The organism is Mesorhizobium sp. B2-4-12, assembly GCF_006441575.1.
In the GTDB taxonomy this organism is placed as follows: domain Bacteria; phylum Pseudomonadota; class Alphaproteobacteria; order Rhizobiales; family Rhizobiaceae; genus Mesorhizobium.
The window spans coordinates 1-48,152 of record NZ_VFVC01000045.1; the positions used below are offsets into that span (position 1 = coordinate 1).

General features: G+C 64.1%; 40 protein-coding genes. 18 read left to right on the forward strand and 22 right to left on the reverse strand.

All coding sequences use genetic code 11. The features are described from left to right. Positions 1–204: 204 nt before the first annotated feature. From FJ934_RS22465 to FJ934_RS22500, 6 genes are all read right to left on the reverse strand, one after another. A complete protein-coding gene (locus FJ934_RS22465; protein WP_140612548.1) occupies positions 205–1,206 on the reverse strand; it encodes an ABC transporter ATP-binding protein in 1,002 nt (333 codons plus the stop codon). Positions 1,207–1,276: 70 nt separating this feature from the next. Next, the gene (locus FJ934_RS22470; RefSeq protein WP_140612550.1) at positions 1,277–2,338 is read right to left on the reverse strand and encodes a Gfo/Idh/MocA family oxidoreductase; all 1,062 of its coding nucleotides are present in this window, start codon (positions 2,336–2,338) and stop codon (positions 1,277–1,279) included. Between the two features lie 247 nt (positions 2,339–2,585). Further along, positions 2,586–3,425: a carbohydrate ABC transporter permease gene (locus tag FJ934_RS22475; protein WP_140612552.1), complete on the reverse strand. Its 840-nt coding sequence runs from the start codon at positions 3,423–3,425 to the stop codon at positions 2,586–2,588. A 227-nt stretch (positions 3,426–3,652) separates the two neighbouring features. Next, complete coding sequence (locus FJ934_RS22485; RefSeq protein ID WP_140612555.1) at positions 3,653–4,582, reverse strand: sugar ABC transporter permease; 930 nt, start codon at positions 4,580–4,582, stop codon at positions 3,653–3,655. A 351-nt stretch (positions 4,583–4,933) separates the two neighbouring features. Then, on the reverse strand, positions 4,934–6,193 hold the full coding sequence (locus tag FJ934_RS22495) for an ABC transporter substrate-binding protein (protein ID WP_140612559.1): 1,260 nt from the start codon (positions 6,191–6,193) through the stop codon (positions 4,934–4,936). Between the two features lie 47 nt (positions 6,194–6,240). Continuing rightward, positions 6,241–7,155 (reverse strand): N-acetylmuramic acid 6-phosphate etherase, encoded by a 915-nt coding sequence (locus tag FJ934_RS22500; protein ID WP_140612561.1) that lies wholly within the window; start codon positions 7,153–7,155, stop codon positions 6,241–6,243. 199 nt (positions 7,156–7,354) lie between these two features. Here FJ934_RS22500 and FJ934_RS22505 point away from each other — a divergent pair, with 199 nt between their 5' ends. From FJ934_RS22505 to FJ934_RS22530, 6 genes are all read left to right on the forward strand, one after another. Continuing rightward, positions 7,355–8,236: an N-acetylglucosamine kinase gene (locus tag FJ934_RS22505; RefSeq protein WP_140612563.1), complete on the forward strand. Its 882-nt coding sequence runs from the start codon at positions 7,355–7,357 to the stop codon at positions 8,234–8,236. Further along, a complete protein-coding gene (locus FJ934_RS22510) occupies positions 8,233–9,015 on the forward strand; it encodes a GntR family transcriptional regulator (RefSeq protein ID WP_140612565.1) in 783 nt (260 codons plus the stop codon). Before FJ934_RS22505 ends, FJ934_RS22510 begins: the two co-directional genes overlap by 4 nt. Further along, a complete protein-coding gene (locus tag FJ934_RS22515) occupies positions 9,012–10,046 on the forward strand; it encodes an SIS domain-containing protein (RefSeq protein WP_140612567.1) in 1,035 nt (344 codons plus the stop codon). The genes FJ934_RS22510 and FJ934_RS22515 overlap by 4 nt, the downstream gene beginning before the upstream one ends. After that, a complete protein-coding gene (gene nagA / locus FJ934_RS22520) occupies positions 10,043–11,215 on the forward strand; it encodes an N-acetylglucosamine-6-phosphate deacetylase (protein WP_140612569.1) in 1,173 nt (390 codons plus the stop codon). The genes FJ934_RS22515 and nagA overlap by 4 nt, the downstream gene beginning before the upstream one ends. A gap of 10 nt (positions 11,216–11,225) precedes the next feature. Continuing rightward, positions 11,226–12,338, forward strand: a complete 1,113-nt coding sequence (locus tag FJ934_RS22525) for an NAD(P)/FAD-dependent oxidoreductase (protein WP_140612571.1) — start codon at positions 11,226–11,228, stop codon at positions 12,336–12,338. Positions 12,339–12,411: 73 nt separating this feature from the next. After that, positions 12,412–14,487 carry an ABC transporter ATP-binding protein/permease gene (locus tag FJ934_RS22530; protein ID WP_140612628.1) on the forward strand — a complete coding sequence of 692 codons (2,076 nt, stop codon included), beginning with the start codon at positions 12,412–12,414 and terminating at the stop codon, positions 14,485–14,487. A gap of 70 nt (positions 14,488–14,557) precedes the next feature. Here the strand turns inward: FJ934_RS22530 and FJ934_RS22535 are convergent, their stop codons facing one another. The 5 genes from FJ934_RS22535 to FJ934_RS22555 all read right to left on the reverse strand — a co-directional run bounded on the left by FJ934_RS22535 (position 14,558) and on the right by FJ934_RS22555 (position 24,225). Further along, positions 14,558–16,072, reverse strand: coding sequence for a malonyl-CoA synthase (locus FJ934_RS22535; RefSeq protein ID WP_140612573.1), 1,515 nt, complete (start codon positions 16,070–16,072; stop codon positions 14,558–14,560). A gap of 178 nt (positions 16,073–16,250) precedes the next feature. Further along, a complete protein-coding gene (locus FJ934_RS22540; protein WP_140612575.1) occupies positions 16,251–16,994 on the reverse strand; it encodes a GntR family transcriptional regulator in 744 nt (247 codons plus the stop codon). 491 nt (positions 16,995–17,485) lie between these two features. Then, the gene (gene rpe, locus FJ934_RS22545) at positions 17,486–18,163 is read right to left on the reverse strand and encodes a ribulose-phosphate 3-epimerase (RefSeq protein ID WP_140612577.1); all 678 of its coding nucleotides are present in this window, start codon (positions 18,161–18,163) and stop codon (positions 17,486–17,488) included. 202 nt (positions 18,164–18,365) lie between these two features. Beyond that, positions 18,366–22,232, reverse strand: coding sequence for a hypothetical protein (locus FJ934_RS22550; protein WP_140612579.1), 3,867 nt, complete (start codon positions 22,230–22,232; stop codon positions 18,366–18,368). 10 nt (positions 22,233–22,242) lie between these two features. After that, positions 22,243–24,225, reverse strand: a complete 1,983-nt coding sequence (locus tag FJ934_RS22555) for a hypothetical protein (protein WP_140612581.1) — start codon at positions 24,223–24,225, stop codon at positions 22,243–22,245. 486 nt (positions 24,226–24,711) lie between these two features. On the opposite strand from FJ934_RS22555, the gene dnaK reads away from it, so the two are divergent. From dnaK to FJ934_RS22585, 6 genes are all read left to right on the forward strand, one after another. Then, on the forward strand, positions 24,712–26,628 hold the full coding sequence (dnaK, locus tag FJ934_RS22560; protein ID WP_140612583.1) for a molecular chaperone DnaK: 1,917 nt from the start codon (positions 24,712–24,714) through the stop codon (positions 26,626–26,628). A 303-nt stretch (positions 26,629–26,931) separates the two neighbouring features. Then, a complete protein-coding gene (gene dnaJ, locus FJ934_RS22565; RefSeq protein WP_140612585.1) occupies positions 26,932–28,062 on the forward strand; it encodes a molecular chaperone DnaJ in 1,131 nt (376 codons plus the stop codon). Positions 28,063–28,229: 167 nt separating this feature from the next. Then, a complete protein-coding gene (pmtA, locus tag FJ934_RS22570; RefSeq protein ID WP_140612587.1) occupies positions 28,230–28,835 on the forward strand; it encodes a phospholipid N-methyltransferase PmtA in 606 nt (201 codons plus the stop codon). A 339-nt stretch (positions 28,836–29,174) separates the two neighbouring features. Further along, entirely contained in the window at positions 29,175–29,771 is a 597-nt protein-coding gene (locus FJ934_RS22575) for an NADPH-dependent FMN reductase (RefSeq protein WP_140612589.1), read from the forward strand. 11 nt (positions 29,772–29,782) lie between these two features. Further along, the gene (gene pyrF, locus FJ934_RS22580; RefSeq protein WP_181165730.1) at positions 29,783–30,466 is read left to right on the forward strand and encodes an orotidine-5'-phosphate decarboxylase; all 684 of its coding nucleotides are present in this window, start codon (positions 29,783–29,785) and stop codon (positions 30,464–30,466) included. 29 nt (positions 30,467–30,495) lie between these two features. Beyond that, positions 30,496–30,783, forward strand: coding sequence for a DUF1330 domain-containing protein (locus FJ934_RS22585; protein WP_140612593.1), 288 nt, complete (start codon positions 30,496–30,498; stop codon positions 30,781–30,783). Between the two features lie 173 nt (positions 30,784–30,956). Here FJ934_RS22585 and FJ934_RS22590 read toward each other — a convergent pair whose 3' ends face one another. The 7 genes from FJ934_RS22590 to FJ934_RS22620 form a co-directional block, all read right to left on the reverse strand. Continuing rightward, positions 30,957–32,039, reverse strand: a complete 1,083-nt coding sequence (locus tag FJ934_RS22590; RefSeq protein ID WP_140612594.1) for a D-alanine:D-lactate ligase-like protein — start codon at positions 32,037–32,039, stop codon at positions 30,957–30,959. A 139-nt stretch (positions 32,040–32,178) separates the two neighbouring features. Beyond that, a complete protein-coding gene (locus FJ934_RS22595) occupies positions 32,179–33,054 on the reverse strand; it encodes an SMP-30/gluconolactonase/LRE family protein (protein ID WP_140612596.1) in 876 nt (291 codons plus the stop codon). Beyond that, positions 33,051–33,692: a 2-dehydro-3-deoxy-6-phosphogalactonate aldolase gene (locus FJ934_RS22600; protein ID WP_140612598.1), complete on the reverse strand. Its 642-nt coding sequence runs from the start codon at positions 33,690–33,692 to the stop codon at positions 33,051–33,053. The genes FJ934_RS22595 and FJ934_RS22600 overlap by 4 nt, the downstream gene beginning before the upstream one ends. After that, on the reverse strand, positions 33,689–34,624 hold the full coding sequence (locus FJ934_RS22605) for a 2-dehydro-3-deoxygalactonokinase (protein WP_140612600.1): 936 nt from the start codon (positions 34,622–34,624) through the stop codon (positions 33,689–33,691). Before FJ934_RS22605 ends, FJ934_RS22600 begins: the two co-directional genes overlap by 4 nt. After that, positions 34,621–35,388 carry an SDR family oxidoreductase gene (locus FJ934_RS22610; RefSeq protein ID WP_140612602.1) on the reverse strand — a complete coding sequence of 256 codons (768 nt, stop codon included), beginning with the start codon at positions 35,386–35,388 and terminating at the stop codon, positions 34,621–34,623. Before FJ934_RS22610 ends, FJ934_RS22605 begins: the two co-directional genes overlap by 4 nt. Before the next feature lie 263 nt (positions 35,389–35,651). Further along, a complete protein-coding gene (locus FJ934_RS22615; protein ID WP_140612604.1) occupies positions 35,652–37,001 on the reverse strand; it encodes an EAL domain-containing protein in 1,350 nt (449 codons plus the stop codon). Between the two features lie 209 nt (positions 37,002–37,210). Further along, on the reverse strand, positions 37,211–39,004 hold the full coding sequence (locus FJ934_RS22620) for a GtrA family protein (protein WP_140612606.1): 1,794 nt from the start codon (positions 39,002–39,004) through the stop codon (positions 37,211–37,213). A 160-nt stretch (positions 39,005–39,164) separates the two neighbouring features. On the opposite strand from FJ934_RS22620, the gene FJ934_RS22625 reads away from it, so the two are divergent. Both FJ934_RS22625 and FJ934_RS22630 read left to right on the forward strand, forming a co-directional pair. Beyond that, a complete protein-coding gene (locus tag FJ934_RS22625; protein ID WP_140612608.1) occupies positions 39,165–40,166 on the forward strand; it encodes a glycosyltransferase in 1,002 nt (333 codons plus the stop codon). Positions 40,167–40,169: 3 nt separating this feature from the next. Then, positions 40,170–40,544, forward strand: a complete 375-nt coding sequence (locus FJ934_RS22630; RefSeq protein ID WP_140612610.1) for a GtrA family protein — start codon at positions 40,170–40,172, stop codon at positions 40,542–40,544. 219 nt (positions 40,545–40,763) lie between these two features. Here FJ934_RS22630 and FJ934_RS22635 read toward each other — a convergent pair whose 3' ends face one another. The 4 genes from FJ934_RS22635 to FJ934_RS22650 all read right to left on the reverse strand — a co-directional run bounded on the left by FJ934_RS22635 (position 40,764) and on the right by FJ934_RS22650 (position 44,126). After that, entirely contained in the window at positions 40,764–41,447 is a 684-nt protein-coding gene (locus tag FJ934_RS22635) for an alpha/beta hydrolase (RefSeq protein WP_140612612.1), read from the reverse strand. Positions 41,448–41,566: 119 nt separating this feature from the next. After that, positions 41,567–42,334, reverse strand: coding sequence for an alpha/beta hydrolase (locus FJ934_RS22640; RefSeq protein ID WP_140612614.1), 768 nt, complete (start codon positions 42,332–42,334; stop codon positions 41,567–41,569). Positions 42,335–42,653: 319 nt separating this feature from the next. Then, positions 42,654–43,214 (reverse strand): TetR/AcrR family transcriptional regulator, encoded by a 561-nt coding sequence (locus tag FJ934_RS22645; RefSeq protein WP_246671599.1) that lies wholly within the window; start codon positions 43,212–43,214, stop codon positions 42,654–42,656. A gap of 117 nt (positions 43,215–43,331) precedes the next feature. Further along, positions 43,332–44,126: an SDR family oxidoreductase gene (locus FJ934_RS22650; protein WP_140612618.1), complete on the reverse strand. Its 795-nt coding sequence runs from the start codon at positions 44,124–44,126 to the stop codon at positions 43,332–43,334. Between the two features lie 221 nt (positions 44,127–44,347). Between FJ934_RS22650 and FJ934_RS22655 the strand changes: the two genes are divergently transcribed. The 4 genes from FJ934_RS22655 to FJ934_RS22670 all read left to right on the forward strand — a co-directional run. Further along, positions 44,348–45,304 (forward strand): AraC family transcriptional regulator, encoded by a 957-nt coding sequence (locus FJ934_RS22655; protein WP_140612620.1) that lies wholly within the window; start codon positions 44,348–44,350, stop codon positions 45,302–45,304. Between the two features lie 23 nt (positions 45,305–45,327). Beyond that, positions 45,328–46,407 (forward strand): AraC family transcriptional regulator, encoded by a 1,080-nt coding sequence (locus FJ934_RS22660; RefSeq protein ID WP_140612622.1) that lies wholly within the window; start codon positions 45,328–45,330, stop codon positions 46,405–46,407. Positions 46,408–46,582: 175 nt separating this feature from the next. Next, complete coding sequence (gene gshB, locus FJ934_RS22665; RefSeq protein ID WP_140612624.1) at positions 46,583–47,527, forward strand: glutathione synthase; 945 nt, start codon at positions 46,583–46,585, stop codon at positions 47,525–47,527. Between the two features lie 184 nt (positions 47,528–47,711). Then, positions 47,712–48,152: magnesium chelatase domain-containing protein (locus FJ934_RS22670; RefSeq protein WP_140612626.1), on the forward strand; the 441-nt coding region annotated here is incomplete at its 3' end.

A 48,152-nucleotide genomic window follows, 5' to 3' on the forward strand; every position in this document is an offset into this window, starting at 1 on the left:
CGGTCCTCCCGGCGGACAAGAAAACCGTTACCCATGCAATCGGTCCATCCTGTTACCTATCTATCCGGTTCGGACACACCCTTACCCTCTCCCCGTGAAGAACGGGGAGAGGGGGACGCCAGCGTTGCGGCCATTCCTTCTCCCCGTCACTATACGGGGAGAAGGTGCCGGCAGGCGGATGAGGGGCAGCGCCGGCCTCTCCAGTTATTGCTTGATTGTCTTCCCATCCGCTCCAAACCGATAGGTCTTGGCCGGATCCGGCGTCGCATAGAGGGTGGCGCCCGGTTCGGCGTCGTAGACACCGAATATCCGCACGGTGATCAGGCCGGCCTTTTCGCAATCGAGATAAAGATTGGTGTCGGCGCCGAGATGCTCGGCGTGCACAACCGTTCCCTTCCAGGCGCCTGATTTCGGATCGACCGTCAGATGTTCCGGCCGCACGCCGATGGTCTTGGCCGTCTCGCCAAGGCGGGCGCCGTCGATGAAGTTCATCTTCGGTGAGCCGATGAAGCCGGCGACGAACTCGTTTGCCGGCGAATTGTAGAGCTCCATCGGGCCACCGATCTGCTCGATCCGGCCCGCATTGAGCACCACGATCTTGTCGGCCAGCGTCATTGCTTCGACCTGATCGTGGGTGACGTAGATCATCGTCGCCTTCAGCCGGCGGTGCAGCTGCGCAATTTCCAGCCGGGTGTTGACGCGCAGGGCCGCGTCGAGGTTCGACAAGGGCTCATCGAACAGGAACAGCTTGGGCTCGCGCACCACGGCGCGGCCGATGGCGACACGCTGGCGCTGGCCGCCGGACAGTTCGGCCGGCCGCCTTTCGAGATACGGTTCCAGCGACAACATGGAGGAGGCGATGCCGATGCGGCGGTCGATCTCGGCGGCCGGCGTGCTCGCCTGCTTGAGCCCAAGGCCCATATTGTTCTTCACCGTCAGATGCGGATAGAGCGCATAGGTCTGGAACACCATGGCGATGCCGCGTTTCGCTGGCGGCGTGACGGAGACGTCCTCGCCATCGATCAGCACGCGGCCCGAGGTCGAATCCTCCAGGCCTGCAATGACCCGTAGCAAGGTCGACTTGCCGCAGCCGGAGGGACCGACGAAGACGACGAATTCGCCGTCCGTCACTTCCAGATCGATGCCTTTCAGCACCTCGACCGGCCCGAAGGCCTTCTTCACATTCTCGATCTTCAGCGAGCCCACGGCGATCCTCCAAATTCGTAAGCAGGCGCCAAGGCGCCGTAGAGGGCGACCCCTGCCGATAACTCCCTTGTCACAGACGCACCGCCTTCCCGCTGCGCACGCTCTCGTCGGCGGCAAGGCAGACGGCGAGCGACTTGACCGCGTCGTCCATATGGCGGGTCAGGTCCAAATCTTCGCGGATCGCCTTCAACACGAAGGCCTGTTCGAGATCGCAGAGATCCTGATGACCGGGCTCGCCCGCCATCGACAACATCTCGTCCGGCCTGGCGAATTTACCGTCCGCGCCGATCGCCGCGCTGTGCAGGCGTATGGTGGAGGTCTTGGTGTGAGTGTCTATGTCGTCGGACTTCACGCCCTCCTTCATGACGATCGAGACGCAGCCGTTCGGCGAGATGACATCCTTCACGAAGAAGGCCGTTTCCGAAATCATCGGACCCCAGCCGGCTTCGTACCAGCCGACGGACCCGTCGTCGAACAGCACCTGCAGATGGCCGTAATTGTACATCGACGGCGCGACCTCTTGCGTCAGCCGCACGCCCATGCCGCGCACCTCGACCGGTTTCGCGTCGGTGATCTGCAGCATCACGTCGAGATAGTGGACGCCGCAGTCGACGATCGGCGAGGTCGTCTGCATCAATTGCTTGTGCGTCTCCCAGGTGGCGCCTGAGGATTGCTGGTTGAGGTTCATGCGGAAGACGTAAGGGCCGCCGAGCTTGCGCGCTTCGGCGATCAGCCTGATCCAGGAGGGGTGATGGCGCAGGATGTAGCCGATCACCAGTTTTTTGCCGTTGGCCTTGGCCGCCGCGACGACGCGCTCGGCGTCGGCCACCGTCGTTGCCAGCGGCTTTTCGACGAAGACATGGCAGCCGGCCTCGAACGCCTTCACCGCATAGTCGGCATGGCTGTCCGAATAGGTGGCGATGCAGGCGACGTCAGGCTTCTCGTCACGCAACACGTCATCGAAGGACCGCCTAATGCCATAGCCCGACAGCCCGTCCGGCAGCGGCACGTCGGAGCGGTTGATCAGCGCCGCGATCTCAAAGCCGGGATTGGTGTGGTAGGCGAATGCGTGGCTGCGGCCCATATTGCCGAGGCCGGCGACGACAACGCGAAGGGGTGGTTTATCGCTCACCTGACTGCTCCAGACATTCCATGTTTTCTTGATAGGGTGTCACCCCACCCGGCGCTGCGCGCCGACCTCCCCATCAAGGAGAGGTAGGGCGTCGGCGTGAAAATCCCTGCCGAAGAAGCAACTCGGAAATGAGAGCCCAGGCGGCCGAGAATGAAGCGACGACCTTCTACCTCTCCTTGATGGGGAGGTCGGCGCGCAGCGCCGGGTGGGGTGAAGCGCAGCCGTACGGACAACTGGCGGTCCCCGCTCACTTGACCGCCCCCGACGTAATGCCGCGGATCAGCTGCCGCGAGAAGATGACGTAGAGGACCAGCACCGGCAGGATCGCCAGCGACAGCGCGGCCAGGATGGCGTTCCAGTTGGTGACGAACTGGCCGAGGAAAAGCTGGGCGCCGAGCGTGACCGTCTTGGTCTCTTCCGATGGCGCCAGGATCAGGGGAAACCACAGATCGTTCCAGATCGGGATCATGGTGAAGACGGCGACGGTCGCCATCGATGGCCGCACCAGCGGCACCACCAGGCGAAAGAAGATGGTGTATTCCGACAGCCCGTCGATGCGGCCGGCATTCTTCAGATCGTCCGACACCTGCTTCATGAATTCCGACAGGATGAAGACCGCCAGCGGCAACCCTTGCGCGGTATAGACCAGGATCAGCGCCGTCAGCGTGTTGACCAGTCCGCTCGCCACCATCAATTGCAGAATGGCGACGGTGGCAAGGCGGATCGGGATCATGATGCCCAGCGCCAGGTAGAGTCCCATCAGCGTGTTGCCGCGAAAGCGGTATTCCGACAGCGCAAACGCGGCCATGGCGCCGAACAGCAGCACGAAGAACAGCGAGCCGACGGTGACGACGAAGCTGTTCTGGAAATAGTGGATGAAATCGCCCTGGCCGATCACCGTGGTGTAGCCGATCAGGTCGAAGGTTTTCGGCGTCGGCGGCGTCAGCGGCGCGCCGAAGATGCCGGCGCGCGACTTGAACGAATTCATGATGACCAGGATCACCGGAAACAACGCGATCGCCGTGTAGGTCAACAGGATCGCATGGGCGCCGATGGTGCGGGGCAGCGAACGGGTGGCGATGCTCATTGGACGGCCTCCTGACGAGCCGCAATTGCAAGGAACGGCGCCAAGGCACCCCCCTCTGTCCTGCCGGACATCTCCCCCTCAGGGGGGGAGATCAGCAGCGTCGATGTCGCTGCCTTTTTTGCAACGCTGAAAATTTGCGAAACCGGCGATGACGTCCAATCTCTCCCCTTGAGGGGGAGATGGCCGGCAGGCCAGAGGGGGGTGCCTTGGCTCGACATATCCATCCCTCAGAACTGGTAGCGACGCAGGCGCGTCTGGATGAGGAACAGATAGACGCAGACACCGCCGAGGATGATCAGGAACATGATGGTGGCGATTGTCGCGCCCATGTTGGGATCGCCGACCTGCAGCTGGAAGCCGAAAAAGGCGCGGTAGAGGAAGGTGCCGAGAATATCGGTCGAATAGTTCGGTCCGGCTAACGCCCCTTGCGCGGTGTAGATCAGGTCGAAGGCGTTGAAATTGCCGACGAAGGTCAGAATAGAGATGATGCCGATGGACGGCAGGATCAGCGGCAGCTTGATCTTCCAGAACTGCGACATACCGGTGATCCCATCGCATTCGGCGGCCTCGAGCACCTCGTCGGGGATCGACAGCAGGGCGGCGTAGATCAGCATCATGGGGATGCCGATGAACTGCCACACCGAAACCAGGCTGAGCGCGGTCAGCGCGTATTGCTCCTTGCCGAGCCAGGGTGTGAACAGGCTTTTCAGCCCGACGAAATCCATGAGATGCGGCGCCACACCCCAGAGCGGCGACAGAATGAGCTTCCAGGCAAAGCCGACAATGACGAAGGACAGGATTGTCGGCACGAAGATCGCCGTGCGGTAGAAGGCCGAGAACCTGAGCCTTGGGCTGGACAGGAGCGCGGCCAGCAGCACGCCGATCGGGTTCTGCACCAGCATGTGGATGATGAAGAACCAGACATTGTTCCTCAGCGCGTTCCAGAAATTGACCGACCAGTTGGGGTCGCCGAACAGCGTGCGGAAATTGTCCAGTCCGACGAAGACCTGGTGCTGCTCGATATTACGGAACAGCGACAGCTGCAGCGTGCCGGCGAGCGGCAGGATCATGATCGCCGTATAGACGAGCACGGCCGGCGCCAGGAAGACGGCGATGTGCCAGCGAAACGGTCTTTTGGGTCGTATTTCCGCGGCCATGAGTTCGGTCCCCGCCGATCAAGGTCTAGAGCGGTTCGGCGTTCGATAGAATCGTCGACCCGCTCTAACTCTTTTGTTCTTACGCAATCCCGGACGGAAAACTGCTACGCACTTTTCCTGGAATTGCTCTAGGCAATACGTTCGACGGCAGCGCTGCCCCTCACCCTTACCCTCTCCCCGTAAAGGACGGGAGAGGGGGTCGCCAGCGCTGCGGCTCGTCCCTTCTCCCCGTCACTATACGGGGAGAAGGTGCCGGCAGGCGGATGAGGGGCGGCGCCGTCGTTCGTGGTCGATGCTATCGGAAGAGGCAGGGCCGCCCAGTTGGAACGACCCTGCTCCGTGCCTGAGCTCTTACTTCGCTGGATGATACCAGCTGTCGAGGCCGGTCTGCAGCTTCTTGGCCGCGGCTTCGGGCGTATCGGTGCCGTTGATGACGTTGGCCGATTCAACCCAGGTCTCGTTCTCGAGGTTCGGCGTGCCGCGCGACAGGATCTGGTAGGTCGAGCGGATGGTCGACTTGCACTTGCCGCGCCAGGAGACGAATTCCTGCGCCAGCGGATCCTGCATCTTCACCGGCGAGGAGTTCAGGCTGAAGAAGCCCGGCAGCGAGTTGGCGTAGATGGTGGCGAAATCCGGCGAGGCCACCCAGGACAGGAAGGTCTTGGCCGCGTCCGCGTGCTTGGATGCCGCATTCAGGCCCATGCCGATATCGGTGTGGTCCGAGATGTAGCAGGTGTCGCCAGCCTTCTCGACCGGCGGCGGGAAGGCGCCCATCTTGAACTGGGCCTGGGTGTTGAACAGGCCGATCTCCCACGAGCCGGCCGGGTAGATGGCGGCGCGGCCGAGCGTGAACAGGTTCTGGCTGTCCGGATAGGTCTGCGCCTCGAAGCCGTCGCCCAGATACGGCTTCCACTTGGCCAGTTCCTCATAGGGCGCGACCCAGTCCTTGTCGGTCAGCTTCTGCGTGCCCTTGATGAGCGCCGCGCGGCCCTCCTCGCCCTTCCAGTAGTTGGGGCCGATATTCTGATAGCCCATGGTCGCGGCTTCCCAGAGGTCCTTGGTGCCCATCGCCATCGGGATGTAGGTGCCGTCGGCCTTGATCTTGTCGAGCGCGGCGAAGAACTCGTCACGGGTCGTCGGCACCTTGATGCCGAGCTTGTCGAAGGCGTCCTTGTTGTAGATGAAGCCGTGGATCACGGATGCCATCGGTACGCAGAAGCTCGACTTGCCGTCATCCGTCTGCCAGGCGGACTTGGCGACGGGGGAGAAATTGTCCATGCCGGGCAACGAGGACAGGTCGGCGAGATTGCCCTTCTTGAACAGTTCGAGCGACTTGTCGAACGGGCGGCAGGTGATCAGGTCGCCCGCCGAGCCGGCGGCGAGCTTGGCGCCGAGGGCGGCGTCATATTCTGTCGGCGCCGATGGCGCGAACACCACCTTGATGCCGGGGTTCTTGGCTTCGAAGGCCGGGATCAGCTTGTCCTTCCAGATGGACAGATCGTCGCCGCGCCAGCTTTCGATGTTGAGCGTTACGTCCTCGGCGTGAGCCAACCCGGCCGAGCCGATAATGCTGGTGCCCAGAAGCAGTGCCGTCAATAGTTTCGTTGTCATGCTCAGTCTCCCTGTTGACCTTTTTCAGGTTCGGTTTTGATGAGAACCTAGGCTTTGGAGCCCTTGTTCCCCTCGATCGCGGAAAGGGCTGGCCGCAGCTTCTGGCCGGTCCCCTCCAGTATCTTCTGCGCTGCGTCGGCGCTGTCGGCACCGGCGGCGAGCAGAATGGCTGTCTTGACGGCGCCGCCGCTCCTTTCGAGCAGCCGGGCCGCTTCGTCCCTGTCGCGCCCGCTGACCGCGGCGACGATGCGCGTGGCGCGGTCGCGCAGCTTGATGTTGTCGGCCGTGAGATTGACCATGTAACCGTCATGGACGTGGCCGAGATGGACGGCGGTCAAGGTCGACAGCATGTTGAGCGCGATCTTCTGCGCGGTGCCAGCACCCATGCGCGTCGAGCCGGCGATCACCTCAGGCGGCGTTTCGAGCAGGATGGCGGTTTCGGCCTGGCGAAGCAGGGCTGAATCCCTGTTGTTGGCGATGCCGATGGTCGCCGCACCCCGGCGGGCGGCTTCCTCGATGGCCCGCACCGCGTAGGGCGTCGCGCCGCTGGCGGAAAGGGCGATCAGGCAGTCACCCGTGCCGATGCCGGCATTGGCGACGGCCGTCGCGGCCTCCTCGGTATCATCCTCGGGCCCGCCGGCCAGCGTCCTGAAAGCCTCTTCGCCGCCGGCCACCAGGATGGCGATGCGGTCGCGCTGAATGCCGAAGGTGCCGGGCAGTTCCAGTGCGTCGGCCAGCGCCATCAGGCCCGAACTGCCGGCCGCGGCATAAGCGAGCTTGCCGCCGCCGCTCAACCGGCCAGCGATGATCTCGGCCGCCTTGGCGATGGCGGGAATGGCGTTGCGGACGGCCTTCGCGGCTTCGACCTGCGCATCCGCCAGCGAAACAAGGATGGCTTCGGGGGCCTGGATATCCAGTCCCTCGGCATTCCTGTGCAGCGCCTCGGTGCGCGTTTCGGCCATCCCTGCTCCTCCAATGGGAGAAACAATACCAAAAAAATACCACTTGTCCACATGCATTAGTGGCTTCGCGGCCAGGAATTCGATGAGCCGGCGAAATACGTGGGTTTTTCAACGAGATACGCCTTAATCTTTTTGAAACGGAAATTAATCCTTGGCTATTGGTATTTTATTGGTATTATCCGCCCGGAGGAGAAATCGCGTGAATTTCGTGCTCGGTATCGATGGCGGCGGCACCAGCTGCAGGGCCGCCCTTGCAACGGCGGACGGCACCGTCGTCGGCCGCGCCAAAAGCGGCGCCGCCAACATCCGCACCGACCTCACCGGCGCCCGTTCGAACATCGTCGAGGCCGCGCGGCAGGCATTCATCGCCGCCGGCCAGAATCCGGACCTGATCCCTCAGACGCCAGCCATTCTCGGTCTTGCCGGCGCCAATGTCGGCACCTACCGGCAACAGCTCGAAGCGATCCTGCCGTTCAGCACCAACCGCGTCGAGACCGACGCGGAGATCGCGCTGGAAGGCGCTGTCGGTTCTGGCGACGGCGCGATGGCGATCCTCGGCACCGGCACCGCCTACATGGCGCGCAGGAACGGCAGATCGCGCGCCGTCGGCGGCTGGGGCTTCCAGGTCGGCGACCAGGGCAGCGGCGCCCGCATCGGCCGCGACCTCCTGGAACAGACGCTGCTGGCCCATGACGGGGTGCGCGCGCGTTCGCCGCTGACCGACGCCATGATGGCCATCTTCCGCGACAATCCCGAAGACGTCGTCGAATTCACAACCAATGCCAAGCCGGGCGATTTCGGCGGCTTCGCGCCCAAGGTGTTCGAGCACGCCGAGAAAGGCGACGCCGTCGCCAACTGGATCGTCGACAAGGCGGTCGGCGATGTCGAGGCTTCGCTCGGCGCGCTCGGCCTTTCGGACGACGCGCCGCTCTGCCTGCTTGGCGGGCTGGCGCCGCTCTACGCGCCGCGCCTGTCGGCGCGCTACAAGGCGCTGCTGAGAGAGCCGCTCGATGACGCGCTGGGCGGTGCGGTGCAGATGGCGGCCCGGCTTTTCGCGGGACACGCGGAGGCGGCTCGATGAACGACGCCGCGGACCAGATCTTCGCCGCGCTGAAACAATCGTCGCAAAGCGGCGCGCCGCTCTACCTGCAGCTCAGGAAAAGCATCGAGGACGCCGTCAACCGCGGCCTGATCGGGCCGGGCGACGCGCTGCCTTCGGAGCGCGATATCGCCACCAAGGCAGACATTTCCCGCGTCACCGTGCGCAAAGCGGTGCAGGACCTGGTCAAGGGCGGCATCCTGGTCCAGCGCCACGGTTCCGGCACTTTCGTGGCGCCGCGCATGGAGCGCGTCGAGCAGTCGCTGTCGCGGCTGACCTCCTTTACCGAAGACATGGCGCGGCGCGGCATGGCCGTGCGTTCGGCATGGCTCGACCGTGGCCTTTACGCGCCCTCGCCCGACGAGATGATGGTGCTCGGCCTGTCGTCGAGCGAATTGGTGGCGCGCGTGGCGCGCCTGCGCATCGCCAACGACACGCCGCTGGCGATCGAACGCGCCTCGCTGTCGGCCAGCGTGCTGCCCGACCCGGCGGGGATAGGCTCCTCGCTCTATGCGGCACTGGAATTGACCGGCAACCGGCCGGTGCGGGCGGTGCAGCGCATCTCGGCCGCCAACCTTGGCGACGGCGACGCGCGGCTGCTGGAAGTGCCGCCCGGTATTGCCGGCCTGCATATTGAGCGTATTTCCTATCTGGCGAGCGGCAAGGTCATCGAATTCACCCGCTCCATCTACCGGGGCGACGCCTATGATTTCGTCGCCGAACTGCGGCTGACAGGGCCGAGCGAAGAGGGCCGACCATGATTTCCAAACCCACACATATGCAGCGCGAAATCGAGGAGATCCCGCAAGCCGTCGCCCGCCTGCTCGATGGCTCCGGCGCGGTGCTCGCCGAAGCTGGGCGCGGGATCAGGGAACGCGACCCGCAGTTCGTCGTCACCGTGGCGCGCGGTTCGTCCGACCATGCCGCCACTTTCATGAAATATGCCGTCGAACTGACCGCGGGCCTTGCCGTCGCCTCGGTCGGCCCCTCGATCGCTTCGATCTATGGCCGCAAGCTGCGTCTCGGCGGCTCCGCATGCCTGGCGATCTCGCAGTCGGGCAAGAGCCCCGATATCGTCGCCATGGCCGAAACCGCGCGGGCCGGCGGCGCGCTGACCATTGCCGTCACCAACACCGCCGAGTCGCCGCTGGCGCGCGCCTCGGACTATGCGATCGACATACTGGCGGGGCCCGAGCGCAGCGTCGCGGCAACCAAGACCTTCGTCAATTCCGCCGTCGCCGGTCTTGGTCTGATGGCGTATTCCACCGGCGACGAAGCGCTTCTCAAGGCGCTTGCCCGCTTGCCAGACCATTTCCGCGAAGCGATCGCCTGCGACTGGATGACGGTGCTTGCGGAAACGATCGAGAAGCAGAAATCGCTGTTCATCCTCGGCCGCGGCCCGTCCGCGGCAATGGCCAACGAGGCGGCGCTGAAATTCAAGGAGACCTGCGGCATGCACGCCGAGGCCTATAGCGCGGCCGAAGTCATGCATGGCCCGCTGGCGCTGATCGGTCCCGACTTTCCGGTGCTGGCGCTTGCCGCGCGCGATGCGTCCGAGCCGTCCATCGCCGAAGCCGCCGATGGCCTGGCGGCCAAGGGCGCGCCGGTGTTCGTCACCTCCGCGCTTGCCAAGCGCGCCACGGGCCTGCCGCATGTCGCAACCGGTCACCCGCTGACCGATCCGCTGACGCTGATCGTCTCCTTCTACGTGTTCGTCGAGGCTTTCGCCCGTCATCGCGGCCTCGATCCGGACACGCCGCGCAACCTTCGCAAGGTGACGGAGACCGTATGAGCGACCGTTTTGCCCTGACCGGCGCCCGCATTTTCGATGGCGACGACTGGCACGAAGACGCGGCGCTTGTCGTGCGCGACGGTCTTGTCGAATCCATCCTGCGCCAAGGCGCCCTGTCCGCCGATATCCGCACCATCGACGCTGGCGGCGGCATGCTGGTGCCGGGCTTTGTCGACATCCAGGTCAATGGCGGCGGTGGCGTCATGCTCAACGACCACCCCGATGTGGCCTCGATCGAAACCATCTGCCGGGCGCACGCGCCGTTCGGCACGACAGCGCTGCTGCCGACCCTGATCACCGACACGCCAGCAATCACCGCCGCCGCGATTGCCGCCGGCGAAGCAGCCGCGCGACAAAAAGTGCCGGGCTTCCTCGGGTTGCATCTCGAAGGGCCGCATCTGTCGATCGCCCGCAAGGGCGCGCATGATCCGGCGCTGATCCGGCCGATGACCGACGCCGATCAGGCAATACTGATCGCGGCGCGGCAGAAGCTGCCGGTGCTGCTCACCACGGTCGCGCCGGAATCCGTCGACCCGGCCCGCGTCACGGCATTGGCCGGGGCAGGCGTCATCGTCAGCCTCGGCCATTCCGACACCGGTTATGCCACCGCGAAAGCCTTTGCCGAAGCCGGCGCCAGCGTGGTCACCCATCTGTTCAACGCGATGAGCCAGATCGGCAACCGCGAGCCCGGCCTGGCGGGCGCGGCCATCGACATCGACACATTGTCCGCCGGGCTGATCGCCGACGGCATCCATGTCCATCCCGCGACCATCAGGATCGCGCTCGATGCCAAGCAGGGGCCGGGCAGAATCGTGCTGGTCACCGACGCGATGGCGACGATCGGCACTGATATGACCTCGTTCACGCTCAATGGCCGGACCATCTACCGCAAGGACGGCAGCCTGCGGCTCGCCGACGGGACGCTGGCGGGCGCGGATCTCGACATGATCTCGGCCGTGCGGTTCATGCACGGCGTCGTCGGCGTCGAGCTCGCGCAAGCCTTGCGCATGGCGTCGCTCTACCCGGCGCAGGCGATCGGCCAGTCGCATCGGCTTGGCCGCCTTGCCAACGGCACGGCGGCGGATATCGTTGCTCTGTCGGACGATCTTAACATAGGAAGCGTCTGGATCGGCGGCGACAAGGTGTTCGAGGCCGGCGCTTCCCGCTGAAGGCGAGGCCATGCAGACAATCGATTGTGTCGTCGCCGGAGCAGGCGTGGTCGGGCTTGCCATCGCCAGGGCGCTCGCCTTGTCGGGCCGCGAGGTGGTGGTGGTCGAGCAGGCCGATGCGATCGGCACCGTGACCAGTTCGCGCAATTCCGAAGTCATTCATGCCGGGCTTTATTATGCGCCGGGAAGCCTGAAGGCCCGACTCTGCGTCGAAGGACGCCGGCGGCTCTACGCCTACTGCGCCGAGCACAACATCGCCCATGCCCGCCCCGGCAAGCTGATCGTCGCCAACGAGCCTAGCCAGACGGAAGGGTTGCGGGCGATCCAGGACAATGCGCGGCGCTGCGGGGTGGACGATCTCGAGTTTTTGACGCGCGACGAGGCCGAAAGCCTGGAGCCGGCGCTGACATGCGCCGGCGCGCTGCTGTCGCCATCGACAGGCATTGTCGACAGCCACGCGCTGATGCTGTCGCTGCGCGGCGACGCCGAAGCGGCCGGCGCATCCTTCGCCTTCCTGACCGCTGTCGCCGGAGCCACGATCGAAACCGATGGGATCCGGATCGACACGCGCGATGCCAATGGCGAGACCTTCGCCTTGAAGGCCGATGCCTTCATCAATGCCGCGGGCCTCGATGCGCAGGCCGTGGCCGGCCGGATCGACGGTTTTCCGAGGGATCTCATCCCCCGGCAGTGGCTGGCGCGCGGGAATTATTTCGCCCTTCCGGGCCGGTCGCCCTTTTCGCGGCTGATCTATCCGGTTCCGGTCGAAGGTGGCCTTGGCGTCCATCTGACCCTCGATCTCGGCGGCAGTGCGCGCTTCGGACCCGACGTCGAGTGGATCGACCATGTGGATTACACGGTCGATCCAGGCCGAAGCGCCGTCTTCTACGAGGCCATCCGGCGCTATTGGCCCGCCCTTGGCGATGGTGCGCTGCAGCCGGCCTATGCCGGCATCAGGCCGAAGCTGTCGGGCCCCGGTCAACCCGCCGCCGACTTCGTGATGCAGGGACCGTCCGATCATCGCGCGGGCCGGCTCGTCAATCTGTTCGGCATAGAGAGCCCCGGCCTGACGGCAAGCCTGGCGATCGCCGACCATGTCGCCGGGCTGCTGTACCGGGAATGACAGGCGGTGTCGGGATTTGTCATCTCGAACAAACGGCATGAAACCTTTTGATTTCGAGGTCGTTGTCGGGCGTATGTCCGAGGCGAGACCCAAATCCGAACCGGCCGATGGCATCAAACCGCGCGGCGCCTTGAAGCCGGGTCGGGGAAAGCCACGACGCCAAAAGCCGCGTGACGACAAGACGCGCGAAGAGAAGCCGCGCGAAAAAGAGCCACGTGACAAGAAGGTGCCTACCGCCGAAGCGGCGTCCGAGGTTGTCGGCGTCGCCGCGCCCCCACCGCCGGATGCCGTCGAACCCGATCCGGAACTGACGCCCGAGGAGGCGGCTCAGGCGCGCAAGAAATACCTGCTAAGGCGTTTCTGGATCAGCGGGCGCGGCTATTGGGGACGGCATGGCGACAGGCTCGCCTGGCCGCTGACGATCGGGCTGCTGGTCCTGATCGGCACCAATGTCGGCTTCCAATACGGGATCAATGTCTGGAACCGCGCCATCTTCGACGCCATCGAGCAGCGCCAGGCCCGTACGGTGTACTTTCTCAGCGCCATTTTCCTGCCGCTCGTGGCCGGCAGCATCGGCCTTGTCGTCGCGCAGGTCTACCTGCGCATGACGATGCAGCGCCGCTGGCGCTCCTGGCTGACCACCTCGGTCATCGCGCGCTGGCTGGATCACGGCCGCTACTACCAGCTCAACCTCGTCAAGGGCGACCACCAGAACCCCGAGGCCCGCCTGTCGGAGGATCTGCGCGTCGCAACCGAGTCGCCCGTCGATTTCGTCGCCGGGGTCACTTCCGCCTTCCTGTCAGCCTCGACCTTCATCGTGGTGCTGTGGAGGATCGGCGGGGCGCTGAGTTTTCCGCTCGGCGGCTCGACCATCACCGTGCCCGGCTTCCTCGTCATCACCGCCGTGGTTTACGCAGCGATCACCTCCACCTCGATGTTCATCATCGGCCGCAATTTCGTGCGGCTTTCGGAGGACAAGAACCAGGCCGAAGCCGAATTCCGCTATGTGCTGACGCGTGTGCGCGAGAACGGCGAGAGCATCGCCTTGCTGGGAGGCGAGGAAGAGGAGAACAGCGGCATAGACAAGACTTTCGCCGGCGTGCTGAAGCGATGGGCGCGGCTGACCGGCCAGCATATGCGCACCGCACTGGTCTCGCAGGGCTCGAGCCTGTTCGCCCCTGTCGTGCCGGTGCTGCTGTGCGCGCCAAAATTCCTCGAAGGCTCAATGTCGCTCGGGCAGGTGATGCAGGCGGCTTCCGCCTTCGCCATCGTGCAGGGCGCCTTTGGATGGCTGGTCGACAACTACCCGCGACTTGCCGACTGGAATGCCTCGGCCCACCGCATCGCCTCGCTGATGATGTCGCTCGACGGGCTCGAGCGCGCCGAGCAGAACGATAAATTGGGGCGCATCAAGCACGGCAACACCAAGGGCGATGCGATGCTCAGCCTCGACAATCTCTGCGTGACGCTCGACGATGGCACCTCGGTGGTCAAAGAAACCGAAGTGGTGGTCGAACCGGGCGAGCGGGTGCTGGTGTCCGGCGAATCCGGCTCGGGCAAGTCGACGCTGGTGCGGGCGATCGCCGGCCTGTGGCCATGGGGCAGCGGCAGCGTCAATTTCCACCCCGACCGGCGGCTGTTCATGCTGCCGCAGCGCCCCTACATCCCGACCGGTACGCTGCGCCGCGCGGTCGCCTATCCCGCCGCCGCCGACAACTGGGCGGCAAAGCAGATCAAGGCCGCCCTCGACAAGGTTGGCCTGGGCTACCTTGCCGAACGGCTCGAAGAAGAAGCCCCATGGGACCAGACCCTGTCTGGCGGTGAAAGGCAGCGGGTCGCCTTCGCGCGCCTCTTGCTGCACAGGCCCGATATCGTCGTGCTGGACGAGGCGACCTCGGCGCTGGACGAAAAGAGCCAGGACCAGATGATGAAGACGGTGATCCACGAATTGCCCGATGTCACCATCATCAGCGTGGCGCACCGCGCCGAGCTCGAAGCCTTCCACACCCGCAAGATCACCCTGGAACGGCGAAAGGACGGCGCAAAACTGGTCAGCGACATCGACCTTGCGCCGCGCAATCGCAAACGCAGCCTGTTCCAGCGTGCCTTGTGGGGTTCCGGTGCTCGGAACCACAAGCCACAGAAGTAGGTGGCGCCGTCGGAGAGCAATTCCAGGAAAGTGTGAGGCGGGTTTCGTCCAGAATTGCGTCAACCACTCCCTAGCATGCGTAGAGATCCCTATAGGCGTCGCGTAAAAGATTCTTTTGTACCTTGCCCATCGTATTGCGCGGCAATTCGTCGACGAAGATCACCCGCTTCGGGTGCTTGTATTTTGCCAGGCGCCCGGCGATGGCGCCAAGGATTTCGGCCCCGGTGATCCGCGACCCCGGCGTCCGGACCACGACCGCGGTGACAGCTTCGCCGAAGTCGGGATGGGCAACGCCGATGACCGCGCTTTCCGCGACCCCGTCGAGCGCGTCGATCTCGCTCTCAAGTTCCTTCGGGTAGATGTTGTAGCCGCCTGAAATGATCAGGTCCTTGCCGCGGCCGACAATGTGGACATAGCCGTCGGCATCGACCATGCCGAGATCGCCGGTGATGAAGAAACCGTCGGCGCGGAATTCCGCCTTGGTCTTTTCCGGCATGCGCCAGTAGCCGGAAAACACGTTCGGACCCTTCACCTCGATCATGCCGACCTCGCCCTGGGCAAGCGGCCTGGCGGTGTCGGGATCGGCTATACGAAGCGCGATGCCAGGCAAGGGGAAGCCGACCGTGCCGGCGCGCCGTTCGCCGTCGTAAGGGTTGGAGGTGTTCATGTTGGTCTCGGTCATGCCGTAACGCTCGAGGATGGCGTGGCCGGTGCGCTCGCGCCAGGCCCTGTGCGTCTCGGCCAGCAACGGCGCCGAGCCGGACACGAACAGGCGGATATTCTTCGCTGCCTGGCGGTCCAGCCGGTCCTGCTGCAGCAGCCTGGTGTAGAAGGTCGGCACGCCCATCAGCGCCGTGGCGCGCGGCAGCAGCGAGACGATGCGGGCCGGATCGAATTTCTGTTCGAACAGCATCGAGGCGCCGGCCATCAGGATGACGTTGGTGGCGACGAACAGGCCGTGGGTATGGAAGATCGGCAGCGCGTGGATCAGCACATCGCCTGATGTGAACCGCCATTGCTCGACCAGCACCCGTGCGTTCGAGGCGAGATTCCCGTGGCTGAGCATGGCGCCTTTCGAACGGCCGGTCGTTCCGGATGTGTAGAGGATCGCCGCGAGATCGTCCTTGCCGCGCTCGACGTCATGGAAATCGGTCGATTGCCGCGATGCCTGGTCCGTCAGCGATCCCTGGCCGTTGCGGTCGAGCGTGACGACGACGGCACCGGATGGCTCAACCATGCGCGCTATGTCAGCCGATTTCGCCGGATCGCAGACAATGACCCGCGGCGCGGCATCCTCGAAGAAATAGCCGAGCTCGGTCAGCGTGTAGGCAGTGTTGAGCGGCAGGAAGACCGCTCCGGCGCGCACACAGGCGAGATAAAGCAGCACCGCCTCCGGGCTCTTCTCGACCTGCACGGCGACGTGGTCGCCGGGCTCGACATCCAGTTGCAGGAGCGCATGCGCGAGCTGTGCCGACCGCGCCAGCATGTCGCCATAGGTCAGCGATCGCCCATCGTCGGTTTCCATCAACAAACGATCGGGCGCCGGCATCCGGGACCGGAACGCATCGAACAGATGATTGCTCATGAAGTCTTCCTGCAGCGAGGGCAATGGCGCCTGGCATCCCCATGGGAAAGCATGCGCCGGCGGCAAAGAGTTCGCGTTTCCCGGCCATGCCGTCAAGACCGCAAACGCGGGTCCAGCAAACTGGATCGCGGCAAAGGTCGCGGGCGGTGAGCAGTGAGACGCCGAAAGAACCCGGCCGCTACCGTCGGGTGCTTTGGGTCGGGGTGGCGGCCTTTGAATCCCCGGCTTGCTTGAAGCGTTCCATGCACAGGGCCGTGGTCAGCTGGTAGTGATCGATCAGGGCCTGAACGGCACCGTCGGCATTGCCGTCCAGTGCGCATTCGGCGATCAGCCGGTGTTCGGCGAAGTCGTCGCGCTGAACGCCCTCGCCACCATTGGCCATTTGCCGATAGCGGTAGGCGTGATCGGAAAGCTGATCGCAGAAGCTCACCAGCCAGTGCGACCGGCAGGCCGAGATCAGCACCCGATGGAAGGTTCGGTGCAACTTCTCCCAATCCGGATCGAGCGAGGAGAGATTTTGCGGCGAAAGACGCGACGCCCGCCCCAGGCGATGCAGCGCCAGCACCAGCTGCTCTTCCCATTCGGCGGTGCGATGGGCAATGGATTCACGAAGCGCGCGTTCCTCGAGCCAGCAGCGGGTGCGCGTCAGCTCCTCGAGCTCCGCCGCGCTGATCGGCATGATGAAGAAACCGCGCTGGTCATGGCGGCCGAGCAGCCCTTCGGAGGCAAGGCGATTTAGGGCCTCACGGACCGGAGAGGCACCGGCACCATATTTGGAAACAACCCACTCGACCCGTAGCTTGCTTTCGGTTTCCAGGTTGCCGGCGAGAAGATCGTCACGAAGTTGATGATAGACCGTGCTGGCAAGCGTGCTCTTGGATCCTGTGCTGTCGTCGTGCAGATTGGCAGCGCCGTATGTCAAAAGCGACTCCCTGTCCCCCAACTCTTGTCTTGGGCAATTCGAGTCCGAAAAACATTTCCCCTTCCGTACATGTACCACATAGCGCCGGCCTCTGGGCGCTCAAGCAGAGGATGGCGCCATTGTACTTAAGAACGAAGAAATATGCCCCCGACCGCCGCTGATCACGCGAATTTGTGCGGCTCTGCAACCAGTATGCATGCGGAATCATCTGTTGCTTGTGTGCCCATGCGATCATCTTTTCTGCCGCGCGCAAAGGACATCGACAATGTAGCCGAATCCGGCCTCCCGTCCGGCCCAGTGATTCGGCAGCAGGCCCTCGACCCATCGTGCCCCGCGCGCGAGCCCTTGGCGCCGGTTCCGCGTCTGACGGAACGCGTCAACCCGTTCGAAGCCTTGTTGCCGCGCAATTCCGGACGGAAAACCGCCATGCATTTTTCCTGGAATTGCCTTCGCCGGCCTGCCGGAATGGAAACGGCGCAACCCGTGACGTGTCAGCCGGCGGCTTTGTCGGCCGCTGTCCTGATCGCCTCGATATTGGCGCGATAGGCTTCGACGCTGCCGCCCTTGAAGACGGCGGCGCCGGCGACCAGCACGTCGGCGCCGGCGGCGGTGACCAAGGGAGCCGTTTCCGGCGAAACGCCGCCGTCGATCTCGATGCGGATCGGTCGATCGCCGATCAGCGCCTTGACCCGTCTCACCTTCTCGACGATCCCTGGGATGAAGGCCTGGCCGCCGAAGCCCGGATTGACAGTCATGATCAGGATCAGGTCGAGCCGGTCGAGTACATATTCGACAGCACTTTCCGGCGTTGCCGGATTGAGCGACACACCGGCCTTCTTGCCGAGGTTCCTGATGGTCTGCAACGAGCGGTCGAGATGCGGCCCGGCCTCGGCATGCACCGTCATGCCGTCACAGCCGGCCTCGGCGAAGGCGGCGAGATAGGGATCGGCCGGTGCGATCATCAGGTGGCAGTCGAAGAAGGCCTTGGTGCGGTTGCGGATCGCCTTGATCACCGGCGGGCCGAAGGTGATGTTGGGGACAAAATGGCCGTCCATGACATCGAGATGGATCCAGTCGGCGCCGGCCGCCGCCACGGCCTCGACCTCGTCACCGAGCTTGGAGAAATCCGATGCCAGCACCGAGGGTGCGATCAGGGTTTTTTTGCTCATCTCGCGGCCTTTCCGGGCGCCCTTTTCATCCGGTCGCTCCGAAACGACTGCCTAAAGCGCTCCAGGTGACTTGTCGAGGGCGCAAGCACAGCAGGCCACAGGCCAAAGGGCGGTCTTCCAGCCATTTTTCGCCCCCATGGGTCATAACGAAAGAAACCCGCCAGATTGCTCGGGCGGGTTTCTGGTCTGTGCCGCGCAGCGGTTACTGCTGCTGGAGTTTCAGGATCCTGTTTGGAGCAGGATCCTGTTGCTGGTCGGTCTGCAGGCCGCGCCTCGGCAGGACCTGCTGCAGCAGGAGGCCCGGGTTGAGCTCCAGGGGAGCCTGCTCACGTATGGGCCGGCAGTTCGGATACCGCCCGATAGTGCCTTCCGGGCAACGCCGCCTGATGATCGGCTGGCACTGGCCATTGATCATCTGCGAGCCCGGGGCGCATTCCACCTGCTGCCTGCGGCATGCGCCATTGATCACCTCGCTCCCGCGCGGGCAGACACACTCGCCGCGCTTGTTGTGGACCTGGCCGCGTATATCGCACTGCTCCAGTTGCGGCTGCTTGCGCCGGCAGGCATTGCCTTGCACCTCGGTACCCCGCGGGCAGACGCAATTGCCGTCGGCGTCGTGGACCTGACCACGGATCGTGCACTGGTCGGGCTCCGGCCGAACGGGGCGGCAGGCTCCGTTGCGCAGCTCGGTCCCTTGCGGACAAACACAATCGCCATCGGCATTGCGTGTCTGGCCGGGGATGCGGCACTGCTGCGGCTTCGGCCGAACCGGACGGCAGGCGCCGCTACGCACCTCGGTTCCTTGCGGACAGATGCAATCGCCATCGGCGTCGTGGATCTGGCCACGGATGGTGCATTGCTCAGGCCTCGGCCTGTCGCGGACGCAGGCATTTGCCTTCCTGTCGAGATGCGTGCCATCGGGGCAGGAGCAGCCATTGCCGTCCGAGGCCGGCACGGAACCGGGTATCGTGCAGTCCGGCCTGCTTGTCTTGACGCAGACGGCATTCTCCAGCTCCGTGCCGCGCGGACAGACGCAGCGTCCGTCCCCGGTGCGGATCTGGCCTTCGAGCAGCACGCAGCGTGGCGGCGGAGGCACGGGAAGCGGCAGGAGCTTGGTGCCGCCGCCGGCGCACTGGCCGTTGCGGAAGGTGGTGCCTTCGGGGCAGACGCACCTGCCGGCATTGTTCATGACAAAGCCTGGCGAGCACTGGTTCTTCACCTCATGGGCGATGGTGAAGGGGTGGCACGCATAGGCTTTGCCGCGATCGCCTTGCAGGTTGGCCTGGTCGCCGGACAGCACGTCACCGCCGCCCTGCACCCGTGTGTCGGGGGAGAGAACGCCGACGCAGTTCTGGCCGTTGACGTTACCCTGCAGAGTGGCCAGACGCCCATCATCGGGAATGATCACGGTGACATGATGCGACTGGCTTTCGCCGGCGCCGAGCGTCAGGTTCGTTATGCAGGACGCGGGCAAGGTTGCCGGTTCGGGCGAGCAGCCGAAGGGCGGGTCGATCGAAGTGATCGCAACGCCTTCCAGCCGGCCAAGCCCTTCCACGCCGATCGCATCGCCGATGCGGACCGGACCCGAGAAGGGGCTCGTCCCATCGTTCGATATGGTGATGTCGAACGAGCAGGGCTGGCCGGGCCGGCACTCGCGGTCGCCGGTCTTTTCGACACGGATGGTCGAAGCGCCGCCGCCCTTGGCGCAGGCCTGGCCGATCGGATAGACGACGTCGTCGCCCTGCGCCGGACCGTAGGAGCCGCGCGCGCAGTTCTCGAATTCGCCATTGGCCGAAACCGTCACGTCGAAGTGCCTGGAGGTTCCGGGCGTCATGACGGCACCGGGAAGCTGGCACGACAGCGTGTTGGCCGGCACCGGACCGCACGCCCATTCCGCGCCGTCTGATGTGACGGTCTGGATTTGGACCGGCGCTCCGCCGGATACCAATGTAGCGGCGTCGTTGACCCGCACCGGACCGGTGGGGGCAGCCGTGCCGGCATTGGTGACGGTGATGCGGCAGGAGACGACTGCTGCGCCGGCCAACGAGCCGCTGCACACCTTGGTGATGCGCAGGCCAGGCTGGCCAGCGTTGGGATGGCGGGTGCGTTCCTTGGCGCAAGCCTTGTTGTTGGTGAGATCGGCCTCGCCGGGGATAGGCTTAACTTCGGCGCAGTTCTCGACCATGTCCGACCGGTAGCTGGCCGGCACCACCGCCTTGACGACGATCGGCGTCGAGGCGCCTGGAGGCAGCGAGATGCCGGGATTGTCGCAGCGGAACTGGCCAGGACCATTCGGACCGCAAGTCCAGGGCGGGCTCGGGCCGAAGGTCGAGGATGTAGGCGCGCCGTCGGGGTAATTGTCGATCACCGTCAGCGGCCCGTTATAGGTAGCGGAGCCATTGTTGATGATGTCGATGACGAAGCTGCAGACGCCATCGGCGGTGCAGATTTCGGAGCGGGCACGCTTCTTCAGGATCAGGTCGACCTTCTTCTCGACCGGCGGCTGGCAATCGCGGTCACGATCGCCACGGCGGCAGATCGGGATAGAAGCGCAGCCGCGGTCGTTGGCCTGGCTGCCGAACAGCGGCTTGCCGCTGGCCGCGTAGTTGTAGGCCGCGCAGTTGCGCAGGACGCTGCCTTGCCAGCCCGCGGCCGGCTTGAAGCCGAGCGTGAGGTCGACAAAAGCGCCCGGATTGAGCGTGGTCACCGGATAGGTGCACGTCATCGGAGTGGCGCCGGGCACGCAGACCCAGGGCGGATTGGGCCCTGAACTCAGCGTCGAGCCGGCCGGCAGCGTCACCTCGTCGAGCACGATCTTGCCGTTATAGGGCGCGGTGCCGACATTGGTGACCCGGATGGTGAAATCGCAGCCGCCGGCCATCGTGCAGCGCGGAACATCGGCATGTTTTTCCACCTTGAGGTCCGGCTCCTTGTCCCGTGGCGGGCATTTGAGATCGGGCGGAATGACGATGTCGATCGTTTGCGTGCAGCAGAGCCCCCAGCCCTCCTTCGGCCCGGCATAGGTGTTGATGCCGGTGACGATGATGTGGATGGTCTCGCCGGGTAAGGCGCCGACGATCTTCCAGTTAAGCACGCCGCCGCCCGCCGGCACCTGCTGGGTGTCGGGGATGATGGCGATGCCTGGCGTCGTCGTCGAAAGCTGTATCCACTTGCCGCCCATCTCGGAGCCGACCGGCATGTGGTAGATGAAGGCGCCGCCGCCGGGCACGCAGTCGACCGTGCCGCGCTCGACCTTGAAGCATTCATGATCGGTCGGGGGTGGAGGCGGCGGTTCGCATTTGGTGACGTCGATGCGGACAGAGGTCTTTTCGCCGGTCAGTAGGTTGCCGTCATCCGGCTTTCCCGGATCCTGCGACGGGATGGTGGTGCCCGGGCCGGTTCCGTTCGTGACCTTGATCAGGCCCTGATTGTCGACCACGGTTGGCGCGGGGAACGCCGCATGGTCGATCTTGGCCGTGATCCTGAAGGTGATGACGCGTTCGTTCAGCGCGCCCGAGCCATCGAGATCGGAAGCCGAAATCCGGAAATCGGAAACCGTTGCCGTATCGTTGGGACCGGCCGAATTGCTGATGACGGCACCCGGCAAGGGCCCGCCGGAGGCGTCCGTGCCATCGCCGGCGACCTGCACGTCGACGATCGAGAGGCCATGCGGAAGCTGGTCCTTGAATTCGAGTTTTGCCGCCTTCAACGCGGCCGCGAGGCGCGGGTTGGCAAAGCTCTGGGGATCGCCGCGCAGACCGAAGGTCAAGGTGTAGAAGACGTAGTCGCAGCTGCGTTGACCGCCCGTCTTGGTGAAGAAGGGCACCACGCGTCCGGGTTCAGGATTGATGATGCGCGGGTTGTCGAACTGCAGCGGCTGGACATCCGGGCTGGCGGCCTGGACGCCCTGGGCGGCGACAGCCGGCAGTGCGGGCGCGAGAGCGACCGCGATACCGGCCGCCATCAGCCAGCGCGCACCGCGCCTGGCATATGACAGGGGTTTCATGATCGTCTCCATGACAGTGTTTTGAGGATTCGCCGCGAGCGGGGAAGGAGCAAGAATGGTCATCTTTCCCTCCTCAACGTTCGCAGCTGATGGCTGGCGTGCGCAGCGGCAAGGTCATCTTGCAGCAAGGGTAGTAGCCACCCTTGTCCTTGTCGGACTTCCTGTAGAAACACAGCCCGACATCGACCCTGTCGCCCGGACTGTGGCCGGTGATGTCGATCGTGTACGGCCTGCCTGGCGCATGCGATATGGGTGTGGTCACCCCGACGCCTGGCGTCCTGGATTGGACCTTGATCGAATCGCCGCCGAAGCCGGCGTGGTCATGGAGATAGAGATCGGCCTCAAGGCCTGAAGGCGTGCAGAAATACTGCACATCGTCGACATCGAGACAGGGAGGCAGATTGCCGGGCGGTGGGAAGTCCGGCGGGTAGAAGGGGGGCAGATAGCCGCCCGGGATTTCTTCATAATAGCCGGCGCGGCCCTCGCAGGGATGCCAGATGGCGACGTCGCCGACATGGCCTTCCATTTCGGGATCCTCGAAATAGCCGTCGAAGTCGACGAACCAGGAGCCGAAGGGCGGCACATTCGCCGGCTTGACCAGGTCCTTGGGCGTGATCTGCACGCCATGCACAGGAAGCGGCCCGCCGGCGGCGAGTTGCCCGGCGAGTGCTGGATTGTCACGCAATCTGTCGCCGGTGTTGACCAGCGTCTGCGTGCAGACCGAGGTGTCGAGATTGCCGTCGGCGTCATAGCCATACTGCAGGTCGAGCCCGCCAGCCGATTGCCGATTGGCCTGCGGGAAGCCGACGGCATATTCCTGCGGCACGTGTACCCAGGCCGATTCCGTCGCCGGATCGTCGGGATTTTCGCGCCAGTAGCGGATCGCCTCGCCCTTGCCGGAATCGGCGAAGCGGCTGTAATCATAACGGTTTTCGACCGGGCCGCGCTGAGCGAGATACATGAAGCCGCTGTTGTCGAAGGCGATGTCGGTGACGGCATAGTCCTTGTCGGCCTTGACCGTCAGTTCCCAGCGCGGGTCGTCGGCGAAGGTGCCGTCGCGGGCAATGCCCACCGACCAGATCTCGGCCTTTTCGCCGACCGAATAGTAGAGCCGGCCGCCATGATAGGAGACGGCCCAGACGCGGCGCCCGTCCTGTGTGTAGCCCCAGGTCTCGGGGTCTTCGGTGTCAAAGGCCGCGCCCTGTATGTCCATCACCGCGCCATCGTCGGCGACCGGAGCCAGACCATGCGCCGGGCGACCGGCGACGCCATGGTCGAACGTGTCGATCAGCTTGCCATTGGCGTCGATGCGATGGATCAGGCCGGTATCGAGGTCCGAAGCGAAGAACTGACGGTGATTGGGATCGAAGGTGAGGTTGCCGATACCGGGACCGCTGTTGGTGTCGATCTCGGCGAATTTGGAGACCTGGCCGGTGATGCCGTCGATCTTCCAGATGGTGCCCGGTCCGCCACCGTTTTCGGTGCCGAACTGGCCGTCCATGAAAGTGGCGCCGGCCTTGCCGCGGCGCTGCCGCTCCGGCCTGCCGTCCTTGTCGGCGTCCGGCGTGACGATCGCGACGCCTTGCAGCGAGGTGGCGGCGGCGTAGAGGTTGGGAATGCCCGACGGAACGCCATCGCGCATACCGTCGTCGTAGGTGAGGCCGAACACCTGGCCGATCTGGCCCGCTGTCACCTCGAAAGGCGGCGGCGTGAAGACGAGCTGACCGGAAGCCGGCCCGCCAAGATGGGAGACGTCGAACACGCGCAAGGTGGCTTGGGTGGTGTCGATGAAGGTTTCATCCACGGGATCGACGCCGGGCGGCAAGCCCCCGCTTTCGGAATCGGGAGAGTCGAGATTGGGGATGATGGTGCCGGAAAATCCGGTGACCGCCATCGAGCCGGGATAAATGATCCGGGTCTGGCTGTCCTGCGCCTGGGCGCCGCCAAGCCACAGGCTGGCGGTGAATGCCAGCGCCAGCAATCCGCCGCCAACACGCGCCGCACCGCGCACGCCGCTGTTCAGAGAGGACACGAGCGTGCCGCGGACGCGAGACATGGCGCTACCCCCGTTAGCCACGGGAGAAACATCCGGCGTTGCCGCGCAAACCAGGGCAAGGCGCGGCGTTCCGGCACGTTCTTCCCTGATCAAATTGTCTGCTTTCCTCATTTCCACGATACGCCTGCTCCCGTGCAGGGTCAACGGAATCAGCCGAAAGCCCAGCGCGTCGACCCCGTCCCGAAGGCGGTGGCCGCGCCGAGTTCCTGTTGTTCCCGGAGACCTTGGAGCCTCTGGATTGCTGGTCATTGGGCTTCCTTTCCGAGCCGCGCCATGCGGCACCTGGACGTCAGTCGCAGGCCGGAGTGGAAAGGTTCATGGAAGGCTTGCGCAGAATGCTTGCGCCCGATGCTGGCTGTTCTTATATACGCGCCAAGCCGTCCGGCGCCGGAATACCGGTTGCCGAACGGGATTTCTTTTGAACAGGGGCTTTCGTCGGAACGCCTTACGGGTCCTGAAAGCCTGCTTAGCGGAGAGACTAGAAAAATGGCAAAAGTAATCGGTATCGATCTCGGCACCACCAACTCGTGCATCGCCATCATGGACGGCAAGGAGCCGAAAGTGATCGAGAATGCGGAAGGCGCGCGCACGACGCCTTCGATCGTCGCCATCTCGAGCGACGGCGAACGTCTCGTCGGCCAGCCGGCCAAGCGCCAGGCGGTCACCAATCCTGAGAACACCATCTTCGCGGTCAAGCGCCTGATCGGCCGCCGCTATGACGATCCGGTGACGGAGAAGGACAAGAAGCTTGTCCCCTACAAGATCGTCAAGGGCGACAATGGCGATGCCTGGGTCGAGGCCGGCGGCAAGAAGCAGTCGCCCTCGCAGATCTCGGCCATGATCCTGCAGAAGATGAAGGAAACGGCGGAAGCCTATCTCGGCGAGAAGGTCGAGAAGGCGGTCATCACCGTTCCGGCCTATTTCAACGACGCCCAGCGCCAGGCGACCAAGGATGCCGGCAAGATCGCCGGCCTTGAAGTGCTGCGCATCATCAACGAGCCGACCGCGGCAGCGCTCGCCTACGGCCTCGACAAGAAGGATGGCAAGACCATTGCCGTCTATGACCTTGGCGGCGGCACGTTCGACATTTCGGTGCTCGAAATCGGCGACGGCGTGTTCGAGGTGAAGTCGACCAATGGCGACACCTTCCTCGGCGGTGAAGACTTCGACATGCGCCTGGTCGAGTATCTGGCGGCCGAATTCAAGAAGGAACAGGGCATCGACCTGAGGGCCGACAAGCTCGCCCTGCAGCGCCTCAAGGAAGCGGCTGAAAAGGCCAAGATCGAGTTGTCGTCGACGACGCAGACCGAAATCAACCTGCCCTTCATCACCGCCGACGCGACCGGGCCGAAGCACCTGACGCTGAAGCTGACGCGCGCCAAGTTCGAAAGCCTGGTCGAAGACCTCGTCCAGCGCACCATCGACCCCTGCAAGGCGGCGCTCAAGGATGCCGGCCTCAAGGCTGGCGAGATCGACGAGGTGGTCCTGGTCGGCGGCATGACGCGCATGCCCAAGATCCAGGAGATCGTGAAGCAGTTCTTCGGCAAGGAGCCGCACAAGGGCGTCAACCCCGATGAGGTCGTCGCTCTGGGTGCCGCCATCCAGGCCGGCGTGCTGCAGGGCGACGTCAAGGACGTGCTGCTGCTCGACGTGACGCCGCTGTCGCTCGGCATCGAGACGCTGGGTGGCGTGTTCACCCGCCTGATCGAGCGCAACACGACGATCCCGACCAAGAAGAGCCAGGTGTTCTCGACCGCTGAGGATTCTCAGTCGGCCGTGACCATTCGTGTCTTCCAGGGTGAGCGTGAAATGGCCGCCGACAACAAGGCGCTTGGCCAGTTCGACCTGGTCGGCATTCCGCCGGCGCCGCGCGGGGTACCGCAGATCGAGGTCACCTTCGACATCGACGCCAACGGCATCGTCAACGTCTCGGCCAAGGACAAGGGCACCGGCAAGGAGCACCAGATCCGCATCCAGGCTTCGGGTGGTCTGTCGGACGCCGACATCGAGAAGATGGTCAAGGACGCCGAGGCCAATGCCGAGACCGACAAGAAGCGTCGCGCCGTGGTCGAGGCCCGCAACCAGGCCGAGGCGCTGGTGCACTCGTCCGAGAAGTCGCTGAAGGAATATGGCGACAAGGTTTCGGAGGCCGAGCGCACGGCGATTGCCGATGCGATCGCGGCCTTGAAGACCGCCGCCGAAGGCGACGACCCGGCCGACATCGAGGCCAAGAGCCAGACCCTTGCCGAAGCTTCGATGAAGCTTGGCCAGGCCATGTACGAGGCCTCGCAGAAGGAAGCGGCGGAAGCCGATGCCAAGGCGGACGCCTCCAAGGATTCCGACGTGGTCGATGCCGATTTCGAGGAAATCGACGAAGACGACGACAAGAAGAAGTCGGCCTGAACGGCCTGACGGCAAGATGATGCGCATGACCCCAAAATCGATGTCGATTCTGGAATGGGTCATGCGCTCATTCAAAGGTGCTACAGCGTCCTTTGCGCGTCCGAGAGGACTCGCGGCGCTGTAGGGAGCCCGGCGCAAAGCCGGGCTTTTTTGCAACCCCTTGCAGAAAAATCACAGAAAAATACCGACGGAATCGCGCCGGCTCTAGCATCCGGGCAGCACCGCTCCTAAATCGAGGCAACGTGCCGGCAAACGACGCAACAACATGCATCAAGACGTTGAGCATCCGGACTGCGGGAAAAAATGAAAGCTGATTTCTACGAAACGCTGGGCGTGCAAAAGGGCGCCGACGAGAAGGAGCTGAAGAGCGCTTTTCGCAAACTCGCCATGCAGTTCCATCCCGACCGCAATCCCGGCGATCATGCCTGCGAGCACAAGTTCAAGGAAATCAACGAAGCCTACGAGACGCTGAAGGACCCGCAGAAGCGCGCGGCCTACGACCGGTTCGGCCACGCCGCCTTCGAGCAGGGCGGCATGAACGGTGGCGCGCATGGCTTTGGCGCCGGCGGCTTCGCCGACATCTTCGAGGATATTTTCGGCGACATGATGGGCGGGCGTCAGCGCCGCTCTTCGGGCGGCCGCGAGCGCGGCGCCGACCTGCGCTACAACATGGAAATCACCCTGGAAGAAGCGTTTTCCGGCAAGACCGCGCAAATCCGCGTGCCGGCCTCGATCTCCTGCTCGGAATGCTCGGGCAGCGGCGCCAAGCCAGGCACCCAGCCTGTCACCTGCTCGATGTGTAATGGCCACGGCAAGGTACGCGCCACGCAAGGCTTCTTCTCGATCGAGCGGACCTGCCCGCAGTGCCAGGGCCGCGGCCAGACCATCAAGGATCCGTGCCCGAAATGCGCCGGCCAGGGCCGCGTCACCGAGGAGCGGTCGCTGTCGGTCAACATTCCGGCCGGCATCGAGGACGGCACCCGCATCCGGCTTGCCAATGAGGGCGAGGCCGGCCTGCGCGGCGGCCCGTCCGGCGATCTCTACATCTTCCTGGCGGTGAAGCCGCACGAATTCTTCCAGCGCGACGGCGCCGACCTGTACTGCAAGGTGCCGATCTCGATGACCACCGCCGCCCTTGGCGGCTCCTTCGAGGTCACCACGCTTGATGGCACGCAGACCAAGGTGAAGGTTACGGAAGGCACGCAGAACGGACGCCAGTTCCGGCTCAAGGGCAAAGGCATGCCGGTGCTGCGCCAGCCCAATGTCGGCGACCTCTACATCCAGACCGCGGTCGAGACGCCACAGAACCTCACCCGTCGCCAGCGTGAACTGCTGGAGGAGTTCGAGCAACTCTCATCGAAGGACAATTCGCCTCAATCGAGCGGGTTCTTCGCCCGCATGAAGGATTTCTTCGAATCCTTTGGCGAGCATTGAGCACCGCCCGGCTTCTGCATTGGGCGGAAGCGCGAGGATGCCGCTAGAAACCGCGCATTTTGAGGCGCGACAAAATCTATCTTATCCACGACATCGGCATGGCCGCGCCTTGCCTTGCGTCAACCAGGTGTTAAGTAGGTTCAAGGGGAGCGCTGAGGAGAGCTTGCATGACGCGTAGTCACGGACTGCGGAAGGCGCTTGCCGAAAAGTTCGACGACGAACTCAAATTCTTCAAGGGCTGGATCGACAAGCCGAAGACGGTCGGCTCGATCGTTCCGACCAGCTCGATCACCGCCCGCAAGATGGCCTCTATCGTCAATCCCAGGTCCGGCCTGCCGGTGCTCGAGGTCGGCCCCGGCACAGGCGTCATCACCCGCGCCATCCTGGCGCAGGGGGTGCGGCCCGAAAACCTTTACGCGGTCGAATATTCCGCCGATTTCGTGCGCCACCTGCGCCGGCTCTATCCCGGCGTCAACGTCATCGAGGGCGATGCCTTCAACCTCAACGCCACGCTCGGCGAGAAAAGCGGGATGGTCTTCGATTCCGTCGTTTCGGGCGTGCCGCTGCTCAACTTCCCGGTCGCCCAGCGCATCGCCTATATCGAGAGCCTGCTCGACCGCATCCCGGTCGGACGGCCGATCGTGCAACTGACCTATGGTCCGATGTCGCCGATCCCGGCCGGGCGTGGTGACTACACGGTCAAGCATTTCGACTTCATCATCCGCAACATCCCGCCGACGCAGCTGTGGATCTACCGGCGCGAAGCGCATTAGTTTCGGCGCAGAGCTGGTTGCAGATCGCATAACTGCGATTGGCTTAAACGTCCGTCACTTCGTCATCCACGGGCGGAGCAAGGAGCATAGCGACGCAGCGCAGACCCGAGGATCCACGCCGTGGCTTCCGTGCGCTGCCGCGGTGCAGAATTCTGCTCCGCCGCACTCCACGGCCAAGGTCGCGGAATGGATCCCGGGGTCTCCGCCACGGAGCTTCGCTCCTGCTTCGACCTAGGATGACGAATTGGAAAGGCCTCGGCCGATCGCAAATGTTTTATGGCTCTGGCGCGTTGATTTGCGCGGGCTCCGGCTGTACCAGTCCCGGAACAAGGGTGGCCAATGGCAGTGATCCCGAAAATCCTCGTCTTCGCCGGCTCGGTGCGCAGCGGCGCCTATAGCGGCAGGACCGCCGACCTGGCGCAGAAGGAACTTGCGGTGCAGGGCGCCGAGGTCACCCGCATTTCGCTTGCCGATTATTCCTTGCCGATCCTCGACGAGGATCTGGAAAAGGAGAACGGCGTCCCGGAAAACGCCCGCAAGCTTGCGCGGCTGATCACCGCCCATGACGGATTGCTGATCGCCACGCCGGAATATAACGGCTCGATCCCGCCGCTGCTCAAGAACACGATCGACTGGGTGAGCCGCGTGCGCCGGGATGGCGGCCGATCGGTCAGGCCGCTTGCCGGCAAGGTCGCCGGCCTCTGCTCGTCCTCCAACGGCCATTTTGCCGGCATACGCTGTATCAACCATCTGCGCGCCGTGCTGGTGCGCTGCCAGATGGAAGTGGTGACACCGGAATGCTCGGTGCCCGACGGCGGCGACGCCTTCGGCGAGGACGGCCATTTCCGTGATGAAAGACTGCACAAATCGATGGAGCATTTATGCCGCACGCTGATCGAAATCTCGCGCATGCTGGCCACGCGGATCGAGGCGTGATTGCCACGACGATGCAGGACCGGTTGATCGTCGGCCTCGACGTGCTAACCGTGAAAGAAGCCGAGCAGGCGGTGCGCGAGCTCGACGGCATCGTCTCCTTCTACAAGATCGGCTATCAGCTGGCCTTCGCCGGCGGCCTCGACTTCGCCAGGGAACTGGCCAGTGGCGGAACGAAAGTCTTCCTCGACATGAAGCTGCTCGACATCGACCATACGGTGGCCAAGGGGGTCGAGAACATCGTCAGGATGGGCATGACCATGCTGACCATCCATGCCTATCCAAAGGCGATGCAGGCGGCGGTGGAAGCGGCCAGGGGCAGCGACCTCTGCCTGCTCGCCGTCAGCGTGCTGACCTCGATGGACGAGCAGGACATGATCGACGTCGGCTATGAGTATGATCCGCACACGCTCGTGCTCAGGCGCTCGGAACAGGCGCTGCATGCCGGCATGGGCGGCATCGTCTGCTCGGCCGCTGAGGCCGAAGCGGTGCGCCGCATCGTCGGGCCCGACATGGCTGTGGTGACGCCCGGCATCCGGCCTGTGGGCAGCGACCATGGCGACCAGAAGCGGGTGGTGACCCCGGGTCAGGCGATCCGGAACGGCTCCAGCCACCTCGTTGTCGGCCGGCCGATCGTCGCCGCGGTGAACAAACGCGAAGCGGCCGAAGCCATCCTCGATGAAATGCGCTCGGCCTGACGCCCCCGATACAAACCCGGAGAAAAAGCATGCCCAAGGGATACTGGATCGCTCGTGTCGATGTGCGCGACGCCGAAGGCTACAAGGATTATGTCGCCGCATCGAAGCTGGCCTTCGACCGCTTCGGCGCGAAATTCCTGGCGCGCGGCGGCGCGCATGAAAATGCCGAAGGGCCTGGTCGCGGGCGCAACGTCATCATCGAATTCGAGTCGCTTGCGGTCGCGCATGACTGCTATCACTCGCCCGAATATCAGCGCGCCGTCGGCATTCGCCAAAAGGTCGCCGATGGCGAGATTGTGCTGGTCGAAGGCATCTGAGGCGTTGGAGCGCTTAGTCGTTTCACGGAAACGTCGAACTGCTCCCTCTCTTGTCCTGACGCAATTCGCGTTTTCGTCGAGGACGCTGCGCCGATAGTAAGGCGCGCCGAAAGCGTCAGGCAGGCGCAGCCAGCCGAAGCGCGTCAAAAGCCCGGCGATTTTTCACCGGGCCGTCAGCCCGTTGCGACGCGACCTTCCCTGCCGGCCAGCCTGTTCGCCGCGGTCTCGGCCATCGCATCGGCCAGGCTCAGCCCCCATTGCAAGCGGCAGTAGGCGCGGAAATCAAAGCAGGGCAGGCCGGGGCAGACCTCGAATTCGATCAGATGAACGGTGTCGTCGGCTTCGACACGCAGATCGACGGAAAACACGTCGCGCAGGCCGAGCCCGCTGATCAGTTGGTTGGCGATCGCCCTGATGCTGGCGTCGGCGGCTGGCTGGGCATCGGCAACCGCAACGAGTTCCGGTTCGACATAATTTCCGGCCGCCTTCGCCGCCTCGCCGGTTTCACCATAGAGCGCCAGGCTGTCCGCCATGGTCTGGAAATCCGCGCCTGAATCGACAAAGGCGATGCCGAGCGCCTCGATGCCGGTTTCGGGTGCCAGCCCGAGGAAGCTGGCGCGCACGTTGCGGCCGGCGACATAGGGCTGGACGACGACATCGTCGCGATAGGCGGCGAAGACCCGCCGGCTGAGCTCCAGCGCGTGGCCGAGATCAGTCGCACGCGAATCCGGCCAGATGCCGATCTTGGCGCCGAGCCGGTTGGGCTTGACGAACCAGCCGGCGGCGGAAGCCGGCGGCTCGACCAGCCATTTGCCATCCCGGGCAAGACCGGCCTGCGGCACCGGCAGGCCGAGCGCGCCAAGCACGGCACCGGAGCGGAACTTGTCCTGGCAGAGCGCGAATAGCGAATCATCGGCGCCGACCGTCCGCAGCCCCTTGAGCCGGGCCAGCGCGGGCGCGGCGCCGCCGCGAAAATAGGCGATGCCGTCGGACAGCGTCCAGACCAGCGTGTTCAGCGCATCCTCGCCGTCAAGGGCCTCGGCGGCATCGTCCAGTGCCACTGGCGCAAAGGACAGGCCGCGCGCCCCGCAGGCGGCGGCCAGCGCATCGAATTCGGGGGCGAGGTCTGTCGACTGCGCCAGATAGGACGAGATTTCGGTGGCGCGCTGCGGTGCGAAACCGTCGGCGACCAGGCGATCGAAGCAAGCCTTTTCCGGCTCGTAGACAAGGATCAGCTTTGGCTTGTGGCTCGACATGAGGTGAGTGATTCCCGGCGCTGTGATCGCCTACCATCGCACGGCCGACGCAAACAGCTTTCGCGAAACCGACCCAAGCCGGACGCCTGGGTGACAGCACCGCGGGGAGGATATGAGGGGCGCGGATCGATGGGCCTGTTCAGGCGATCAGCACGCGCGGCTCGAACCGACCGCTAACGGAAATGTCGAGCAGGAAGGTCATGCCCGCCTGCGGATCGAGCTGCCGCTGTTTCTCATCCTTGCCCGACCAGGCGGAAGTGACCGCCAGCCGATCGGCGTTCTTGCCGACAAAGGCCGGGCAGGAGGGCTGCGTCACCGGCATTGCCACCTCGCGCAGCAGCGTGCCGTCGGGTGAATAGGCCTTGACCGCCTTGCCGCCCCAGACGGCGTTCCACAGCACGCCGTCGCGGTCGACCACCGATCCGTCGACATAGCCCTTGGCCGAGCGATGATCGACAAACACTTTCGGTTCGCCGGCAGGCAGGCCGGTCGCCGGATCGCAGGCGATACGCATCAACAGGCCGGTCGAGGTATCGGTGTAGTAGGCGAGCGCACCGTCCGGCGAAAAACAGATCGAGTTCGACACGGTGATGTCCGAAAACAGGCGGCGCAGCTCGCCCTTGAAGAACCAGTAGATCGAACCAGCGCCCTTTTCCTCCTTCTTGCCCATCGTTCCGGTCCACAGCGCACCGCAGGGATGGACACGGGAATCGTTGGAACGGGTGAGCGGATTGTCGGCCTCGATCGGCGTATGCAGCGTCATCCCGCCGGTCGCGACCTCGCGGACATGGAGGCCGGTTTCGGTGGCGATCAGCTGCCGCTTGTCGTCGATGATGGCGATGGCGCTCGCCATCTGGCCGAGCTCATGGATCTTCAGCGCGCCGCCGGACACCGGTTTTTCCAGAAGACGGCCGTTGACGATGTCGAACCAGAACAGCGCGTCGGTGGCGGGATCGTAGCTCGGCCCTTCGCCGAGTTGGCATATATGATCGGAGAAAACCGAAACCTCGCTCATCCTGCGTCTCTGAACACCGCATCCCAGGCCGATACGGCGGCGTGCGCGCGGAGCGCCACCTCATCGACACTCATGCCCGGCTTGAACAGGCTGGAGCCGAGGCCGAAGACCGTGACGCCGACCGCCTTGTAGCCGGCAAAATCCTTTTCCGAAACGCCGCCGACGGCGCCGACCAGGATCTGCGCCGGCAGTACGGCCCGGATCGCGGAAATGCCTGATGCCCCGAGCACGCTCGCCGGGAAGAATTTCAGCGCCGAAGCGCCCAGCCGGATCGCCTGGAAGGCCTCGGTGGGCGTGAACACGCCGGGCATGGTCACCATGCCATGATGCATCGCGCGCGCCATCACCTCGGCATCGATGTTGGGGCTGACCAGAAGCCGCCCGCCGGCCTTGTGCAGGCCGTTCACATCACCGGACGTCAGCACCGTGCCGGCGCCGACAAGGGCTGATTTCGGCAGCGCCTTGACGATGCTTGCGATCGAGGCAAATGGCTCAGGCGAATTCAGCGGTACTTCGATGGCTTCGATGCCGGCGTCGAACAGCGCCTGCCCCATGGCGATCGCCTCGGTGGGCCTTAAGCCGCGCAGGATCGCGACAAGGCCTCGCTTCAGCTTCGGGAAAGGTGCGGTCTGTGTCATTGGGCGCCTCCGATCATGCCGTTCTCGCGCGCGGCTTCGATGAGCCCTGCACGCACCGCCTCGTCCGCGTCGACGGTGCGAAGGTCAAGTCCGGCAAGGCCAAGCGCGGCCTGGTAGAGCCTCGCCAGTGCGCCGGAAGCGATCAGCACGACCGGCGCGTCGCCGGTGCCATAGCGGCGTCTGGCCGAGGCGATCTCGCCGCCGATCAAGAGTCCGGACAGACAGGCCGCCGCATCCTGCGACTTCAAGTCCTGCAGGAGCCCGGCGGCACGGATGGCAAACAGCTTCGAAGTGACGTCGCCGCCCTCGCCAAGCGCCTGATCGCACCATTGCCGGAAGAATGGGTTGTCCGCCGCGACCGGTGCGGGATGCTCGCCCAGCGAATGTTTGAGGATCGAATGCGCGGCCAGCACCGAAAACAGTTCGCCCGTCGGCCATGTGCCGAAGCCGGCAACCGCGCCATCCTCGACCACGACCCATTTCGAGTGCGTGCCGGGCATGCAGGCGAGATGCCGCCCCTTTGCCGGCAAACCGGCGCCGGCAAGCTGTGTTTCCTCACCGCGCATGACATCCGGGGCGTCGGCCAGACGCTGGGCAAGGCCAGGGACGATGCGGATGTCGCGTTTCCGATCAGGCACCCGGGCCGCGCCGCCCAGGATGGCGCCGAGCGGCGCCGGCACGGTCGCATAGGGCGCCTCGAGCCAACCTTGCCGAGAGCCGGCCATGCCGCAGATGATGACGGGCAGCGTTTCCGGCGCGCCCATGGCGCCGAGGTGGCTTTCGAGCACGTTGGAGAAGCCTTTTTCGCGCGCGGTGAGGAGGCCATCATCGCCGCGGCGCTCGGCAAGCACCTTGCCGCTGCCGTCGATCAGCCATGCCCGAAGCCTGGTCGTGCCCCAATCGAGCGCCGCTACCGCCGGAATCGCGCTCACAGGAAGCCTCCGTCGACGATCAACATTTGCGCCGTCAGCATGCGCGAAGCGTCCGAGGCCAGGAACAGCACCGTGCCGACCATGTCGTCCGGCCGCATGACGTCCCTGATGCACTGCTTGGCGACATGGGCGGCAAGCGCGTCTTCCGTCACCCAGCGTTCCTGCTGCCGTTCGGTGATCACCCAGCCGGGCGCGACGGCGTTGACGCGGATGCGGTCGGGCCCGAGCTTGCCGGCCAGACCCTTGGTGAGGCCGAGGATACCCGCCTTGGCGGCGGTGTAGGCCGGCATGTCGGGGTGGTTGATGAGGTAGGATGTCGAGGTGAAGTTGATGATCGAACCGCCACCGGCCCGCTTCATCCCCGGCGCCACCGCTTGCGCGGTAAAGAAATGCGGCCGCAGGTTGATCGCGAGATTGTTGTCCCAGAACTCGACGGTGACGTCCGCGATATCGTGGCGCTCGTCCCATGCGGCATTGTTGATCAGCACGGTGACATCGCCATGCGCCTCGGCGGCCGTCGCCACGGCAGCGCGCAGCGCTGCGATATCGCGCAGATCGGTCTTGAGATAGAGCGGCCGCCGGCCGAGTTCCTTCTCGATGCGGTCGGCAAGCGCGGTGCTGGGCTTGTCGGCGATGTCGATGAAGGCGACGTTGGCGCCCTGGTGCACAAACCCCTCGGTCAGGGCGGCGCCTATCCCGGACCCGCCGCCGGTGATCAGCACCGAGGCTCCTCCGAGGTCGGGAAAATGCGCCGATGGCATCATATCTTTCTCTCCGCGCGCATGATCCCTTTCCGAAAATCGGATCGATTTTCGGAAAGGGATCATGCGCAAATAAAATTCTACAGCCTTCTTTGCGCGTCCTGAAAAGATGCGCAAAGAAGGCTGTAGCCAGAATGGCGCGCATCCTAGCCATGCAAGTCGCGCGGGCAAGGGCGAAACGTCGGATTCCGTGCTTATGTCAGACAAAACGACAATGCGCCGCGCCGGACGCAAGCCGTGACGGTGGACAGCGCCGGGATCGCAGGTCAGATCGCCTTGGCGCGCAGGGCGCCGCGGAAGGAATCGCGGAGATAGCCGAGCGTGGCGTCGGCATCGGCCGGTTTACCGAACAGATAACCCTGCCCGCCAGCGCAGCCGAACTGGACCAGGCGGTCGGCCTGCGCTTCCTCTTCGATGCCTTCGGCAACCACATCCATGCCAAGCCCTTCGCACATGGCCAGAATGGCGCGGATGATGTGTTCGGACGGGCGGTCTTCGAGAATGGAAGAGACGAAGGCGCGGTCGATCTTGAGTTTGTCGAAATGGAATTCGCGCAGGCGCCCGAGCGAGGACTGGCCGGTGCCGAAATCATCCAGCGAGACGCGGATGCCGACGCGACGCAGATCGTCGACGATCTTCTCGGCCGAGGCCGGGTCGTTCATCAGGCCGGTCTCCGTGATCTCGATCTCCAGCCGGCGCGGATCGAAGCCGGTGCGGTCGAGGATCGCCAATATATGCAGGCCGGTGTTCTGGTCGACGAGCTGCGAGGGCGACAGGTTGAACGACAGGAAGAGGTCGTTCGGCCAGCTTCTCGCCGCCTCGGTCGCCTTGCGCAGCACCAGCTGCGACAGCGGGCCGATGATGCCGCGCTCTTCGGCGATCGGAATGAACACGGTTGGCGGCACCGTGCCGAGATCGCGATCGGTCCAGCGCGCCAGCGTCTCGAAGCCGATGGTGCGGCGCGTGTTGAGATCGACGATCGGCTGGAAGTGCGGTTCCACCTCGCCGGCCGAGACGGCACGGCGCAGCGCCTGTTCGATGCGGGTGACGCGCTTGGCCGCTTCTTCCATCTCGCGCGTATAGACGACGACGCGGCCACGACCGGAACGCTTGGCGTGGTAGAGCGCCGTTTCGGCCTTGTTGATGAGGATCTCCGTGGTCTCGTCGCCGGAATAGAACAGCGAGCAGCCGACCGAGGCCGAGAGCCTGGCGGTGCGTTCGCCGACATCATAGGGCGCCGACAGGATCTCGATCAGCATGCGGGATTTTTCCGCCGCCGCTTCCTCGCTGAACACCAGCGGATAGAGGAAGGCGAATTCGTCGGCGCCGATACGGCAGACCGTCGAATGGCCATCCATCGAGGCCCGCAGCCGCATGGCGACCTGGATCAGGATATCGTCACCGGCCTTGTGGCCGAACAGATCGTTGATCGGCTTGAAGCCGTCGAGGTCGAGGATGCCGACGGTGAAGGGTGCGGGATCGTCGGCACGGTCGCTGATCAGGCGATCGACCTTGTCGAAGAAGCGGCGATGGTTGCCAAGCCCGGTCAACGGATCGGTGAAGGCCAGATCCGTGCTCTCCCTGTTTGCCTGACCGGTGCCAAACGGAGTTTGCATCGGTGTCCCTGTTTTTTGACGTCGGATTTGTTTCCGAGACTGGCAGCAAACCCTTTAGGAAACGTATCCTGAAAACGATTTTTCGTAGCCGGAGCATGATCCCGAAAAATGGGTTCCGGTCTTCGCCGGAGACGATGCCCGAACACGAGGCCGGATGCCTTCGCGAACCGGCGCGGACGCGCGTCAAGCCTTTGTTTGTGCAGAAATTTTCAGCCTTTGGACCTGACGCGGTAGAGTTCGAGCGGGGCGCCACGGGCCTCAGCCACTGGTTCCAGCCATTCCGGCACGCTGCCGCGCATCAGTCCGGCCAGGAAGCTGTCCGGCGCGCTGGCCGTCAACAGCCGGCTTTCCGGGTTGCCGCGGCAGAGCGCGACGAGGCCGACATGGTGGCTTTCGATGATGGCCTTCGCATCGGCGGCGGAGCCCAGCAGCGCGTCGAGCGCGAGCAGATTTCCGGCGACATTGCGATGGTACGGCCCGGCGAAGACGCGATGACCGGTGAAGGCGAGGATCGGCGAGCCAAGATTGGAGATCGCAAGAACCGTGGTGGGGGCCATCCGCCCAAGTACGGCGAACGAACCCCTGCTGTTGCAGGGGGAATCGAAACTGGCGTCCCTGGGAGGCGCGCCGATTGCGAAGGCGCTCGATGCAGCCTCGGCGGCGCCCGACCAGATGGCATTCACCGAGATCAGCCAGGCCGCGGCCATCCTCAGCACCGAGCCGCCGGACGGGCTGGCCTCGGCCCGCTGCCGCCATTTGGCGATCCATGCCGAAAGCGGGATCACCGCGAAGGCGATGGAGAAGGTCGAGCCGCGCACTTCCCAGGCGCTGACCAGGAACGCCACCACCAGCAGCGCGCCGACGAGGCTGTCCTGCCGCCGCCATCCGCCATGGCTGAAATGAAGCCCCATCACGATGATCGCCACCAGCGGCGTGGCGAAACGCGCCACGACCCTGGCCGGATCATCGAAGACAAGCTGGAAGATCGACTGCGCCTCCTCGATATGGCCGAGCCACATCTGCTGGAGGCGCGGATCGAGCCTGGCATAGGGGGCGGCCAGGCATTGCGGGAACAGGAACACCACGACAAGAGCAAGGACGGCGGCAAGCAGGCCGAGCGAGATCAGGCGCCGGGCGAGCGTGGCGTTGGCGGCCTTCCATGACGCGACGACCGCCAGACCGGCGCCGGCGAGCGCGGCGAGCGCGAACTGCACGATCGAGAACGTATCGCACTGGGCCTGACCCCAGGACGATACGGGGACGGTGATGGCGAAGACCAAAGCCGCGACGGCGGCGACGCCGAGACCGAAATCCCTGGCGATCAGCCTTTCGCCGGCGCCATTGCCGAGGAAAAGCAGGGCGACGACGGCGCCGAGGGTTCCGGCATAGGGAGCGCTTTCCATGCCGATGGCCAGGGTCAGCGTGGCGCAGATGCCCGCGACGAAGGCAGCCGGTCGGTGCGTGGGTGCATCGAGCAGCAAGGCGAGGCTCGCCAGGGTCAGCACAAGCTGGACATTGTGATGGTCGAGCGCGCCCGGAGAAAATATGCCGATATAGTACAGGGCCGCCCCGCCGACGACGACGGCGGGCAGCACCGCATGAGCCCCTGCGAAAGCGCGCGCAGCGCGGATGATGAAGAAGACAGCAAGCCAGAACTGCAGGGCAGGCCAGACGATCTGCACGATTTGTTCGGCCAAAGCGGGGCTGCCCGTCAGGGCCGATACGGCGAGGAAGGCAAGCGCCAGCGGCGCGTCGAGCAGCCGCGACCAGTGCATGACGAAGCCGCCTTCCAGACCCATCCTGTACTGGTGCAGGTCGAACCAGCCTTGGCCGGCCATGAGGTCGCGGACTTCGACCAATTGCAGCAGGCTGTCATTGTCGCCGGCTGGATCGGCCAGTTGCGGGAACCCGGCATGGGCATTGAGGGCCAGCAGCAGCAGGGCGGCAAGCAGCGCGAACGCGATATCGGACCTCCAGGTGGAAGTTCCCCTTGCTGTGCCCATCCCGATGCCCCTGGCGGGAATGCCGGACCTTTCAAGGCCAATCGACACTCATGAAGTCGGCCTTAAACCTAGCCTTAACGGCTTCAATAAATAGTAAAACCGCCTGGACGAGCCGGTCCGGCGCGCGACCGTGTGGTCGACCAGGCATCCGGAGACGAAAATGCCGCAAGCCATCAGCCACGAACCGGTCATCGCCGTGCTCCTGCCTTGCTACAATGAGGAGCTGACCGTCGCCGAGGTGGTGCAGCGATTCCGCGAGACGCTGCCGGACGCCACCATCTATGTCTACGATAACAATTCACGCGACCTGACGGCGCTCAGGGCCCGTGCGGCCGGTGCCATCGTGGTCCGCGAACCGCGCCAGGGCAAAGGCAATGTGGTGCGGCGCATGTTCGCCGACATCGACGCCGACATCTATCTGATGGCCGACGGCGACGGCACCTATGCGCCCGAGGACGCACCGCAGCTGATCAACACGCTTCTGACCGAGCGTTGCGACATGGTGGTGGGCACCAGGCGCGGCGTGATCGACGACGCCGGCAGGACCGGCCATGCTTTCGGCAACCGTGTCTTCAACAGCCTCTACAAATGGCTCTTCGGCAGTGATTTCACCGACATCTTCTCGGGCTACCGCGTCTTCACCAGGCGCTTCGTCAAGAGCTTTCCGGCCGTCTCCGGCGGCTTCGAGATCGAGACCGAGATGTCGGTGCACGCCTCGCAGCTCAAACTGCCGGTCGCCGAAATCGCTCTCGACTACGGCCGCCGGCCGGTCGGGTCTTCCTCGAAACTATCGACCTTTCGCGATGGCGCCAGGATCCTGTGGATGTTCGCCATGCTGATGAAGGAGACGCAGCCGCTGCGCTTCTTCGGCGCCTTTTCGCTCTTCTTCCTGGCGTCCAGCCTGTTCCTGATGGCGCCGGTACTGGTCGAGTTCGCTGAAACGGGCCTCGTCCCGCGCATGCCGACCTGGGTGCTGTCGGTCGGCCTGCTGCTGCTGTCGATGCTGGCGGCCGTGACAGGGCTGATCCTGGATTCGGTGTCGCGTGGCCGGGCCGAGCAGAAGCGCATCTTCTATCTCTCTATGCCGTCGGGCCGTTCCGAGCGCCGCGCCGGCGCGGTGGCGCAGAAGCCGGAAACGGGCAAGACCCCGCGCGCGGCCTGAAAGATGCAACGTGTCGCAAGGTTTGTATTCGCCGGCGGCATCGGCTTCGTCGCCGATGCCGCCGCGCTGTGGCTGTTGCTGGCCATCACCCCGCTTGGGCCTTTCGGCGCCCGCATCCTGTCGATCGGATTCGCGCTCTGCGTCACCTGGCAGATCAACCGCCGCCTGACCTTCTCGCCATCGAGCCGTGGCCTTGCGCAGGAAGGCGCCCGCTATGGCGGCGTCGGCATCGCCACCAGCGTCGCCAACTATCTCGTTTACTGCGCCCTGCTGTTTGCAATCCCAGCCATGCCGCCGCTGGCTGCGCTTGCCGCCGCCTCGCTGGCCGCCATGGCGCTCTCCTTCGTCGGCTATTCCAGGCTGGTCTTCGACCGGTAGGGCGCTGGCCGGATTGGCAAGAGGGCCCGCCCCGGACCGGCCCGAGGCGAGCTTGCCCCCGCAATCCAGGGGATCGCGAAGCTCGGCCTCGGCTCAGACATGCCGTGCGAAGGCGACCGCGCAGTCCCTGGATTCTTTCAAGGTGATCGCTTGAAAGCTGTTTGCATGGACGACGACGCGGCCAGCCGCGTCTTGGGCAATCAGCCGGCTTGGCTGAATTCAGACCGCGCGAACGGCCTCGAGGATGAGACGGGTGGCCAGGTCGGGATGGGACAGCATCGCCACATGGCTCGAAGCGACTTCCGTGACGTTGGCCATTATCCGGCTCGACATGATGTGCTGGAGTTTGGGCGCGATGGCATGATCCTCGGTTGACAACAGATACCAGCTTGGGCGCGATTGCCACGCGGGTTCCGTAATTTTTCCTGTTAAGGACGCAACGGCGGTAGGCGCCTGGGCGGCGAACAGAACCGTCTTCTCACTGTCGGAAAGATCCTGGGCGAAGTGATCGCGGATTCCGCTCTCGGTCAGTTTCAGGAATCCCGCTGAGTCGGGCCGAACCTCAGCGGCCATCGGAGGGGGATCCACGCTCTCCCCGAGCGAGGCAGCGGATTCGTCGCTGTCCGGCGCAAAGGCGGCTATGAATACAAGCGCGGCCACCTTCTTGTCATTGCCTCCCTCGGTGATGACCGAACCACCGTATGAATGTCCGACAAGAATGACTGGGCCTTCGACGAGCGCAAGGGCGCGGCGCAGGGTGGCGACATCATCGCCGAAGCTCGTAAGCGGCATCTGGATTGCCGTCACGGACAACCCCTCGGCTGCGAGCTCGAGAATAACCTTGCTCCAACTCGATCCGTCCGCCCATGCCCCGTGTACCAGGATAACAGACTTCGCAGTCATGGAAGAAACTCCACATTCGCGTTGATGGGACTGCAGCAATTGCAGGTCAGGCCGAGCGGCATCTGCGGTTCGCCGCGTACTGAAACCGCGGGCACCTCGGGATGCCGCTCAGCTGAGGATTAGTGGGTGGCCTGCTCGATCACCGCAGCCACCGCGGATGCCTTCGAGAGCATGATCAGGTGACTGCCTTCGACCGTCGTGGTCTTCGCCTTGATCGCCTTGGCCATTTCCGCCTCCAGCGCCGGCTGGATCGCCCGGTCATGGGAAGCCACGATGTACCAGGAGGGCTTGTTGTGCCATGCGGCGTCGGTGATGCTGCCTCCCAGGGACTTCACGCTGGTTGGCGACTCCGTCACGTAGAGAAGCTGCTTCTCGGCCGGCGTCACATCCTGAGCGAAATCGTCATACACGCCGGTCTTGGTCAGCTTGATGAAGCCCTCCGCGTCGGGCTTGGCTTCCGCGGCCATTGGCGAGGGGGCTACGGTTGCGTTCAAGGACCCCGCGGATTGACCTGCATCGGGCGCGAACGCGGCGACATAGACCAGCGCGGAAACCTTGGGATCGTTTCCGGCCTCGGTGATCACCGCACCTCCATAGGAGTGCCCCGCCAGAACGACCGGCCCGTCCACGAGGCCGATCGCGCGTTTCACCGTCGCTGCATCGTCAGCGAGCGAAGTCAGCGGTAGTTGGACCGCGGTGACGTTCAAACCCTTTGCGGCGAGGATGGGAATGACCTTCGACCAATTCGCTCCATCGCCCCAGGCGCCGTGCACGAGAATGACGTTTTGCGCGGACTGCGCCGAGGCGACCGCCGGTATGATGGAGAGGCTGAAAACGGCGGCCGCAACAATGTGAATTCGCCGGAAGACAACTGATAAAGTGGTCATGTGAGTAGCTCCTTGTAGCCATGTCGAGGCGCCGAGAACTTCGACGACGTCCTGACGATGGACAAAAGCGCCCGCTGCCGCTGGTAGATTCAGGGCGTGTTTTGCACGGGCTTAGCCCAATCCGCCCGAGGATGCCTTTTCGGCCCATATCGTGCTGCCCCCTGCCGAGATTGGAAGCGCATGGCAGGGCGCAAGGGAACCTCGGGGGCAATGAAAGCCGGTGAGATCGGCATCTTTGACCTAAGCACTGTCCGCTGCTCTGCCGCGAGCGCGATTTCCTAGCCCAATTTGCATGGACCCTCTGCTCGCGTCAGGCCCCCTATTCGGCTGCCAGTCGCGCCTGCAAACGCTCGACAGCGAAATCTGCCATGGTGCGCAGTACATTCACGGGCGCGCCAGCGCGGGCCGCGAGTTGCAATCCGTTCATGGTCATCTGAATAAAGAACGCTCCATCCTCGGCGTTCACCCGCGGGTCAATTTCTCCGCTGGCTGTAGCTTCGCCTACCCGTTCGATCAGTCTGGCAGACAACGCGGCACCTGCTTTGCTTTGCTGTTGGGCGAGTTCATGATCACGCGTTCCAAACTCGCTGGCAGATACTACACCCAGGCATCCAAGCTCTCGCTCAAATTGATCCTCGGCGATTACTCCCAGCAGCAGCGCTCGAATGCCCGCCAAGGGCGATGAAGACGAACCGAGGCGATCGAGATGTGTAGAGATGGTGCGTCGCAGATAGGCCGAAAGAGCTTCCAGATAGAGCTGCCGCTTATCTCCGAAGGCGTTGTAGAGACTTTGGCGGCCCAATCCCATGGCCTTTCTCAGATCATCGGTTGACGTACCGGCGTATCCGTTGATCCAGAAGACTTTGATCGCTTCGTTCAATGCGGCGTCATGGTCGAATTGCCGGGGCCTGGCCACGATTTGCTCCTTCCGGGCTCACAATCCAAATATAGGGGCGGCTCGGCCTCGTCCCGGTCGAGACGAGGCAGGCTCGCGGTTTCAGATCAAGCCGAATGCGCGTGCCAACATCGAGCTGATCATCCTATCGGGCAGGAACCCCCTTATCCTCGCTAGAAGGCCCCCGGTTCCAACCACATATCGCAACCGATCGGAACTCGAGCCCGCGATCCGCAAAATCTCCTTTGCAACAGTGTCAGGAGGAGTGGCTAAAGCCAGCCCTTCCTGCAGACGCCGTTCAATCGCGGCGGCCTTCGTTGCATAGGCCTCGTGGTGAAGAATTGGCTGCTTGAACTGCGTCCGACTTCCAGTCAATTCGACTAACTTTACCCGGATGCCGAAAGGTCCAAGCTCATACCGCATGGCCTCGCTCAAGCCTGCCAATGCGAATTTACTTGCACAGTAAGGTGCCAGATATGGAAGGCCGACGGCTCCGGCCAGCGATCCTACATTGATGATCAGGCCGCTCCGCTTCAGCCGCATCGTCGGGAGCAGAGCTTTCGTGACAAGCGCCGCGCCGACCACATTTACGTCGAGCAAGCCGTGGAATTCCTCACGGCTTACCGCTTCCACAGGACCGCCAAGGCCGATCCCGGCATTATTGAGTAGAATGTCGACCGATCCGAAACGGCCGATGGCGTGCTCCACGGCCGCCGAGATCGATGAATCATCCCTCAAATCCAATTTCGCCGTTGCCAGCCTTTGGCTTGGAGATATGCCGATCTGGTCGGGATCTCGAGCAGTCGCGAAAACATTCCAGCCAGCGTCGAGGAACGCTGTCGCACAAGCGCGCCCGACACCTCGTGACGCGCCGGTGATGAAGACAGTGATGGTCATCAGCTTCTTTGCCTCGCTTTTCCATTGATCACACGGAATTGAGCGTAGGTGTTATGGACAAATTTGTCCATAACACCTACGCCAACGAAAATAAAGTATCTCTTGTGTTTGCGAGCGGCGGCCGAGCACGGTTCGCTGGCCATGCGGATACCGCCCCTTCGTAAGAGCCTCTGGAAATCGGAGGCCGCAGAGCGCAAGGTCAGCTCAGATGGTGAAGATCGATGAATGATCCGGCCACGCAAATCGACCACCACGACGCCCTGATGCAGCGTCGATTCCGTGCGGCCTCCACCAAAAGCTGTTTCGCCAAGGGCATCTCGAAAGACCCAACGATATTCACGCATGTCGCCGTACCCGAACCTTCGGGCGCATGGACGTTGAAGCCGGAGCCCGAAGCGGCCTTTTCGGTCCATATCGTCCTGACGCACTTGCCGAGACTGGAGGCGCGAATGGACGGGCGCAAGGAAGCCTTGGGGGCGATGAGAGCCGGCGAAATCTGCATCTTTGACCTCGGCACCTCGCCAAGGGTTCTGATCCGAGATCCAATGCAAACCCTGCGGGTGCAGATGTCGCAGCGCAGCTTGGATGATCTCGCTGATGAGTTCGGCCGGCCGCCGATCGGGTCGCTGCGTCCCACCTTCGGCGCGGAGGACTCGGTTCTCTTCGGGCTAGGCACCGCCATGCTGAAGAAGACGCAGATGTTCGGCGATGAGGACGCTCTATTCCTTGACCACGTGGCGCTCGCCTTTCAGCTTCACATTGCCCAGACCTACGGCCAACTCCGCAGCATCAAGCCTCTGCGGGGAGGACTGGCGCCCTGGCAATACCGGCGCGCCACCGAGTTGATGTCCGCAAGGATCGCGGAAGGCGTTACACTCGCGGAACTGGCGGAGGCCTGTGAACTCTCCGTGAATTACTTTGCCAGGGCTTTCAGGCGCACGGCCGAAATGCCCGCTCACAAATGGCTGATGAAGGAGCGCGTCAGACAGGCGAAGAACCTTCTCCTGAACATGGAGATGCCAGCAGCGGAGGTCGCCGTGGCCTGCGGGTTCACCGACCAAAGCCATTTCACGCGCATATTCTCGCAACTTGAAGGAAAGAGCCCTGCGCGGTGGCGGCGGTTGCGCCTCGACGACCCAAGGCAATATCTGCCCCGCTTCCAAGCAGCGATGCCCTGAGACTTGGCTGGAGTAGGCATCCCATGACTTTCGGTTCGCGTTCGTTCAGCCCGGAAGACCTGTCACCGGAGCACGCGCGGCAGCGTCAGACGTTTCTGCGCGGGATGTTCGGCGCCGGCGAAGGCTCTGCATTGCAAAGCGACGCCGAAGCCGGCGGACCATTCAACGCCTCGGACGAAGCCTCAGTGCCGCGCCAGAATATGGACCTGGCGGTTTTCAAATCGTACCTGGCATTTCGGTATAAGGCCCCGGTCCAGACTGCCTTTTTCTCCAATACGATCTCGAAAGACCCGATCGCGATCAGCCGCCTCCAGGCCGGGCCATGCCTCACCCGCGCGGTGGCACCCGAGCCAGGATTCGCGGTGATCGTCTACCTGTCGCCAATAGCCAGGATGGAGGGCTGGATCGACGGTCGTCACGTCAACTATCCCGAGGTCAATGCCGGCGATGTGGTGCTTCTGGACCTGGAGGCGTCTCCGATCGCGCATCTCCATCAATCCGTGGACTTTCTGCGCCTGCAAATATCGAGGCGGACCCTGCACGATCTCGCATACGACTTTGGTGAGCGGCCGCCTGTCGGTCTGCGAACGATCCTGGGCGGCGTGAACGATCCGATCCTGTATGGCCTGAGCCGCGCCCTGGAGGCGAAGGCCGCTCACTACGGATCGAGCGACCAGTTGTTCATCGATCAAGTGGCGCTGGCCTTCCATGCCCATCTCGTTAGGACCTACGCCCCCGGTCACGGGCCTGCCAGAGTCGTTGGCGGCTTGGCGCCATGGCAAATGCAGCGGGCCCGCGAGATGATGCTGGCCAATTTGAGCGGCGACATCGCCATCGCCGACATCGCCCAGGCCTGCGGTCTGTCGGTCAGCTACTTCGCCCGCGCCTTTCGTCAGACCGTTGGCGTTCCGCCCTACAAGTGGCTGATGAACGAGCGCATCCAGAAGGCAAAGACGTTGCTGCGCCAAAGCAGGCTCGGCATTTCCGAAGTGGCCTTGGCCTGTGGATTCGTCGATCAAAGCCACCTGACGCGGGTGTTTCGCAGTAGCGTGGGCCGAACGCCCCGCCTATGGAGACAGGGAGCCGACGCCGTGGCGGACTAGGCGGCGGCCGGCTGGCGCCTTCTTTTGATCCCGCGCCGGAGGCTGCCGTTTGCCAGGCCGGCCATGCCGCCGCTGGCTATTCCAGGCTGGTTTTCAACCGTTAGGGCGCTGGCCGGATTGGCAGAAGGCGCGGCGGCCCTTATATCGCTCTCGTCGACTGCGCTGGGGAGCCACCATGAAGTTGAAAATCGCCGTCCAGATGGACCATGTCTCCAGCGTGTCGATCGCCGGCGACACGTCGTTCGCGCTGTCGCTGGAAGCGCAGCGGCGCGGCCACCAGCTGTTCCACTATACGCCCGACCGGCTGTCGCTGCGCGACGGCAAGGTGTTTGCCCGCATCGAGGAGATGCAGGTGCGGGACGAGAAGGGTAATCATTACTCGCTGGGCGAGAAGGTGCGCACCGACCTGTCCGAGATGGACGTCGTGCTGCTGCGCCAGGACCCGCCCTTCGACATGAACTACATCACCACCACGCATATGCTGGAGCGCATCCATCCGAAGACATTGGTGGTCAATGATCCGGCCTGGGTGCGCAACAGCCCGGAAAAGATCTTCGTCACCGAGTTTTCCGACCTGATGCCGGAGACGCTGATCACCAAGGATCCGCTGGAAGTCGCCGCCTTCCGCAAGGAGTTCGGCGACATCATCATCAAGCCGCTCTACGGCAATGGCGGCGCCGGCATCTTCCATCTGCTTGAAGCCGACCGCAACCTCGCCTCGCTGCTCGAAATGTTCGGCCAGCTGTTCCGCGAGCCCTATATCGTCCAGCGTTACCTGAAAGACGTCCGCAAGGGCGACAAGCGCATCATCCTGATCGACGGCGAGCCGGTCGGCGCCATCAACCGGGTGCCGGCCGAGCACGATTCCCGTTCCAACATGCATGTCGGCGGCCGCGCCGAGAAGACGGAGCTGACGGCGCGCGAACGCGAGATCTGCGCCCGCATCGGGCCATCGCTCAGGGAACGCGGCTTCATCCTGGTCGGCATCGACGTCATCGGCGACTATATGACGGAGATCAACGTCACCTCGCCCACCGGCGTGCGCGAAGTCGCCCGCTTCGGCGGCGCCGACATCGCCAGCCTGTTTTGGGACGCAGTCGAGGACAAAAGGCGGAAGTAGCCGTTTTCATTTCGTATTAACCATGTTCCGTTCATGGCAATCGGCTACAAGTCCGTTGCAACTCCACGGTGGCTTGTTCCTGTAATGTTCTTGATTTGATCAAGAAATTGTGATTGTCTGCCGAAGAGGCCATTTCGGGCCTGATCGCACGGGCTGAGGCCAGCCCGTATCCGGGGGCAACACGATGGTGGCGCGGGTTCGCACGGTCGCTTTCCAGGGCATCGAGGCCGTGCCGGTCGACGTGCAGGTGATGGTCGCGCCGGGCAAGGTCGGCATGCAGATCGTCGGCTTGCCCGACAAGGCGGTTGCCGAAAGCCGCGAGCGGGTGCAGGCGGCGCTTCATGCGTCGGGCCTGTCGATGCCGTCGAAGAAGGTGACGATCAATCTCGCGCCCGCCGACCTGCCCAAGGAGGGCAGCCATTACGACCTGCCGATCGCGCTTGGCCTGATGGCGGCGCTCGGCGCCATTCCGGGCGACATGCTGGCCGGCTATGTCGTTCTCGGCGAATTGTCGCTCGACGGCACGATTGCCGCCGTCGCCGGCGCCCTGCCGGCGGCGATCGGCGCCAATGCCGAAGGCAAGGGCCTGATCTGTCCGTTCGCCTGCGGACCGGAGGCCGCCTGG

Excerpts from the sequence above, each read along its gene's own strand:
- FJ934_RS22475 (WP_140612552.1), bottom strand. The coding sequence starts at position 3,425 with ATGAGCATCGCCACCCGTTCGCTGCCCCGCACCATCGGCGCCCATGCG.
- FJ934_RS22485 (WP_140612555.1), bottom strand. The coding sequence starts at position 4,582 with ATGGCCGCGGAAATACGACCCAAAAGACCGTTTCGCTGGCACATCGCC.
- FJ934_RS22495 (WP_140612559.1), bottom strand. The coding sequence starts at position 6,193 with ATGACAACGAAACTATTGACGGCACTGCTTCTGGGCACCAGCATTATC.
- FJ934_RS22500 (WP_140612561.1), bottom strand. The coding sequence starts at position 7,155 with ATGGCCGAAACGCGCACCGAGGCGCTGCACAGGAATGCCGAGGGACTG.
- FJ934_RS22510 (WP_140612565.1), top strand. The coding sequence starts at position 8,233 with ATGAACGACGCCGCGGACCAGATCTTCGCCGCGCTGAAACAATCGTCG.
- FJ934_RS22515 (WP_140612567.1), top strand. The coding sequence starts at position 9,012 with ATGATTTCCAAACCCACACATATGCAGCGCGAAATCGAGGAGATCCCG.
- nagA (WP_140612569.1), top strand. The coding sequence starts at position 10,043 with ATGAGCGACCGTTTTGCCCTGACCGGCGCCCGCATTTTCGATGGCGAC.
- FJ934_RS22525 (WP_140612571.1), top strand. The coding sequence starts at position 11,226 with ATGCAGACAATCGATTGTGTCGTCGCCGGAGCAGGCGTGGTCGGGCTT.
- FJ934_RS22530 (WP_140612628.1), top strand. The coding sequence starts at position 12,412 with ATGTCCGAGGCGAGACCCAAATCCGAACCGGCCGATGGCATCAAACCG.
- FJ934_RS22535 (WP_140612573.1), bottom strand. The coding sequence starts at position 16,072 with ATGAGCAATCATCTGTTCGATGCGTTCCGGTCCCGGATGCCGGCGCCC.
- rpe (WP_140612577.1), bottom strand. The coding sequence starts at position 18,163 with ATGAGCAAAAAAACCCTGATCGCACCCTCGGTGCTGGCATCGGATTTC.
- FJ934_RS22550 (WP_140612579.1), bottom strand. The coding sequence starts at position 22,232 with ATGACCATTCTTGCTCCTTCCCCGCTCGCGGCGAATCCTCAAAACACT.
- FJ934_RS22555 (WP_140612581.1), bottom strand. The coding sequence starts at position 24,225 with ATGTCTCGCGTCCGCGGCACGCTCGTGTCCTCTCTGAACAGCGGCGTG.
- dnaK (WP_140612583.1), top strand. The coding sequence starts at position 24,712 with ATGGCAAAAGTAATCGGTATCGATCTCGGCACCACCAACTCGTGCATC.
- dnaJ (WP_140612585.1), top strand. The coding sequence starts at position 26,932 with ATGAAAGCTGATTTCTACGAAACGCTGGGCGTGCAAAAGGGCGCCGAC.
- pmtA (WP_140612587.1), top strand. The coding sequence starts at position 28,230 with ATGACGCGTAGTCACGGACTGCGGAAGGCGCTTGCCGAAAAGTTCGAC.
- FJ934_RS22575 (WP_140612589.1), top strand. The coding sequence starts at position 29,175 with ATGGCAGTGATCCCGAAAATCCTCGTCTTCGCCGGCTCGGTGCGCAGC.
- pyrF (WP_181165730.1), top strand. The coding sequence starts at position 29,783 with ATGCAGGACCGGTTGATCGTCGGCCTCGACGTGCTAACCGTGAAAGAA.
- FJ934_RS22585 (WP_140612593.1), top strand. The coding sequence starts at position 30,496 with ATGCCCAAGGGATACTGGATCGCTCGTGTCGATGTGCGCGACGCCGAA.
- FJ934_RS22590 (WP_140612594.1), bottom strand. The coding sequence starts at position 32,039 with ATGTCGAGCCACAAGCCAAAGCTGATCCTTGTCTACGAGCCGGAAAAG.
- FJ934_RS22595 (WP_140612596.1), bottom strand. The coding sequence starts at position 33,054 with ATGAGCGAGGTTTCGGTTTTCTCCGATCATATATGCCAACTCGGCGAA.
- FJ934_RS22600 (WP_140612598.1), bottom strand. The coding sequence starts at position 33,692 with ATGACACAGACCGCACCTTTCCCGAAGCTGAAGCGAGGCCTTGTCGCG.
- FJ934_RS22610 (WP_140612602.1), bottom strand. The coding sequence starts at position 35,388 with ATGATGCCATCGGCGCATTTTCCCGACCTCGGAGGAGCCTCGGTGCTG.
- FJ934_RS22615 (WP_140612604.1), bottom strand. The coding sequence starts at position 37,001 with ATGCAAACTCCGTTTGGCACCGGTCAGGCAAACAGGGAGAGCACGGAT.
- FJ934_RS22620 (WP_140612606.1), bottom strand. The coding sequence starts at position 39,004 with ATGGGCACAGCAAGGGGAACTTCCACCTGGAGGTCCGATATCGCGTTC.
- FJ934_RS22625 (WP_140612608.1), top strand. The coding sequence starts at position 39,165 with ATGCCGCAAGCCATCAGCCACGAACCGGTCATCGCCGTGCTCCTGCCT.
- FJ934_RS22630 (WP_140612610.1), top strand. The coding sequence starts at position 40,170 with ATGCAACGTGTCGCAAGGTTTGTATTCGCCGGCGGCATCGGCTTCGTC.
- FJ934_RS22635 (WP_140612612.1), bottom strand. The coding sequence starts at position 41,447 with ATGACTGCGAAGTCTGTTATCCTGGTACACGGGGCATGGGCGGACGGA.
- FJ934_RS22640 (WP_140612614.1), bottom strand. The coding sequence starts at position 42,334 with ATGACCACTTTATCAGTTGTCTTCCGGCGAATTCACATTGTTGCGGCC.
- FJ934_RS22650 (WP_140612618.1), bottom strand. The coding sequence starts at position 44,126 with ATGACCATCACTGTCTTCATCACCGGCGCGTCACGAGGTGTCGGGCGC.
- FJ934_RS22655 (WP_140612620.1), top strand. The coding sequence starts at position 44,348 with ATGAATGATCCGGCCACGCAAATCGACCACCACGACGCCCTGATGCAG.
- FJ934_RS22660 (WP_140612622.1), top strand. The coding sequence starts at position 45,328 with ATGACTTTCGGTTCGCGTTCGTTCAGCCCGGAAGACCTGTCACCGGAG.
- gshB (WP_140612624.1), top strand. The coding sequence starts at position 46,583 with ATGAAGTTGAAAATCGCCGTCCAGATGGACCATGTCTCCAGCGTGTCG.